51 protein-coding genes and 2 pseudogenes (1 of these 53 running past the window's edge) are annotated in these 57,083 nt (G+C 74.2%); 18 read left to right on the top strand and 35 right to left on the bottom strand.

From position 1 onward, the window contains the following. The 8 genes and pseudogenes from ABZ495_RS18700 to ABZ495_RS18665 form a co-directional block, all read right to left on the bottom strand. Positions 1-158 carry the beginning of a 4-coumarate--CoA ligase family protein gene (locus tag ABZ495_RS18700; RefSeq protein WP_329486145.1) on the bottom strand. 1,429 nt of this gene lie to the left of the window's left edge, so only the first 158 of its 1,587 coding nucleotides appear in the window; its start codon is at positions 156-158; its stop codon lies beyond the left edge, outside the window. A gap of 355 nt (positions 159-513) precedes the next feature. Further along, entirely contained in the window at positions 514-1,701 is a 1,188-nt protein-coding gene (locus ABZ495_RS18695) for an acyl-CoA dehydrogenase family protein (RefSeq protein ID WP_359836918.1), read from the bottom strand. Between the two features lie 110 nt (positions 1,702-1,811). Then, positions 1,812-3,749, bottom strand: coding sequence for a biotin carboxylase N-terminal domain-containing protein (locus tag ABZ495_RS18690; RefSeq protein WP_359836916.1), 1,938 nt, complete (start codon positions 3,747-3,749; stop codon positions 1,812-1,814). A gap of 22 nt (positions 3,750-3,771) precedes the next feature. Beyond that, entirely contained in the window at positions 3,772-5,370 is a 1,599-nt protein-coding gene (locus ABZ495_RS18685; protein ID WP_359836914.1) for a carboxyl transferase domain-containing protein, read from the bottom strand. Next, positions 5,367-7,088, bottom strand: a complete 1,722-nt coding sequence (locus ABZ495_RS18680; protein ID WP_359836912.1) for an acyclic terpene utilization AtuA family protein — start codon at positions 7,086-7,088, stop codon at positions 5,367-5,369. The genes ABZ495_RS18685 and ABZ495_RS18680 overlap by 4 nt, the downstream gene beginning before the upstream one ends. A gap of 234 nt (positions 7,089-7,322) precedes the next feature. Further along, a complete protein-coding gene (locus ABZ495_RS18675; RefSeq protein WP_359836910.1) occupies positions 7,323-8,615 on the bottom strand; it encodes an MFS transporter in 1,293 nt (430 codons plus the stop codon). A gap of 149 nt (positions 8,616-8,764) precedes the next feature. Continuing rightward, positions 8,765-9,721 (bottom strand): annotated as a pseudogene (locus tag ABZ495_RS18670) (chitinase); the annotation flags it as partial. Between the two features lie 246 nt (positions 9,722-9,967). After that, positions 9,968-10,396 (bottom strand): annotated as a pseudogene (locus ABZ495_RS18665) (carbohydrate binding domain-containing protein); the annotation flags it as partial. 430 nt (positions 10,397-10,826) lie between these two features. Here ABZ495_RS18665 and ABZ495_RS18660 point away from each other — a divergent pair. From ABZ495_RS18660 to ABZ495_RS18640, 5 genes are all read left to right on the top strand, one after another. Next, a complete protein-coding gene (locus ABZ495_RS18660; RefSeq protein ID WP_359836908.1) occupies positions 10,827-12,548 on the top strand; it encodes a histidine kinase in 1,722 nt (573 codons plus the stop codon). A 38-nt stretch (positions 12,549-12,586) separates the two neighbouring features. Then, complete coding sequence (locus ABZ495_RS18655) at positions 12,587-13,243, top strand: response regulator transcription factor (protein ID WP_359836980.1); 657 nt, start codon at positions 12,587-12,589, stop codon at positions 13,241-13,243. Between the two features lie 185 nt (positions 13,244-13,428). After that, complete coding sequence (locus ABZ495_RS18650; RefSeq protein WP_359807380.1) at positions 13,429-14,205, top strand: ABC transporter ATP-binding protein; 777 nt, start codon at positions 13,429-13,431, stop codon at positions 14,203-14,205. A gap of 55 nt (positions 14,206-14,260) precedes the next feature. Continuing rightward, a complete protein-coding gene (locus tag ABZ495_RS18645; RefSeq protein WP_359836906.1) occupies positions 14,261-16,834 on the top strand; it encodes an FtsX-like permease family protein in 2,574 nt (857 codons plus the stop codon). A 271-nt stretch (positions 16,835-17,105) separates the two neighbouring features. Continuing rightward, positions 17,106-18,029 (top strand): LLM class flavin-dependent oxidoreductase, encoded by a 924-nt coding sequence (locus ABZ495_RS18640; protein WP_359836905.1) that lies wholly within the window; start codon positions 17,106-17,108, stop codon positions 18,027-18,029. A 19-nt stretch (positions 18,030-18,048) separates the two neighbouring features. On the opposite strand, the gene ABZ495_RS18635 is transcribed toward ABZ495_RS18640, so the two are convergent. The 3 genes from ABZ495_RS18635 to ABZ495_RS18625 form a co-directional block, all read right to left on the bottom strand. Then, a complete protein-coding gene (locus tag ABZ495_RS18635) occupies positions 18,049-19,386 on the bottom strand; it encodes an aminopeptidase P family protein (protein WP_359836978.1) in 1,338 nt (445 codons plus the stop codon). Between the two features lie 237 nt (positions 19,387-19,623). After that, positions 19,624-21,237, bottom strand: coding sequence for an MFS transporter (locus ABZ495_RS18630; RefSeq protein WP_359836903.1), 1,614 nt, complete (start codon positions 21,235-21,237; stop codon positions 19,624-19,626). A gap of 99 nt (positions 21,238-21,336) precedes the next feature. Then, complete coding sequence (locus tag ABZ495_RS18625; protein WP_329492025.1) at positions 21,337-21,678, bottom strand: hypothetical protein; 342 nt, start codon at positions 21,676-21,678, stop codon at positions 21,337-21,339. Between the two features lie 476 nt (positions 21,679-22,154). Between ABZ495_RS18625 and ABZ495_RS18620 the strand changes: the two genes are divergently transcribed. The 5 genes from ABZ495_RS18620 (at position 22,155) to ABZ495_RS18600 (ending at position 26,093) form a co-directional block, all read left to right on the top strand. After that, entirely contained in the window at positions 22,155-23,531 is a 1,377-nt protein-coding gene (locus tag ABZ495_RS18620; protein ID WP_359836901.1) for a hypothetical protein, read from the top strand. A 193-nt stretch (positions 23,532-23,724) separates the two neighbouring features. Then, complete coding sequence (locus tag ABZ495_RS18615) at positions 23,725-24,183, top strand: DUF6325 family protein (protein ID WP_359836899.1); 459 nt, start codon at positions 23,725-23,727, stop codon at positions 24,181-24,183. Between the two features lie 52 nt (positions 24,184-24,235). After that, the gene (locus ABZ495_RS18610) at positions 24,236-24,535 is read left to right on the top strand and encodes an SHOCT domain-containing protein (protein WP_359836897.1); all 300 of its coding nucleotides are present in this window, start codon (positions 24,236-24,238) and stop codon (positions 24,533-24,535) included. 115 nt (positions 24,536-24,650) lie between these two features. Further along, a complete protein-coding gene (locus ABZ495_RS18605; protein ID WP_359807367.1) occupies positions 24,651-24,980 on the top strand; it encodes a hypothetical protein in 330 nt (109 codons plus the stop codon). 117 nt (positions 24,981-25,097) lie between these two features. Continuing rightward, positions 25,098-26,093 carry an aldo/keto reductase gene (locus tag ABZ495_RS18600; protein ID WP_359836895.1) on the top strand — a complete coding sequence of 332 codons (996 nt, stop codon included), beginning with the start codon at positions 25,098-25,100 and terminating at the stop codon, positions 26,091-26,093. 46 nt (positions 26,094-26,139) lie between these two features. Here the strand turns inward: ABZ495_RS18600 and ABZ495_RS18595 are convergent, their stop codons facing one another. Beyond that, on the bottom strand, positions 26,140-27,411 hold the full coding sequence (locus tag ABZ495_RS18595; protein ID WP_359836892.1) for a serine hydrolase domain-containing protein: 1,272 nt from the start codon (positions 27,409-27,411) through the stop codon (positions 26,140-26,142). Between the two features lie 614 nt (positions 27,412-28,025). On the opposite strand from ABZ495_RS18595, the gene ABZ495_RS18590 reads away from it, so the two are divergent. After that, positions 28,026-28,103 carry a tryptorubin family RiPP precursor gene (locus ABZ495_RS18590; protein ID WP_350540985.1) on the top strand — a complete coding sequence of 26 codons (78 nt, stop codon included), beginning with the start codon at positions 28,026-28,028 and terminating at the stop codon, positions 28,101-28,103. Between the two features lie 81 nt (positions 28,104-28,184). Then, positions 28,185-29,231 (top strand): cytochrome P450, encoded by a 1,047-nt coding sequence (locus ABZ495_RS18585; RefSeq protein ID WP_329486168.1) that lies wholly within the window; start codon positions 28,185-28,187, stop codon positions 29,229-29,231. A 55-nt stretch (positions 29,232-29,286) separates the two neighbouring features. On the opposite strand, the gene ABZ495_RS18580 is transcribed toward ABZ495_RS18585, so the two are convergent. Continuing rightward, positions 29,287-30,123 carry a hypothetical protein gene (locus tag ABZ495_RS18580; protein ID WP_359836889.1) on the bottom strand — a complete coding sequence of 279 codons (837 nt, stop codon included), beginning with the start codon at positions 30,121-30,123 and terminating at the stop codon, positions 29,287-29,289. Between the two features lie 185 nt (positions 30,124-30,308). Between ABZ495_RS18580 and ABZ495_RS18575 the strand changes: the two genes are divergently transcribed. Beyond that, positions 30,309-31,658, top strand: coding sequence for a M14 family metallopeptidase (locus tag ABZ495_RS18575; protein WP_359836888.1), 1,350 nt, complete (start codon positions 30,309-30,311; stop codon positions 31,656-31,658). A gap of 243 nt (positions 31,659-31,901) precedes the next feature. Next, positions 31,902-32,357, top strand: coding sequence for a hypothetical protein (locus ABZ495_RS18570; RefSeq protein ID WP_359807352.1), 456 nt, complete (start codon positions 31,902-31,904; stop codon positions 32,355-32,357). 164 nt (positions 32,358-32,521) lie between these two features. Here ABZ495_RS18570 and hypE read toward each other — a convergent pair whose 3' ends face one another. The 20 genes from hypE to ABZ495_RS18470 form a co-directional block, all read right to left on the bottom strand. Further along, positions 32,522-33,595, bottom strand: coding sequence for a hydrogenase expression/formation protein HypE (gene hypE / locus ABZ495_RS18565; protein ID WP_359807478.1), 1,074 nt, complete (start codon positions 33,593-33,595; stop codon positions 32,522-32,524). Positions 33,596-33,635: 40 nt separating this feature from the next. Then, on the bottom strand, positions 33,636-34,760 hold the full coding sequence (gene hypD / locus ABZ495_RS18560) for a hydrogenase formation protein HypD (RefSeq protein WP_359807350.1): 1,125 nt from the start codon (positions 34,758-34,760) through the stop codon (positions 33,636-33,638). Next, positions 34,757-35,044, bottom strand: a complete 288-nt coding sequence (locus tag ABZ495_RS18555) for a HypC/HybG/HupF family hydrogenase formation chaperone (RefSeq protein ID WP_352292380.1) — start codon at positions 35,042-35,044, stop codon at positions 34,757-34,759. The genes hypD and ABZ495_RS18555 overlap by 4 nt, the downstream gene beginning before the upstream one ends. A gap of 14 nt (positions 35,045-35,058) precedes the next feature. Beyond that, positions 35,059-37,380 (bottom strand): carbamoyltransferase HypF, encoded by a 2,322-nt coding sequence (gene hypF / locus ABZ495_RS18550; RefSeq protein WP_359836886.1) that lies wholly within the window; start codon positions 37,378-37,380, stop codon positions 35,059-35,061. Continuing rightward, complete coding sequence (gene hypB / locus ABZ495_RS18545; protein WP_359836884.1) at positions 37,377-38,180, bottom strand: hydrogenase nickel incorporation protein HypB; 804 nt, start codon at positions 38,178-38,180, stop codon at positions 37,377-37,379. The genes hypF and hypB overlap by 4 nt, the downstream gene beginning before the upstream one ends. Positions 38,181-38,185: 5 nt before the next feature. Continuing rightward, positions 38,186-38,566: a hydrogenase maturation nickel metallochaperone HypA gene (hypA, locus tag ABZ495_RS18540; protein WP_359836882.1), complete on the bottom strand. Its 381-nt coding sequence runs from the start codon at positions 38,564-38,566 to the stop codon at positions 38,186-38,188. Between the two features lie 217 nt (positions 38,567-38,783). After that, complete coding sequence (locus tag ABZ495_RS18535) at positions 38,784-39,290, bottom strand: hydrogenase maturation protease (protein ID WP_329486178.1); 507 nt, start codon at positions 39,288-39,290, stop codon at positions 38,784-38,786. Beyond that, complete coding sequence (locus ABZ495_RS18530; protein WP_329486179.1) at positions 39,287-40,657, bottom strand: hypothetical protein; 1,371 nt, start codon at positions 40,655-40,657, stop codon at positions 39,287-39,289. Before ABZ495_RS18530 ends, ABZ495_RS18535 begins: the two co-directional genes overlap by 4 nt. Continuing rightward, the gene (locus ABZ495_RS18525; protein ID WP_329486180.1) at positions 40,654-41,298 is read right to left on the bottom strand and encodes a DUF6084 family protein; all 645 of its coding nucleotides are present in this window, start codon (positions 41,296-41,298) and stop codon (positions 40,654-40,656) included. The genes ABZ495_RS18530 and ABZ495_RS18525 overlap by 4 nt, the downstream gene beginning before the upstream one ends. After that, a complete protein-coding gene (locus ABZ495_RS18520; RefSeq protein WP_329486181.1) occupies positions 41,295-41,945 on the bottom strand; it encodes a DUF5947 family protein in 651 nt (216 codons plus the stop codon). The genes ABZ495_RS18525 and ABZ495_RS18520 overlap by 4 nt, the downstream gene beginning before the upstream one ends. Beyond that, positions 41,942-42,409, bottom strand: a complete 468-nt coding sequence (locus ABZ495_RS18515; RefSeq protein ID WP_359836880.1) for a thioredoxin — start codon at positions 42,407-42,409, stop codon at positions 41,942-41,944. Before ABZ495_RS18515 ends, ABZ495_RS18520 begins: the two co-directional genes overlap by 4 nt. Continuing rightward, positions 42,406-44,190, bottom strand: coding sequence for a nickel-dependent hydrogenase large subunit (locus ABZ495_RS18510; RefSeq protein WP_359836878.1), 1,785 nt, complete (start codon positions 44,188-44,190; stop codon positions 42,406-42,408). The genes ABZ495_RS18515 and ABZ495_RS18510 overlap by 4 nt, the downstream gene beginning before the upstream one ends. 81 nt (positions 44,191-44,271) lie before the next feature. Next, positions 44,272-45,327, bottom strand: a complete 1,056-nt coding sequence (locus tag ABZ495_RS18505) for a hydrogenase expression protein HypE (RefSeq protein WP_352294821.1) — start codon at positions 45,325-45,327, stop codon at positions 44,272-44,274. Positions 45,328-45,947: 620 nt separating this feature from the next. After that, positions 45,948-46,859, bottom strand: coding sequence for a glutathione S-transferase C-terminal domain-containing protein (locus ABZ495_RS18500; RefSeq protein ID WP_359836876.1), 912 nt, complete (start codon positions 46,857-46,859; stop codon positions 45,948-45,950). Between the two features lie 85 nt (positions 46,860-46,944). After that, positions 46,945-47,688, bottom strand: coding sequence for a GNAT family N-acetyltransferase (locus ABZ495_RS18495; protein WP_359836874.1), 744 nt, complete (start codon positions 47,686-47,688; stop codon positions 46,945-46,947). Positions 47,689-47,877: 189 nt separating this feature from the next. Beyond that, positions 47,878-48,075 carry a hypothetical protein gene (locus tag ABZ495_RS18490; RefSeq protein ID WP_352294825.1) on the bottom strand — a complete coding sequence of 66 codons (198 nt, stop codon included), beginning with the start codon at positions 48,073-48,075 and terminating at the stop codon, positions 47,878-47,880. A 136-nt stretch (positions 48,076-48,211) separates the two neighbouring features. Then, on the bottom strand, positions 48,212-48,910 hold the full coding sequence (locus ABZ495_RS18485) for a hypothetical protein (RefSeq protein ID WP_359807334.1): 699 nt from the start codon (positions 48,908-48,910) through the stop codon (positions 48,212-48,214). A gap of 70 nt (positions 48,911-48,980) precedes the next feature. Next, entirely contained in the window at positions 48,981-49,928 is a 948-nt protein-coding gene (locus ABZ495_RS18480; protein WP_329486190.1) for a Gfo/Idh/MocA family oxidoreductase, read from the bottom strand. A 465-nt stretch (positions 49,929-50,393) separates the two neighbouring features. Further along, positions 50,394-51,101, bottom strand: a complete 708-nt coding sequence (locus ABZ495_RS18475; RefSeq protein ID WP_359807329.1) for an alpha/beta hydrolase — start codon at positions 51,099-51,101, stop codon at positions 50,394-50,396. A gap of 88 nt (positions 51,102-51,189) precedes the next feature. After that, entirely contained in the window at positions 51,190-51,591 is a 402-nt protein-coding gene (locus tag ABZ495_RS18470; protein WP_359836872.1) for a hypothetical protein, read from the bottom strand. Between the two features lie 98 nt (positions 51,592-51,689). On the opposite strand from ABZ495_RS18470, the gene ABZ495_RS18465 reads away from it, so the two are divergent. After that, positions 51,690-52,244 carry a GNAT family N-acetyltransferase gene (locus ABZ495_RS18465; protein ID WP_329486195.1) on the top strand — a complete coding sequence of 185 codons (555 nt, stop codon included), beginning with the start codon at positions 51,690-51,692 and terminating at the stop codon, positions 52,242-52,244. A 204-nt stretch (positions 52,245-52,448) separates the two neighbouring features. Here the strand turns inward: ABZ495_RS18465 and ABZ495_RS18460 are convergent, their stop codons facing one another. Next, positions 52,449-52,676, bottom strand: coding sequence for a hypothetical protein (locus tag ABZ495_RS18460; RefSeq protein ID WP_329486196.1), 228 nt, complete (start codon positions 52,674-52,676; stop codon positions 52,449-52,451). A gap of 514 nt (positions 52,677-53,190) precedes the next feature. Here ABZ495_RS18460 and ABZ495_RS18455 point away from each other — a divergent pair. The 3 genes from ABZ495_RS18455 to ABZ495_RS18445 all read left to right on the top strand — a co-directional run bounded on the left by ABZ495_RS18455 (position 53,191) and on the right by ABZ495_RS18445 (position 55,906). Then, entirely contained in the window at positions 53,191-53,394 is a 204-nt protein-coding gene (locus ABZ495_RS18455; RefSeq protein WP_030918248.1) for a cold-shock protein, read from the top strand. 360 nt (positions 53,395-53,754) lie between these two features. Next, complete coding sequence (locus ABZ495_RS18450; protein WP_359807322.1) at positions 53,755-55,365, top strand: DEAD/DEAH box helicase; 1,611 nt, start codon at positions 53,755-53,757, stop codon at positions 55,363-55,365. 145 nt (positions 55,366-55,510) lie between these two features. Next, a complete protein-coding gene (locus ABZ495_RS18445; RefSeq protein ID WP_359807320.1) occupies positions 55,511-55,906 on the top strand; it encodes a CBS domain-containing protein in 396 nt (131 codons plus the stop codon). 83 nt (positions 55,907-55,989) lie between these two features. Here the strand turns inward: ABZ495_RS18445 and ABZ495_RS18440 are convergent, their stop codons facing one another. Beyond that, positions 55,990-56,901 (bottom strand): LysR family transcriptional regulator, encoded by a 912-nt coding sequence (locus ABZ495_RS18440; RefSeq protein WP_329486199.1) that lies wholly within the window; start codon positions 56,899-56,901, stop codon positions 55,990-55,992. Positions 56,902-57,083 lie beyond the last annotated feature (182 nt).

The following is a 57,083-nucleotide window of genomic DNA, read 5'->3' as shown; positions in this document are numbered from 1 at the left end:
CGGACGGCCGTGGCGAGCCGCGCGTGGCTGACCGACTCCCCCGTGATCCCGTCGATCAGGGCCGGCCGGTCGCCGTAGCGGGCGGCGGAGCCGAGCACCGCCTCGTGGATCGGCAGATCGACGATGCCGACGTCCGGGAACTCGCTGTGGAACACCAAGGCGTGCCTCCAAAGGGGTAGTTGACGCCCGGTCGAGGGGATCGGCGAGTGGTCCGGCCCGCCGGTCGGCCGAGCGTGCGCACAGGAGCATACGGACAGTGGCGGAGCGTTGCTCCATTGTGACGAAGGGCGGTGGGATCCCGTGCCGGCCGGTCGCCGTGCCCGGCGCACCCGGTCCGCTCCGCTCGCCCGCTCCCGACCAGGGCACACGTCGCCCGGCGGCCCGCCGGGCCGGGGTGCCGGGCGGCGGGCGGCGGCGGGCCGCCGCCTCGCACGGACGGTGGCCCGCGCCGCCGGCGTCGCGCTGGAGTTCGGCGCCGGAGCGCTCCAGCCGGGCGCCCGTCCGGGCCCCGGGTCAGTACGACTTGGGCAGCCCGAGGGTGTGCTGGGCCACGAAGTTGAGCACCATCTCCCGGCTGACCGGGGCGACCCGGCCGACCCGGGTGGCGGCGAGCAGCGCGCCGAGCCCGTACTCCTGGGTCAGGCCGTTGCCGCCCAGCGTCTGGACGGCCTGGTCGACGGTGCGGGCGGCGGCCTCGCCGGCCGCGTACTTGGCCATGTTGGCGGCCTCGCCCGCCGCGAGGTCGTCGCCGCCGTCGTAGAGCAGCGCGGCCTTCTGCGTCATCAGCCGGGCGAGTTCGATCTCCACCGCGCACTGGGCGAGCGGGTGGGCCAGGCCCTGGTGGGCGCCGATCGGGGTCGACCAGACCGTCCGGGCCTTGGCGTACTCGACGGCCCGGCCGAGGGCCTGGCGGGCCAGGCCGAGCGAGAAGGCGGCGGTCATGATCCGCTCGGGGTTGAGGCCGGCGAAGAGTTGCAGCAGCCCGGCGCTCTCGTCGCCGACCAGGGCGTCGGCGGGCAGCCGGACGTCGTCCAGGAAGACCTGGAACTGCTTCTCGGGGGAGACGAGTTCCATCGGTATCGGGCGGTACTCGAACCCGGCAGTCTCGCGCGGGACGACGAAGAGCGCGGGCCGGAGCTTGCCGGTCCGGGCGTCCTCGGTGCGGGCGACGAACAGCACGGCGTCGCTGTGGTCGATGCCGGAGACGAACACCTTGCGGCCGGTGAGCAGCCAGTCCGCACCGTCGCGGCGGGCGACCGTGGAGATCCGGTGGGAGTTGGAGCCGGCGTCCGGCTCGGTGATGCCGAAGGCCATCCGCCGGGTGCCGTCGGCGAGGCCGGGCAGCCACTGCCGCTTCTGCTGCTCGGTGCCGTAGCGGGCGATCACCGTGCCGCAGATCGCCGGGGAGACGATCAGCATCAGCAACGGGCAGCCGGCGGTGCCGAGTTCCTCCAGGACGATGGAGAGGTCGGCGATGCCGCCGCCTCCGCCGCCGTACTCGGCGGGCAGGTTGACCCCGAGGTAGCCGGCCTTGCCGGCCTCGGCCCAGAGCTCGTCGGCGGGCAGGCCGGCCCGGGCCTTGCCCAGGTAGTACGCGGAGCCGTAGCGGCTGCCGAGGTCGGCCACGGCGCGGCGCAGGGCCTGGCGTTCGGGGCTCTCGATCAGCGGGCTGCCGGGGGTGGTGGTGCGCGGTGCGGACATGCGGTCGTCCTTCCGGGCGGATCGGGGCTGGCACGGGAATCGGGTGGGAGTCGGTGCTCTCCCAGGGGGTCGGGGGTGCCTTCTCGGGGAGTCGGGCTCGGGAGGCTCCCTCAGGGCGCCGGCTGCACGACGGCGAGCAGGGCGCCGAGTTCGACCTGCTGGCCGGGGACGGCCCGGAGTTCGGTGAGCACGCCGTCGGCGGGGGCGGTGACCCGGTGCTCCATCTTCATCGCCTCCAGCCAGAGCAGCGGCTGGCCCGCGGTGACGGTGTCGCCGACCGCGACGGCGGTGCGCGCCACGGTGCCGGGCATCGGGGCGAGCAGGGCCCCCGGATCGACGTGGGCCGCCGGGTCGGGGAAGCGCTCCAGCGCGGTCAGCACGGTGGCGCCGGCCGGGCTGTCCAGGTGGACCCGGTCGCCGTGGCGCGCGATGTCGTAGCCGCTGCGGACGCCGTCGGTCTCCAGGACCACCCGGGTGGGCGTCGCCGAGACGAGCGTGGTGCCCGGGTGGTCCTCGGCGACCAGCCCGGCCCGGCCGAACCGGTAGCGGACCTCGTGCACCGTGGCGTCGGCGGCGGCGTACCGCTTGCTCTGCGGCTGCGAGGGCAGGTTGCGCCAGCCGGAGGGCAGCGCCGAGCCGACGCGGCGTTCGGCGGCGTCGGCCAGCGCGGCGGCGAGGGCCGCCGCCGCGTCCCCGCCGGAGGCCGGGGCGAGACCGGCGGCGTGCTCGGCCAGGAAGGCGGTGTGCACCCGGCCGGCCAGGAAGGCGGGGTGGCGCAGCGCCGCGACGAGCAGGTCCCGGTTGGTGGCCGGCCCGTGGATCCGGGCCCGGGTGAGCGCGTCGGCGAGCCGGCGGGCGGCGGCGGCCCTGGTCGGCGCCCAGGCGACGACCTTGGCGAGCATCGGGTCGTAGTGCGCGCCGATCACACTGCCGGCCGCCACCCCGGAGTCCAGGCGCAGCCCGGTGTCACCGTCGGCAGTAGCGAACTCGACGGTGATGCCGGGGAGTTCGAGACGGTGCACGGTGCCGGTCTGCGGCTGCCAGTCGCGCGCCGGGTCCTCGGCGTAGAGGCGGGCCTCGATGGCGTGGCCGCGCGGGGCGGGCGGCGCCGGGGCGGGCAGCGGTTCGCCCTCGGCGACGCGCAGTTGGAGCGCGACCAGGTCGAGCCCGGTGACGCACTCGGTGACGGGGTGCTCGACCTGGAGGCGGGTGTTCATCTCCAGGAAGTGGAACCGGCCGTCGGGGGCGAGCAGGAACTCCGCCGTGCCGGCGCCGGTGTAGCCGATCGCCCGGGCGGCGGCGACGGCGGCGGCGTGCAGCGCGGTGCGCACCTCCTCGCCGAGGCCGGGGGCCGGGGCCTCCTCGATGACCTTCTGGTGGCGGCGCTGCAGCGAGCAGTCGCGTTCGCCGACCGCCCACACCGTGCCGTGCGTGTCGGCGAGCAGCTGGACCTCGACGTGCCGCCCGGTGGGCAGGTAGCGCTCGCAGAACACCTCGTCCGAGCCGAAGCTCCGGGCCGCCTCGGCGCGGGCCTCGGCCAGCCGGGGCGCGAGTTCGTCCAGCCGGTGGACCACCCGCATGCCGCGCCCGCCGCCGCCCGCGGCCGCCTTCACCAGCAGCGGCAGGTCGGCCTCGACGGGGTCGGTGAGGGCCTCCAGCACGGGCACGCCGGCGGCGGCCATCAGGCGCTTCGCAGCGGTCTTGGAGCCCATCGCGGCGATCGCGGCCGGGGGCGGGCCGATCCAGGTCAGGCCCGCGTCGAGCACCGCCTGCGCGAACTCCTCGTTCTCGGAGAGGAATCCGTAGCCGGGGTGGACGGCGTCGGCCCCGGCGGCCAGCGCGGCCTTGACGATCAGGTCGCCGCGCAGATACGTGTCAGCGGGTGCCGCGCCGGGGAGCCGGACGGCGGCGTCGGCCTCCCGGGTGTGCGGGGCGTCGGCGTCCGGGTCGGCGTAGACGGCGGTGGTGGCGATGCCGAGGCTCCGGCAGGTGCGGAACACCCGGCGGGCGATCTCGCCCCGGTTGGCGACCAGCAGGTTGGCGATCACGTCGGTCCCTCTCAGAGTCGGATCACATGCGGAAGACGCCGTAGCCGCGCGCGCCCTCGACGGGCGCGTTGTGGATCGCGGAGAGGCACAGGCCGAGGACGGTCCGGGTGTCGCGGGGATCGATCACGCCGTCGTCGTAGAGCCGGCCGGAGAGGAAGGCGGGTAGCGACTCCGCCTCGATCTGCTGCTCGACCATCGCCCGGATCGCGGCGTCCGCGTCCTCGTCGTAGGGCTGCCCCTTGGCCGCCGCGGACTGCCGGGCCACGATCGACAGCACCCCGGCGAGCTGCTGCGGTCCCATCACGGCCGACTTGGCGCTCGGCCAGGCGAACAGGAACCGGGGCTCGTAGGCCCGCCCGCACATGCCGTAGTGGCCGGCCCCGTAGGAGGCGCCCATCAGCACCGACACGTGCGGCACCGTGGAGTTGGCGACGGCGTTGATCATCATCGCGCCGTGCTTGATGATGCCGCCCTGCTCGTAGTCCTTGCCGACCATGTAGCCGGTGGTGTTGTGCAGGAACACCAGCGGGATGTCGCGCTGGTTGGCCAACTGGATGAACTGGGCGGCCTTCTGCGACTCCGGGCTGAACAGCACGCCCTGGGCGTTGGCGAGGATGCCGACCGGGTAACCGTGCAGCCTGGCCCAGCCGGTGGCGAGACTGGTGCCGTAGAGCGGCTTGAACTCGTCGAAGTCCGATCCGTCGACGATCCGGGCGATCACCTCGCGCGGGTCGAACGGGATCTTGAGGTCGCCCGGGACGATGCCGAGCAGTTCCTCCTCGGCGTACTTCGGCGGCTCGGCGAGCGGGTCGGCGCCGGGGCCGTGCCGGCGGTGGTTCAGCCGGGCGACGATCCGCCGCGCCAGCCGCAGCGCGTCCGGTTCGTCCACCGCGAAGTGGTCGGCCAGGCCGGAGGTGCGGGCGTGCATCTCGGCGCCGCCGAGCGACTCGTCGTCGGACTCCTCGCCGGTCGCCATCCTGACCAGCGGCGGGCCGCCCAGGAAGACCTTGGCCCGCTCCTTCACCATCACGGTGTGGTCGGACATGCCCGGCACGTAGGCGCCGCCGGCCGTGGAGTTGCCGAACACCACGGCCACGGTGGGGATGCCCGCCGCGGAGAGCCGGGTGAGGTCGCGGAAGAGCGCGCCCCCGGGGATGAAGATCTCCTTCTGGCTGGGCAGGTCGGCGCCGCCGGACTCGACCAGGTTGACCACCGGGAGCCGGTTCCGCAGCGCGATCTCGTTGGCGCGCAGGGCCTTGCGCAGCGTCCAGGGGTTGCTGGCCCCGCCGCGTACGGTGGGGTCGTTGGCCGTGATGAGGCACTCGACGCCCTCGATCACGCCGATCCCGGTGACGAGCGCCGCGCCGACCGGGTAGTCGCTGCCCCAGGCGGCGAGCGGGGAGAGCTCCAGGAACGGCGAGTCCTGGTCGATCAGCAGCTCGATCCGCTCGCGCGGCAGCAACTTGCCCCGGCCGCGGTGGCGTTCGACGTACCTGGGGCCGCCGCCGGCCAGTGCCTTGGCGTGTTCGGCGTCCAGTTCGGTGAGCTTGGCGAGCATCGCGGCCCGGTGCTCGGCGTAGTCGGCGCCGGCCGGGTCGAGGCGGGTGGGCAGGACGGTCACAGCAGCGCCTCCGGGATGTCGAGGTGGCGGGAGCGCAGCCACTCCCCCAGCGCCTTGGCCTGCGGATCGAAGCGGTGCTGGGCGGCGACGCCCTCGCCGAGCAGGCCGGTGATGGTGAAGTTGACCGCGCGAAGATGTGGGAGGAGCTGTCGGCTGATCGGCAACCCGGCCGTCTCCGGCAGGAGTTCGCGCAGCAGATCGACGGTGAGGGTGTGCGCGAGCCAGCGCCAGCCGTCCGCGCCGCGGGCCCAGACCCCGAGGTTGGCGTCACCGCCCTTGTCGCCGCTGCGGGCGCCGGCCACCCGGCCGAGCGGTGCCCGCACGGTCGGGCCGGGCGGCAGCGGCTCCGGCAGGGCCGGGCCCGGCTCCGACGGCCGGGTCGACGGCTCCGCCGGGGCGGTGACCGGCGCGGGCGGTACGGCGACCCGCCGCCCGTCCGGCAGGACCGCGGTGTGCTCCACCGCCTTGGCATCGACGTACGCGGCGATGAAGACCCCGTACGGCGATCCCGCCCCGGGCGGCGCGGTGAGATGGAAGCCGGGGTAACCGGCCAGCCCCAACTCCACGGCCGCCTTGCCGAGTTCGCGCCCGACCTTGGCCGGATCGCGGTCCCGGGCGGTGAGCCGCAGCAGCGCCGAGGCGCTCTCCTCGGTGGCGGCGTCGGGGTGGTCGGTGCGGGCGAGCGTCCACCGGAGTTCGGCGGGGCGGGCGTCCGGCGGCAGGGCCTCGGCCAACTGCCGTTGGACCAGGGCGGCCTTGGCCTCGATGTCCAGGCCGGTCAGGACGAACACCACCTCGTTGCGGTGGCCGCCGAGCCGGTTCAGCCCGACCTTGAGGGTCGGCGGCGGCGCCTCGCCCCGCACGCCGTGGATCCGGACCCGGTCCGGCCCCTCCTCGGCGAGCCGCACGGTGTCCAGCCGGGCCGTGACGTCCGGGCCCAGGTAGCGCGCGTCGCCCGTCTCGTACAGGAGTTGGGCGGTGACGGTACCGGTGGTGACGGCGCCGCCGGTGCCCGGATGCTTGGTGATGACGCTGGAGCCGTCCGCCGCCAGCTCGGCGATCGGGAAGCCGGGCCGGGTGACGTCGTGCTCGCGGAAGAACGCGTAGTTGCCGCCGGTCGCCTGCGCCCCGCACTCCAGCACGTGCCCGGCCACCACGGCGCCGGCCAGCTCGTCCAAGTCCCCGGGCCCCCAGCCGAACCGGGCGATCGCCGGGCCGACGACCAGCGCCGCGTCGGTGACCCGGCCGGTGACCACCAGGTCGGCCCCGGCGGTCAGGCACTCGGCGATCCCGAAGGCGCCGAGATAGGCGTTGGCGGCCAGCAGTCCTTCGGGAAGGCCGAGTTCGGCCCGCCGGGGCAGCAGGTCGTCCCCCTCGACATGGGCGACGGCGGGATCAAGCCCCTGACGCCGCGCCAGTTCACGGATCGCGTCCGCGAGTCGGGCCGGGTTGAGGCCACCGGCGTTGACCACGATCCGCACCCCGCGCTCCAGCGCCAGGCCGAGGCACTCCTCCAACTGCCGCAGGAACGTCCTCGCGTAGCCGAGCGAGGGGTCCTTCAGCCGGTCCCGGGCCAGGATGAGCATGGTGAGCTCGGCCAGGTAGTCCCCGGTCAGGACGTCCAGCGGCCCGCCCGTGAGCATCTCGCGCACCGCCGAGAAGCGGTCCCCGTAGAAGCCCGAGGCATTGCCGATCCGCAGTACCGCACGCGACCCCACAGGTGCGCCTCCCCTACCGGTGGCCCCGCACTCGCCACGCTTGCCGTCGGGCAGCAGCGTGGCACCGGCACGGAGAAAAAGCAATCATGCCTGCTTGTTTTTCGCCGACACCGCCGCACGATGGCGTGATGACTGGGGGCGGTCGCGGCCTCGTTCTCCCGGGTGCGTCCCGAGAGCCACGAGATGCCCGCCGGGGCACGCGCTCCCGGTCTGCGGCACGGTCTCGGCAGGGCGTCAGGCGGGGTCCGGGAGCGCGGCCTCCTCGGGCCGGTCCCGCGTCGCGTGGGCCGGTTCGGGAACCGGGCGGCGGGTGCGTTCGGCCCAGGCGGCCACCGGCGGGCCTGCCGCGCCCAGGGCCGCGAAGAACACGCCGAGCAGCAGCCAGCCCGCGTGCCCGAGGCCGAGGACCGCGGTCGTCAGGACCAGCGGAGCCAGCGCCTGCCCGCCGGCGAAGCCGATGCCGAGGAAGCCCTGGTACTGCCCCTGGGCGTGGTCGGGGGCCAGGCCGAAGCCGAGCGCGAAGCCGCCCGAGGACTCCCACACCTCGCCGAGGCTGTGCACCGCGACGGCGAGGAGGGCGAGCGCCGGCGCGACCCAGACCGGAACGTCCGCGGTCAGGGCCATCAAGGGGCAGCTGACCAGGAAGAGCAGCCCCGCCAGCCGGAACGCCCGGCCGCCCTGGCGCGGCGTCTCCACCCGGGAGCCGATCCTGCTCTGGAGCAGCACGCACACCCCGCTGTTGGCCGCGTAGACCGCCGCCACCGTCCAGCGCGGCGCGTCGGTGTGGGCGGAGAGCCAGATCGGCAGCAGCAGGGAGACGGTCTGGTACTGCAGGCCCATCGCACCGTAGAGCGCGACGAAGGACACGTACGGGCGGTCGGCCAGGACGGCCCAGCGGTGGTGCTCCTCGGGCCGGGGCAGCGGCCGGTAGTTCGGGACGCCGACCAGGGCGACGAGGCCGGCGCCGGCGAAGCTGGCGGCGTTGGCGAGGATGAGCGCGGTGTACGCCGCGCGGGTGTCGACCGAGACGGCGAAAGCCGCGCCCAGGGTGCCCAGGACCACGCCGAGGTTGACGAAGGTGCGGAGCCTCGCCCGGAAGGCGGCCGGGCGTTCGCCGCCGGTCCGGGCGATGAGCGCACCGCCCGCGGCGCCGCCCGCGGTTGCCGCCAGCCGGTCCAGGGTGGCGATGAGCGTGAAGGTGGCCCAGTCCTGGATGAACACGAAGGCGGCCATCGTCACGGCCTGCAGCGCGAGGGCCGTCAGCCAGACCGTGCGCGGGCCGTACCGGTCGGCCAGGTTCCCGGCCGGGATCCCGGCCAGCAGCCCGACCAGACCGGCGACCGTGAGGCCGGCGCCGACCTGGGCGGCGGGCAGGTGCACCACCAGCGTGAAGTAGAGCACCGCGGCGGTGTTGAACAGCCCGTTGCCCACCCGGCTGACGAAGCTCGCGAGGATGAGGGCGCGCTGCGGGCGGCTCGACTTCGGCGCGGTGGACGTCCGTGGGCCGACACTCTTCCCGGTGATCATGCGGACCAGGCTAACAGCGCCCTGACAAGCGCCTTTCGGGCCGCTCGGACCGGTCGGACCGGTCGGACCGGTCGGACCCGGGAGCAGGGGGCGCTCCCGGGTCCGTCCCGCGTGCGGTCAGCGGGCTGTCAGCAGCGGATCGGTGGAGATCAACGCCCTTGGAGGGACTTGACGTTGTCGCCGAAGCTCCAGCCCTTCGAGCCGTCCCAGTTGACCGACCACGTCATGAGCCCCTTCAGCGAGCCGCTGAAGGCGTTCCACGACTGGCTGACCAGGCCCGGCGCCATGTAGCCGCCGCCCGCACCGGGCTGGGCCGGCAGACCGGGCACCTGCTTGTCGTAGGGCACCTTGATGGTGGTCCCCTGGATGGTCAGGCCGTTGTTCAGGCAGGTGGTCTGCGCGGTGAAGCCCTGGACGGTGCCCGCCTGGTAGGAGTCGCCGGAGCAGCCGTACATGCTGCCGTTGTAGTACTGCATGTTCAGCCACCAGAGGCGGCCGTTGTCGACGTACTTCTTGATGATCGGCAGGTAGGAGCCCCAGATCGACCCGTAGGTGACGCTTCCGCCGGTCACGTAGGCGGTCTCGGGGGCCATCGTCAGGCCGAAGCCCGCGGGCATCTGCGCCAGCACACCGTCGATGATGCGGATCAGGTTGGACTGGGAGGCGGACAGCGTGGTGATGCTGCCGCTGCCGGACAGGCCGGTCTCGATGTCGATGTCGATGCCGTCGAAGTTGTACTTCTTGAGGATCGGCACGACGGTCGCCACGAACTTGTCGGCGACGGTGCTGGAGCTCAGGTCGATGCCCGCGGCGGCGCCGCCGATCGACATCAGGAGCGTCGCGCCGGCGGCCTTGGCCTGGCACATCTCGGCGGGGGTCGAGACCTTCACGCCGGCGTCCATGCCGTCCTGCCACAGGACGGTGCCGTCCGAGAGGATCACCGGGAACGCGGCGTTGATGACGTTGTAGCCGTGTGCGGCGATCCGGCTGTCCGTGATGGGCACCCAGCCCATGCCCGGGTGGACGCCGTTCGCGGCACCGTCCCAGTTCTCCCAGTAGCCCTGGAGGACCTTGCCCGAGGGCTTCGGCTTCGTCGGGCAGGTGTCACCCGGCGGCGTCGTGGTCGGCGGGGTGGTGGTCGGCGGCGTCGTGGTCGGCGGGGTGGTGGTCGGCGGCGTCGTGGTCGGCGGAGTGGTGGTCGGCGGCGTCGTGGTCGGCGGAGCGGTCGTCGGCGGAGCGGTCGTCGGGGTCGCGGTCGTCGGGGTCGCGGTCGGCGTGGGGCTGCTGCCGCCGGGGCCGGCGAGCGACACGTCGTCCGCGTAGAACGCCGGCTGCCCGTACCACCCGTGCAGGTAGACGGTCACCGAGGTGGTGGTCGCCCCGGTGGTGAAGCCGACGCTGAGCTGGCTGTACGTCGCGCTGTTCGGCGTCCAGGTCGACGGCGCCGTGGTGATGCCGGAGCCGGTGGCGCCCAGGTAGACGTAGCTGCCCTGGACGTAGGCGCTCAGCGTGTACTGGGAGTTGGGCTGCACGCTGACGGTCTGGGTGCACTGGGCGTTGTCCAGGCCGGTCGGCGTGGCCTTGAGCGCGGAGGCGCCGGAGTGGACCGGACTGCCGACGGCCGCGCCGGAGCCGCCGGTGCAGGTCCAGTCGGAGAGTCCGTTCTCGAACCCCGGGTTGGCCACCAGGTTGGTGGTGGCCGCCCCGGCCGTGACGGAGCCGGTCAGGGCAAGGCCGGCCCCGAGGACGGCGGCGACGCTCACCCCGGCGAGGGAACGCATCATGACGGTCTGTCCGTGCCCGGGCCGCCCGGCCCGCGACGCGCGTGCCGCGGTCGCCCGCTGGAGGCCGGGAGCCCCGAGCGGCTCGCTCCCGGTCCGGTCGCCTCCGAGGCGGCCGTGGTCCTGGCTGGGTCGGGGCTCGCCCGACGGACGTGGCGTACGCGACCTTCGACGGAACATGCTGTGCTCCCTTTCCCGCCGAGCGTCATGGACATGACCGACGCGTGGGGGCGTGACGCCCGGCTCTGGGTGAGGTGGGGACATGTGGGGCTGTGCCGAACCGGATCGTAGGAGGGGCGGCAAGGCCCGTCAATAGGTCTGGACCAATTGCCCGGTGACGGCGGAACACCGGCTCTCCGACTTTCGACAGAGCCGCAGCTCATCCCCCGGTCGCACAAGGACCCGCGGCACCGCCCCCGACAATGGGCCGATGGCTCCCCTCTCCCGAAATCCGTTCACGGCCCCCGGCGAACCGGGCCGGGGGCTGTGGCGCGCCCTCGCGGAGACGACCGGCGGCGCGGCGCTGATGCTCCTGACCCAGCTGATCCTGGGCGGCCGCGGCCCGGCCGGCGAGATCCAGCTCCTCCTCGGTACCGTCGTCCTCGTCCTGCTCGCCGTCCGCCGCCGCTTCCCCGTACTGAGCCTGCTGGGCACCTCCGTCGTCGTCGGGCTGCTGCCCCCCGCCGGGCTGCCGGCCGCCGTGACCGCGTACACCTCGGCCAAGCACCTGACCGCCCCCCGGCGCCGGAGCACCGTGCTGCTCGCCTCCGCCGTGCTGGCGGCGCTGGTCTGCGCCGTCCTCGCCCCGGCCATCGGGCTCGGCGGCCACGCGTTCGGGCTCGCGCTCGGCGCCGTACTCGCGGCGACCACCCTGGTGGTGCCGGGGCTCCTCGGCGGCTCGGGCGGGCAGGAGGACCGGCTGCTGCGGGCGCTCCGGGAGCGGGCCGCCGCCGCGGAGGCGGCCCGCCGGCTCGCGGAGAGCGAGTCCCGGATCCACGAGCGCTCCCGGATCGCCGCCGAGATGCACGACCTGGTCGGCCACCGGCTCAGCCTGATCTCGCTGCACGCGGGCGGCCTGGAGATGGCCCTGCGGAAGGAGGCGCCGGACCTGCGGGACGAGGCGGCCCTGGTCCGCCGGGCCACCGGGGACGCGATGCGGGAGCTGCGCGAAGTACTCGGCGTCCTGGGCCCGTTGGGCCGGGACACCGGGACGGACGCGCTGACCGACAGCACCGGGACCAGATCCGACGTCGAGGCGCTGGCCGCGGAGTCCCGCACCGGCGGCATACCCGTCGAGCTCACCTGGGACGGCCCCGACCTGCACGAGCGCGCCGCCCAGGTGCGGCGGGCGGTGCACCGCGTGGTGCGCGAGGCGCTGACCAATGTGCACCGCTACGCCGCCGGGGCCCGCGTCACCGTGGCGGTCACGCACACCGAGGACCGGGTGGAGGTGCTCGTGCGCAACGGCCTTCCGCCGGTGGCCCCCGAGGCGGCGACCGGCCTGGGCACCGGGCGCGGACTGGTCGGGCTGCGGGAACGGGTGGCGCTGCTCGGCGGCGCCCTGGAGGCGGGCCCGACGCCGGCCGGGGGCTTCGCGGTCGCCGCGCGGATCCCGGCCCGCCCCGACCCGGGAGCGAGTCTCACCGCCGCGGGCGCCCCGCCGCGCGAGGCGCCCTCCGAGCCGCACGCCGACCACCCGCCCGCCGGTCTCCGACGCCGCGTCGTGGACGCCCTCAGCGGATTCCTCGGCCTCGCGGGCGTCGGCGTGCTGATGATGTGCGGTCTCCTGCTGGTCTCCCAGGCGGCTCGGGATCCCGCCCCCCGCGATCCCGAGCCGCCCAGGATCGGGATGTCCCGCGCGATGGTGGAGCGGGCCGTCTACGGGGACGACCCGGCGGTGCGCGCGGCGGCGACGGGCCGGGAGCCGGCCCGCGCGGAGTCCGTGACGAGCTGCATCTACCCGACGTTCCGCTACGCAGACCCGACACCGCCGGCCCCGGCTACCGAGGGCACCCCCACGGACGAGGCCGCCCCGCAGGGCGGCGACCGGCTCACCATCACCCGGCTCTGCTTCCGTGGCGATACGTTGGCCACGATCGACCGCTTCACCGTGCCCATGGTGTCGCGCACACCACCGTGGGAGTCCCCGTGACCGAGTTCCCCCCTGCCGTCCACCACCCGATCCGGGTCATGCTCGCCGACGACGAGGAACTGATCCGGCACGCCGTCCGGCTGATCCTGCGCCACGCCGAGGGCATCGAGGTGGTCGGCGAGGCGGCGAACGGCGAGGAGGCCGTCCGGGTCGCCGCCGAGACCCGCCCGGACGTGGCCCTGATCGACATCCGGATGCCCGTGCTCGACGGGCTCGCCACCATCGAGCGGCTCCTCGCCCTGGACCCCGGGCCGCAGGTCGTCATGCTCACCACGTTCGGCGACGAGCAGAACGTGACGCGCGCGCTGCGCTCCGGCGCCACCGGCTTCCTCCTCAAGGACGAGGGCCCGCAGGAGCTGATCAGCGCGGTCCGGGCCGCCGCCGGCGGCGACGCCGTCCTCTCGCCCAAGGTCACCCGGACCGTCATCGACCGCATGCTCGACACCGGCGCCGGTACGCCGGCCGCCCCGGCCCCTGGCGCCGTCCCCGACCAGCGACTGGCGGCGCTCACCGGCCGCGAGCGCGACGTCCTCGCGCTGCTCGGCCTGGGTCTCGCCAACGCGGAGATCGGCCGCCGACTGGGCATCGGCGTGGGCACGGTGAAGACCCACGTCAGCGCCGTCCTGGTGAAGACCGGCACGGACAGCCGCGTCCAGGCGGCGGTCCTCGCCCACCGGGCGGGGCTGCTGTCCTGAGCACCGGCCGGTACGCCGCCTCTGCCGGACGACGGAGACGGCCGTCCGCCGCGGGGAGGAGGCACCACCCCGGGCCCGACCTTCGGCAGACGCCCCGGTCACACCCTGAGGCCGACGGTCCGGCGCCGCGGCGCGCCGAGGATGAGAGTCAGTCACCGACCCTCTCCCCGTAGCCCGGAGCCGACATGTCACCGCAGGAAGCCGTACCCGCCCCCGTCTCCCCCGGCCCCGCCGCCCGGGCCACCGGACTGAGCAAGGTCTACGGCCGGGGCGAGGCCCGGGTGGTCGCCCTGGACTCGGTCTCGGTCGAGTTCGGACGCGGCCGGTTCACCGCGATCATGGGGCCGTCCGGCTCCGGCAAGTCGACGCTGATGCACTGCATGGCCGGTCTCGACGCGGTCACCGCGGGCTCCGCGCGGATCGGTGACACCGAACTGTCCGGCCTGACCGACCGGCAGCTCACCCGGCTGCGCCGGGACAGCGTCGGTTTCGTCTTCCAGGCGTTCAACCTGCTCCCCACCCTGACGGCGCTGGAGAACATCACGCTGCCGATGGCCATCGCGGGCCGCCGGCCGGACCGGAAGTGGCTGGAGACCGTCGTGGCGACCGTCGGCCTCGCCGGGCGGCTGGGCCACCGCCCCGCCCAGCTGTCCGGCGGCCAGCAGCAGCGGGTCGCCGTGGCCCGCGCCCTCGCCGCCCGGCCGGAGATCGTCTTCGCCGACGAACCGACCGGCAACCTGGACTCCCGCGCCGGCTCCGAGATCCTCGGCTTCCTGCGGGAGTCCGTACGGGAGTTGGGCCAGACCGTGGTGATGGTCACCCACGACCCGGCGGCCGCCGCGCACGCCGACCGCGTGGTCTTCCTCGCCGACGGCCGGCTCACCGACGAGCTGCTCGCCCCGACCGCCGAGACCGTCCTGGACCGGATGCGGCGCTTCGACACCGGCGCCCGCACGAGCTGACCAGGCTCCCCGCGCCCCACCCGCCCCCTCGCACCTTCGAACTGGGACCACCGCCATGCTGCGAACAGCCCTGCGCAACGTCTTCGCGCACCGAGCCCGCCTGATCATGACCGCCCTCGCGATCACCCTCGGCGTCGCCTTCGTCTCCGGCACCCTCGTCTTCGGCGACACCGTCGCGGAGGCCCTGCGCGGCGCCTCCGCCAGGAGCCTCAAGGACGTCGCCGTCTCCGTCCAGGCCGAGGCCCGGCGCGGCTCCGACACCGGGGCGGACGACACCGTGTCCACCGCGCTCACCGGCGAACTCGCCGACAGGGTCCGCACCGTGCCCGGCGTCACCTCCGTGCGCCCCACCGTCAACGGCACCGCCACCCTGGCCGCCAAGGACGGCCGGCCGCTCGACGCCGACACCAGCTGGCAGAACCTGGCGACCAACTACGCACCGGACGCGGCCCACGGCGACCGGGACGCCCGGTTCCCGCTCAGCGCCGGCCGCGGCCCCGTCGACAGCGGTGAACTGGCCCTGGACCGCGGGACCGCCGAGCGGGCCGGCTACCGCGTCGGCGACACCGTCCGCTTCGCCACCCGGGGCCCCGCGCTGACCAAGAAGCTGGTCGGCACCGTCGACACCGACGACCCCCGGGTACGGGCCGGCGGCAGCCTCGCGCTCTTCGACACCAGGACCGCCCAGCAGCTCTTCCTCCAGGACGGCCGCTTCGACGAGCTGGCCGTCGGCTCCGCGCCCGGCACCGACCCCGAGGAACTCACCGGCAGGATCCGCGCGCTGCTGCCCCCCGAGGGCATCACGGTCACCAGCGGAGCCCGGCTCGCGCGCGAGCAGGCCGCGCAGATCGCCGAGAGCACCAAGGAGCTCACCCGGATGCTCCTGGCCTTCGCCGGGATCGCCCTGTTCGTCGGCGTCTTCATCATCGCCAACACCTTCACCATGCTGATCGCCCAGCGCAGCCGGGAGACCGCGCTGCTGCGCGCCGTCGGGGCCTCGCGCCGCCAGGTCGTCCGCGCCGTCCTCGCCGAGGCCGCGCTCCTCGGCCTCGGCGCCTCGGCGGCCGGCATCGCGCTCGGGACCGGTATCGCGACCGCCGTGCGACCGATCCTCGACGCGGCCGGCGCGGGCCTGCCGGACGGCCCCCTGGTGATCTCCGCGGACACCCTCCTGCGCTCCCTCCTGACCGGTGTCGGCGTCACCGTGCTCGCCGCCTGGCTGCCGTCCCGCAGGGCCGCGAAGACCGCCCCGGTGGAGGCGCTGAGCAGCGTCGACCAGGCACCGCCCCGGCGCGGCATGCTCATGCGCAACAGCCTCGGCGGGCTGCTCACCGGCCTCGGCCTGCTCACCCTGCTGTACGTCTCCACCCGGAGGGACGGCGCCGACGCCAACCTCCAGGCCGCCGCCCTGGGTTCGCTGCTCACCCTGACCGGCCTGATCGTGATCGCCCCGCTGCTGTCCCGCCCGCTGATCCGGCTCGCGGGCACGGTCACCACCCGGCTCTTCGGCGTCAGCGGCAGGCTCGCCGAGGAGAACGCGCTGCGCAATCCGCGCCGCACCGCCGCCACCGCCTCGGCCCTGATGATCGGGCTGGCCCTGATCACCGGCCTGAGCGTGACCGGCGGTTCCACCGACGCCGCCCTCCAGGACGCGGCCGTGCGCGGCCTGATCGCCGACTACAAGGTGTCCAACGCCGGGTACGGCGGCATCGACCCCGCGCTCGCCGGCAAGGTCGCCGACGTCCCCGGCGTCGCGCGGGCGGTGCCCGTCGCCTCCTCGACCCTGGGCGTGCGGGGCCGGGCCGCCACGTTCACCGGCGCGGACCCGCGGCAGCTCGCCGCGGTCTCCGACCTGGAGTTCAGCAGCGGCTCGCTCGCGGACCTCGGCCCCGGCAGGGTCGCGCTCTCGGACCAGCTGGCCGAGGAGACCGGCCTGTCGAAGGGCGACACCTTCCCGGGCACGCTGGGCTTCGGCCGCGAGACCAGGGAGCTGACCGTCGCCGGTGTCTACCGCCGGACCCGCACCGTGGGCGGCGCCGTGGGCACCCTGGGCGACGTCCTGCCGTACGCCGTCGGCGGCCGGCTCGACAGCGTCCTGGTCGAAGCCGCGGCCGACGGGCGCACCGGCGGCCTCGACCAGCGGATCCGCGAGGCCCTCGGCAACAGCCCGCTCCTCCAGGTGCGGGACCGGGCGCAGTTGACGAAGGCGCAGTCCGGCGAGATCGACACGATGCTCACCATGATGTACGGCCTGCTCGGGATGACGGTCGTGATCGCCGTCTTCGGCGTCGTCAACACCTTGGCGATGTCCGTCTTCGAGCGGACCAGGGAGATCGGGCTGCTGCGCGCGATCGGCCTGGACGACCGGGGCGTCAGGCGGATGGTGCGGCTGGAGTCGGTGGTGATCTCGCTGTTCGGCGCCGTTCTCGGCATCGGCACCGGGATCTTCCTGGCCTGGGCCTGCGGCAGCCTGGCCCGGGCCTCGCTCCCGCAGTACCGGATCGTGCTGCCGTGGGCGCGGCTCGGCCTGTTCCTGCTGCTCGGCCCGGCGATCGGGGTGCTGGCGGCGGTCTGGCCGGCCCGGCGGGCGGCCCGCCTGAACACCCTGCGGGCGATCGACGCCCAGTAGCGCCCGGCCGACGCGGGTACGCGCCGGCCGCCGTCCTGTCAGCCCCGCCGGTTCGGCCGCGCCCCGGTCGCCGCAACCGGCCGGGGCGCGAGAGCATCGAGGAGGCCCCGGGCGCGGGCACCGTCGAACCGGGGCGGTGCCGCGGATCGTTCCTCCTGCCGTACGCCCCCGCGGACCGCGACCGGTCGGGTGGCGACGGCGCCCGGCCGGGTGCCGCCCCGCCACGCGGCGGCAGAACCGAACCGAACCGAACCGACAGGCTGGAGTCCCCGTGCGCGTCAGCGTCTGCATCCTGCCCGACCGGCCGTTCCCCGAGGCGGCCCCGCTCTGGCGGCGCGCCGAGGAGCTGGGCTTCCACGCCGCCTACTCCTACGACCACCTCACCTGGGGCGGCCTGCCGGACGGCGCCTGGTACGGCGCCGTGCCCACCCTGGCGGCCGCCGCCGGGGCCACCTCCCGGATCCGCCTCGGCACGCTGGTCTCCTCGGCGAACTTCCGCCACCCCGTGCCGCTCGCGCAGGACGTCATGACGCTGGACACCATCAGCGGCGGCCGGTTCGTCCTCGGCTACGGCGCCGGCGCGCCCGACGCCGACGGCATCGTGCTCGGCCAGGGCGCGCCCGACACGGGCTGGTCGGTGAAGGAACGCGGCGGCCGGTTCCGCGAATCGGTGGAACTGCTGGACCGGCTGCTCACCGGGGCGCCCGAGGGCCGGCCGCGGACCACCTTCCGCGGCCGCTACTTCGACGCGATCGACGCCCGGCTGGAGCCCGGGTGCGTCCAGCGGCCCCGGGTGCCGTTCCTGCTGGCGGCGACCGGACCGCTCGGCATGCGCACCGTGGCGCGGTACGGCGCGTCCTGGGCCGTCACCGACGACGCGGAGCTGCCGAAGGACACCCTCACCGAGGCCTCGACCTGGGCCGGCCTCGCCCAGCGGCTGGAGAGTCTCGACGCGGCCTGTGAGCAGGAGGGCCGCGACCCGAAGTCACTCGGCCGCACCCTGCTGACCGGGTTCTCGCCGCTGCCCACCATGCGCTCGGCGGCGGCCTTCGAGGAGGTCGCGGGGCGCTGCGCGGAGCTCGGCTTCACGGAGCTGGTGGTCCACTACCCGCGCGAGTCCGGGCCGTTCGCCACGCCCGCGCACGTCCTGGCGGAGATCGCGCCCGCGCACCGCGGCGCCGCCCGGCTGCCCTGACCGCGGACCCGCTCCACGGCTACCGCAACGACGCCATCCAGGCCTCGACCTCGTCCGCCTGGCGCGGCAGGCCCGAGGACAGCCACTGCGCGCCGTCGGTGGTGATCAGGAAGTCGTCCTCGATCCGGACGCCGATCCCGCGCAGCTCCTCGGGGACGGTCAGATCGTCGGGCTGGAAGTACAGTCCGGGCTCGACGGTCAGCACCTGGCCGGCCTCCAGGACGCCGTCCAGGTAGGCCTGGCCGCGGGCACCGGCGCAGTCGTGGCAGTCCAGGCCCAGCATGTGCCCCGAGCCGCAGACGGTGAAGCGGCGGTACCGGCCGGACTCGGCGAGGGACGGCCCGCCGTCCGGTGCCAGGCCCCAGGCGTCGAGCCCGTCCGCGATCACGCGCATCGCCGCGTCGTGGAAGGCCCCGTAGCGGGCGCCGGGCCGCAGGGCCGCGATCCCCGCCGACTGGGCGGCGAAGACCAGGTCGTACACCCGGCGCTGGACATCGGTGTAGTGGCCGGAGACCGGCAGCGTCCGGGTGACGTCGCCGGTGTAGAAGGAGTCGGCCTCGACCCCGGCGTCCAGCAGGAGGAGGTCGCCGTCCCGCACCGGGCCGTCGTTGTGCATCCAGTGCAGGACGCAGGCGTGCGCGCCGGCCGCCGCGATGGTCTCGAAGCCCAGGCCGTAGCCGTCCAGCCGGGCGCGGCGGTTGAAGGTGCCCTCGATCCAGCGCTCGCCCCGCGCGAGGCCCGTGGCATGGCGCAGCTCGCCGATTACGTCGTGGAACCCGGCCACCGTGGACCGGACGGCCGCGCGCAGCTGCTCGACCTCCCAGGCGTCCTTGACCAGCCGTGACTCCGCGAGGAAGGTCAGCAGTTCGGCGTCCGCCCGGTGGGCCGGCCGGACCAGTGCGTCGACGAGCGCGTCCTCGCCGCGCACCACCCGGGTCGGGACGTGTCCGGCGAGCGCCCGCTCCAGGTCGTCCCGGGCGGCGGCCCGGACGCCGATCGCGTCGGCGGTCTCCGACAGCGTCCGGCGCCGGCCGACCCAGAACTCGCCGTGCCGGCGGCTGCTGTGGAACTCGGCGCCGTTCGGCCCGCCGTCGCGCGGCGACCGCGGCCGGGTGAACAGGGTGACCTCGTGCCCGGTCCCGGTGGGCTCGAAGAGGAGGACGCTGTCGGGGACGGCACTCGTGCCCTGCTCCGCGGTGAGGTGGACGAACGCGGAGTGCGGCCGGAAGGTGTGGTCGAAGTCGTTGCTGCGGACCTTGAGCCCGCCCGAGGGGACGACGATCCGCTCCCCGGGGAACCGCTCGGAGAGCGCCGCGCGCCGCGCGGCGGCGAAGGCCGCACCGGGCAGGAGCGGCAGCGTCGTCCCGGTGTCGGCCCAGCCGTGGTCGAACCACTCGGCCTGCGCGGCCGGCACCGCGCGGTCCTGCGCCCCGGCTCCGCGCGTCCCGCCCTGCTGCTCCACCCGTCGTCTCCGCTCGCCGTAGTCCGCCGCACGCCCGCTGCACGTCGGCCGCACGGGGAAACTACCATTTCACATGTCACACATCCACACCCCCGCACAGAAGCCCCCGGTACCCCGAGGAGGCACCCGGGACTACGCGGGCGTCTCGCGGCCGGACTGGACGGTCGGAATCCGCTGGGTGAAGAACAGCGCCACGACGGCGGTCAGGGCGAGGATCGCGAGGGCCGCCCGCAGACCGTCCAGCCGAGCGGCCGCGTTGGCGTCGAGCGCCGCCCGCGCGACCTCCGGGCTCGTGCCCGCCTCGTCCAGCGCCGCCGTGAGCTGGACGTCCGACAGGAAGGGCGCACCGCTCTCCAGTTGGACGGCCGCCCGGTCCGCGACCTCGGCCGGGACGGCCGGGTTCTGCTCGACGGCGGTCAGGAACGAGGCCGTCAGCACGGCGATCATGATCGACCCGGCGAGTGCGGTGCCGATCGAGGACCCGAGGTTGGTCACGGCGTTCTGGATGCCGCCGACCTCCGCGCTCTGCTCGTCCGGGACGGCCGACACGGTGACCGCGCCGAGCTGCGAGGCCATCGCGCCCATCCCGAGGCCGATCAGCAGCAGGGGCAGGGTGACGATCTCCGCACCCGCGTCCGCGTCGAGCGCGGCGAGCAGGGTGACGGCGCCCGCGAGGAGGGCCAGCGTCCCCAGCCGCACCACCCGGCGCGGTGAGACGTCCGGGAACAGGCGCGGGATCAGGACCGCGGCGGCCAGCAGCGTCAGCGAGAGCGGCAGCAGCCAGACGCCGGTCCGCAGGGCGGACAGGCCGAGGGCGACGGACAGGTAGAGCGGGACGACGAAGAACACGCCCATCTGGATGAAGTACTGGAAGAAGAACATCGTCAGACCGCCGGTGAGACGGCGGTTGCCGAGCAGGTCCGGGTCGATGAGCGGCTCCCCGCCGCGCTCCACGACGCGCGTCTCCCAGTGTAGGAAGAGCCGGATCAGCAGCACACCGGCCAGCAGCAGCCACACGGTGAGCGAGATACCGAGCCAGCCGGGCGCACCCGGCTTGGGCACGAACCACCCCCAGGAGCTGGAGCGCAGCACCCCGAACACGAAGACCCCGAGCCCGAGCGCGGACAGCAGGGCGCCGACCAGGTCGAGCCCGGCCCGGTCGGCGGGCGGGGCGTCGGCGAGCCGGCGCGCGAACACCAGGATGGCGAGGACGATGACGACCTCGCCGGCGAAGACCCAGCGCCAGGAGAAGTACGTCGTCGCGACACCGCCGATGAGCGGCCCCAGCGCGATCGCCACCGCCCCCGCCGCGGCGACGAACCCGTAGGCGGCCGGTCGGCGCCCGGCAGTGAAGTTGCCGGCCACCAGCGCCACGATCGCCGGGAGGATGAGGGCCGCCCCGACCCCCTCCAGGAAGGACCAGCCGAACAGCAGCACGGCCAGGTTGGGGGCGAGCGAGGTGGTCAGGGAACCGCAGCCGTAGATGACGCAGCCGATCATGAACGCCCGTCGCCGGCCGATGAGCTTCCCGACCTTGCCGCCCGGGATCATGAACATCGCCATCACGAGCGTGTACGCCGTGATGGCGCCCTGGATCCCGGCCACCGTCGTCCCGACGTCGTCGGCCACCGTCGCGATGGAGACGTTCATGACGGAGCTGTCGAGCGCCATCAGGAACTGGCCGGCCGCGAGGGTCGGCAGGACGAACCCGCCGACCGCGGAGGAAGTGCCTGCGCTGGGTGTCATGGGCCGCATCGTCGCAGCGGCGGCGGGACACGGCCACCCGGGAGTCGGCCGGTCGGAGCGGGTCTGCGGTGCGGCGCGCCGGGCGCGCCGCACCCGGGGTCAGACCACGTCCCGCCCGCGCAGCGTCCCCGCGCACAGGGCCCAGATGATGAAGATGTTCACGGCGATCAGCACGATGGCCCAGAAGGGGTAGTACGGCAGCCAGAGGAAGTTGGCGATCAGGCTGAACCCCGCCAGGACGACGCCGACGGCTCTCGCCCAGACGGCCCCGGTGAACACCATGACCCCGGCCAGCACGACGAGGAGGCCGAGGATGAGGTGGATCCAGCCCCAGCCGGTCAGGTTGAAGCGGAACACGTAGTCGTTCGTCCGGACGAACAGATCGTCCTTGGCGATGGCCGCGATCCCCTCGAAGATCGCCATCGTCCCGCCGAAGACCATCAGGATCCCCGCGAGCACGATCCACCCGGATCGCAGCAGGTGCCCCGAGGAGCGCGCGGGCGGTGCCGGATCGGCGCCGACGGGCGGTGGCTGGGGCGGGTTGAGATTGCCGGCCATGAGGGCCTCCGAACTCTCGGGGAGCCGGCAGGCCCATGGGTCCGGACCCGGCGGCGGCTCCACGTTCCAGCGTTCCACACCCCCGCCGCGGGCGCGCCCCGTGCCGGAGCCCCGGCCGCCACCCGTACGGCCGTTCCCGCTGGTGGGCCGGGGCGTGCGCGGCTCTGCTGGGGAGGAGCTGTCACCACGTGCGCTCCCCGGCGGGGCAAGCGTCCGACCCCAGGGAGAGTGCGATGGCCCCGACGGATTCCGGAGCGGATCCCGCAGGAGCGAACGGCGCCGAACCGCCCGGCGACCGGCCCCCGCACCCTGCTCCGCCGCCGGCTGCCTCCGCCCCGGAGCCACCGACACGACCTGCGGTGGAACCATCACCGAGGCCCGCGCCGCAACCGCCGGACGAGGTCGAGCACCTGAAGGCCCGGATCGCCGCGCTGGAGCGCACCGCCCCGCCCCGCCACCGGGAACACCACCGGCTGCGGACCTCCGGATCCGTGGTGGTCATCGTCATCGCGTCGCTGCTCTCGCTGATCTCCGTCCTCGCGGTCTGGACGAGCGACATCGTCGGCAACACCGACCGCTACGTCTCCACGGTCGCGCCACTGGCCACCGATCCGGCGGTGCAGGACGCCGTCACCACCCGGGTCACCCAGGTCGTCCTGGACCAGATCGACGTGAACGGGCTGGTCAAGCAGCTCTCCGACGCGGCCGCCGAGCAGGGCGTGCCGGCCCCGCTCGCGACCCTGATCGGCGGTCTGAGCGGGCCCATCACCAGCGGCCTCAACGACCTGGTGCACACCACCGTCGACCGGGTGGTCACCAGCAGTGCCTTCGAGTCGATCTGGGTCGACGCCAACCGGCTGATCCACACCGCCCTCGACAAGGCCCTCACCGGCAAGGGCGGCGGTGCGGTGACGCTGACCAACAATCAGGTCGGCATCGACATCGCGCCGATCGTGGCGAAGGTGAAGACCGAGCTGGTGGACGCCGGCCTCGGGATCGCTTCCAAGATCCCGGAGGTCCACACCGACTTCGTGGTCTTCCAGTCCGAGGACATCGGCAAGGTCAAGACGTACTTCCGGCTGCTGGAGATCATGGGCTCGTGGCTCCCGCTGGTGACCGTCCTGGTGGCCGCCGGCGGCGTCTTCCTCGCCTCCAACCGGCGCCGCGGCCTGGTCGGCGCGGCCGTCGGCGTGGCACTCGCCATGCTGCTGCTCGGCATCGTCCTGACCGTCTTCCGCGCGTACTACCTCGACCGCCTGCCACCGGGCGCGAACCAGGCGGCCGCGGGCGCCGTCTACGACACCCTGATCCGGTTCATGCGCGCGAGCATCCGGGTGGTCTTCGCGGTGGCCGTCGTCACCGCCCTGGGCGCGCTCCTGATCGGGCCGTCCCGCGCCGCCGTCGCGATCCGCACCGCCTGCCGCCGGATGGTGGACGCCCTGCGCGAGGTGCTGTTCGGCATCGGGATGCGGCTGGGCCCGGTCGGCCCGTTCGTCCACCGCTTCAAGCGGTGGATCGGCGCCCTGATCCTCGCCGTGGCGGCGGTCGTCCTGGCCACCTGGAACTACCCGACCACGGCGGTGGTCCTGTGGATCACCCTGGTGGTCCTGCTCGCCTTCCTGATCCGGGAGTTCCTCGACACCGGCCCGGGCCCGGGCACCGTCACCGGCCCGGACGGAGCCCCGGGCCCCGGGCCCGGCACCGTCTCCGGTACCGGGCCGCCGACCCACGCCTGAGCGCCCGCCGCCCGCCGCCCGGCTCCCGGGCCGCCCCGCCGGGCCGGGATGCGCGGTGCGGCGGGCACTGCTGCAATGGCAGGAGCGGGAGCCGCCCGCGGCGGACGCCGTCCGCCCCGTGCCGCCCTCCCGGGCGCGTACCGCCACGGCACCGGCCGACAGCCTCCGCCCGGCCGACCGGAGAGGACCCGACATGAGCGACGAGCTGAACGAGCTGCACGAGACCGGACCGATCGACTACATCGTCGTCGAGTTCCCCGGCAGCCGAATGACCGGGGACGGACTGCCGCTGCTGGTCGACCTGGTCGACCGGGGCATCATCCGGATCCTCGACCTGACCTTCGTCCGCAAGGAGACGGACGGCTCGGTCACCGGCCTCGAACTCGCCGACCTCACCGGTGACGGCCTGCTCGACCTCGCCGTCTTCGACGGCGTCTCCTCCGGCCTGCTCGACGAGGAGGACCTTGCCGACGCCGCCGCCGTCCTGGAGCCGGGCAGCTCCGCCGCCGTCCTCGTCTACGAGAACGTCTGGGCCGGCCCGCTGGCCGCCGCCCTCCGGCGCAGCGGGGCGCGGCTGGTCGCGGACGGCCGCATCCCCGTCCAGGCGATCCTCGCCTCGCTCGAAGCGGCCGAGGGCAAGGACGGACGCTGAACCCGCCCTGCCCGTCCGCTCGCCCCACCCCGAAGGTCAAGGAGGTTTCGCCATGCCAGGACTCCTTCGCGGCGTCGCCCGAACCGCCGTCGTCGCCGGAACGGCGACCGCCGTCTCCAACCGCGTCTCCCGGCGGCAGGCCGGCCGCTGGGCCCAGCAGGAGGCACCGCAGGCCCAGGCCCAGCCCGCCGCACCGCAGGCGGCGCCCGCCGCGCCCGCCGCGCCCGCCGCCGAGCCCGACGACATGGCCACCCGGCTCGACCAGCTCAAGCAGCTGGCCGAGCTCAAGAACCAGGGCGTGCTCACCGACGCCGAGTTCGCGGCACAGAAGTCCCGTCTGCTCGGCTCCTGACCGGCGGCGCCGGCCCGCACCCCGGGCCGGCGGCCACGGCGAGGGCGCCTTCGCCCCGGCCGGTGCCCCGGCGCAGCCGGTGAGACCCGTTCTGCCGCGACAGGGAGGCGGTCCCATGAGCCGCGAGTACCACTTCCACTGCGAGTACGCCGGCTGCTCGGTCACCGTCGGGATTCACCTGGGCGGCAGCCGGGCGGTGGAGCTGCTGGTCGACGGCAAGGAGGTCGCCGCCGAGCGGATCCACGGCCACCACGCCCAGGTGTGCCCGCTCAGCACCACGCTGCCCACCACCCCGCCGCGCCCGGTCACCGTCGAGGCCGAACTGCCCGGCGCGGTCCGCGGCGCCCCGTCCGCCACCCTGGTCGACGGCGACACCCGGCTGCCGATGCCCGAACGCGAGGTGCCGCGCCGGGCCGGACCGACCGAGGTCTCCTGGTACGGCTGACGGCGTCGACGGCCGGCATCGGGCCAGGTCGGAGGCGCTCCCCCGGCGGAAGTTAGGGTTCAGATGCGGGTGGCGGACCACCGCCGCCGCGCCCGGACCGCCGAAGGGACCCCGCCCATGCCGACCGCACCCGCCACCGGACCAGCCGCCGCACCGTCACTCGCGCGGTTCGGCCTGGGCACCGCCGCCGTCGGGCGGCCCGGCTACATCACGCTCGGGCGCGAGCTCGACCTGCCGGCCGGGCGCACCGTCGAGGCGATGCGGGAGCGGACGCACGACCTGCTCGACGCCGCCTACGCGGCGGGGGTGCGCTACTTCGACACCGCCCGCTCCTACGGCCGCGCCGAGGAGTTCGTCGGCGGGTGGCTCGCCGCCCGGCCGCGGCTCGCGCCCGAGGTCGTGATCGGCAGCAAGTGGGGTTACACCTACACCGCCGACTGGCGGGCCTCCGGGGTGCCCGTGCACGAGGTCAAGGAGCACTCGACGGCGGTGTTCGACCGTCAGATCGAGGAGACCAGGCAGCTGTTGGGTGGCCTGCCGCAGGTGTACCTGGTGCACTCGGTCACCCCCGACAGCCCGGCGCTCGGCGACCGGGCGCTGCACGAGCGGCTGGCGGCGCTGGCCGCCGAGGGCGTCCGGATCGGCCTGTCCACCAGCGGACCGGCGCAGGCCGCCACCGTCCGGGCGGCCCTGGAGGTGACCGTGGCGGGGCGGCCGCTGTTCGCCGCCGTCCAGTCCACCTGGAACCTGCTGGAGCCGTCCGCCGGGCCCGCCCTGGCCGAGGCGCACGCGGCGGGCTGGCTGGTGGTGGTCAAGGAGGGCATGGCCAACGGCCGGCTCGCCGACCGCAACGCGACCGGGCCCGGGACCGCCGCGCTGCGCGAGCTGGCCGCCCGCACCGGCGCCTCCTGCGACGCGCTCGCCCTCGCCGCGGCCGCCGCCCGGCCCTGGGCCGACATCGTGCTCTCCGGCGCGGCCACCCCGGAGCAGCTGGCCTCCAACCTCACCGCGGCCGGGCTCGACCTCGCCGCCGCGGACCTCGCCGCGCTCACCGTGCTCGCCGAGCCCGCGGAGGCGTACTGGCGCAGCCGCGCCGCGCTGCCCTGGGAGTGAGCCCGGGCCGGGCGGGCCGCCGCAGCCGGCCCGGGCCCGCGGCCGGTCAGACGCGGGTGTCCTCCACCACCGGGACGACGCGGTCCGACGCGCCGCCGCCGGCCGCGGCCGGCGCGGTCCGGGCCGCCGGGGCGGCGGGCCGCTCTCCGCAGAAGGCCGGCTCCAGCACGCTCATCAGCCCCGTCGTGACGGCCCCGTTGTTGGAGGCGTTGGCGAACACCACCACGCTGCGCCGGCCGTCGGGGGTGACGAAGCTCTGGGTCTGGAAGCCCTGGACGATGCCTCCGTGGCCGAGGACGGTCCCGCAGGAGAGCGCGATCTGGCGGATCCCGAGTCCGTAGCCGACCTTCGCCGTGGGCGTGGGGAGGACGGCGGTCAGCTGCCGCAGCGAGTCGTCCGAGACGAGCCCGCCGGCGCGGCCCGCGACCAGCGCGGTGAGGAAGCGGTCCATGTCGGCGGCGGAGGAGATGACGCCGCCGGCGCTCCACAGCCAGGACGCGGTCTGCTCGGTGGAGTCCAGCAGCGGCTTGGCGCGGTCGTCGTTGGTCAGGTAGCCGGTGATGTGCGGGCCCGCGATGCGCTTCTCGGGCACCACGAAGGAGGTCTGCCGCAGCTTCAGCGGCTCGATGATCTGCTCGCGCAGCACGTCGGCGTAGGCCCGGCCGGTGAGGTGCTCGACCGCCATTCCCATCAGTACGTAGTCCGTGTTGGAGTACGCGTACGCCGTCCCCGGGGCGCTCCGCACACCGTGCTTGACGGAGAGCGCCACCAAGTCCCGCGGTGTGTAGACGGTGTTGCGGATGCGCGCCTCGAAGGCGCTCGTGGTCTCCTCGCCGTTCTGTTCGAGCAGGTCGTCGGTGTGGTCGTAGATGCCCGCGCGGTGCTGCATCACCTGGCGGCCGGTCATCGTCCAGCCCTCGGGCAGGGTGCCCTGCGGCAGGTAGTCGCGCAGCGGCCTGTCCAGGTCGACGAGCCCCTGTTCGGCCAGGCGCATCACGAGCACGGCGGCGAACATCTTGCTGTTGCTGCCCACCCGGAACTGCCGGTCCGCCCTCATCGAGGCGCCGCCGAGGTCGGCCTTACCCATCGTCAGCGACCATTCGCGCTCGCCCGGGCCGTGGTCCCTGATCACCGCGAAGGCGCCGGGGGCGCCCGCGTCCAGGGTGTTCCGCAGTGCGGTCCGCACGGCGGTGGTGTCCGGGAGGGGCGGTGCGGCGGCCCGCGGCGCCGCGGCGGCCGCCCCCGTCCCGAAGGCGGTCGCCATAAGCGCGGCGGCGGCCGCCAGTGCTCCGGCGCGCGTGAGCCCGATCGTCACCATCGACAAGTCCCCTGTCTCGTTGGCATCCCGCGCGGCGGGTCCGCGCAGACCAAGATCATATCGCCTCTGCGTGACAGATGTTGACTGTCCGTCACCGCTCGGTCGCGCGCCGGACCATGGGGACCGACCCTCGGCCGACGGTCGGTGACGATGCCATGACAGCGCGCCGCCCACCCTGCGGGCACCCTCCGGAGCGCGGGGGCACCCGCCTTGCCCGAACGGGCAAACCTAACGTTCGGTCGGCCCTCCGTACGCGGCGGACCACCCTCGCCCCGCCGGGCGCCGGACGCCCCCCGTTCACCCGGCCGCCACCCGGAACAGCGCCGCGACCTGCGCGGAAGCCCGGCCGCCCCCGCCGCGCAACTTCTCCGATGGGCACGATCCGCCCAAGTCGGACCATTCCGCCCCTTCCCTCGGCAATCGGCAGCAGTCGACCGTGAAACCCACTGGCCCGCCGGAGCGGCGAGTGAGCTGCGTCACTTGACGCTCTATTGGCCCCGGGCTTGACTTCGGAGCGACGAGAAAGCGGATCGCGGAATTCAGCGAGTAATCACCGCACACCCGTCGAGCCTTTGCATCATTCGTCCTGTTCACCGTCAGACGGAGGTACTGCCATGAAGCTCGTCCACTTCGTGAAGAAGGTCATGCCGGAGAAGAGCCTGAAGGCCTACGCGTGGTACGGCTGGATCTAGTCGGGTAGTTCGTCTACCGGGCACGGGCCCGGTGAGCAGTCGTCTCACCGGGCCCGTGCCTTTCACCCTTGGAGTTCACCGATGCCCATGTCCAGTACCGGCAGGAGCGCCCGGGCCACCGTCTTCGCACCGCGGATCGAGGAACTTCTCCGCAGGTACCGCGGGGCGGACCTCTTCCGTCTGGAGCACGACACCATCGGGGTCGCCGGCGCCGACCTGATGGACAGCCTGCTCCGCAGCCGGCCCGCGAACGACTCCGAGCGCCCGACCTTCAAGCCCGTCCAGGGCCGGTCCGTCACCCGGACGGACGCGTCCGCGCTCATGCAGGCCGTCTCCGCCGACGTCCGCGCGGCGCTGAAGAAGCCCCTCGGTGACGAGGTCGACCTCACCGGGAAATGGCCGCACGTCGCGCACGTCTATCTCCGGGATCTCGTCTTCGGCCGGGAGAGTTTCCGTTTCCGCGTCCTGGTGGACCGCCGCCTGGAACTCACGCCGAAATTGACCTGGGCGGCCGTCGCGGCCGGCACCGCCATGCTCGGAAAGCCCGGCACGGAAATCCCGCTGTCCAATCTGGCGGCCCGCGTGCTGGACGCCGAGAGCTATGACGACCGCCGGTATGCGATGTACCTCTACCGGCGGGTCGCCGCCCCGATCTGTTTCACCGTGTCCGCCCTCGTGACGAATGCGCTCTGGCTCGGTTCGCCTTTCGAGGACGGCGTGTCGAACCGGGACGTCCTGCTGGAGTCCCTCCGGCTGCTGCCGCCGTCCTGGAACATCCTGCGGATGGCCTCCCCCGAGTTCACCGCGGTGGACGACCGGATCGGGGCCAAGGACGACCTGCTGATCCTCCCGCTGGTGAGCCACCGCGACCCGCGGCTCTGGGAGGACCCGGACAGCTACCGCCCTGAGCGCTGGGCCGACCTCGACCCCGACGACCACCCCGGGTACCTGCCGTTCGGCCATGTGAACGAGCGCTGCTGGGGCCGGCACATGGTGATGCCGCTGGCCGAACGGCTCCTCGACATCGTGCGCCGGGACGGTCTCGTGGTGAACCCGGAGCAGACCGTCGGCAAGGTCGAACTCGACGGCCTGCTCGAAGTCTCCGACGTCCGGCTGGTCCGGCGCTGAGCCGTGCCGTCCGGGCCCGGCCCCTCCTGGTCCCGGACGGCACGGGCCGCCCGCCTCAGCCCCGGGGCGCGCCGGCCAGGAACCGGTGCAGCGAGGCCGTCAGGGCGGTGGCGAAGGCCTCCCGGACCGGTTCGGCCACGCGGTCCAGCGACAGGTAGGGGTTGAGGTCCTCCAGCTCGACCAGCAGCAGTTCCCCCTCCGGGGCGCGGCAGGCGTCCACCCGCTGGATCCCGTGGTCGAGCGTGTTCCAGTCGATGAACCCCCGGGCGAAGGCGAGGTCCGCGTCGGTGGGGTGGTACGGCTCCAGGATCCAGCGCCGCTCGGGATCCGGCGCGTACAGCGCGTACTGGAAGGCGTCGTCGACGAAGTAGAACGACACCTCGTAGCGGAAGTCGACGCGCGGCTGGACGAGGATGTCGCCGTACGCGAGGCCGGACAGCCCGTCCGGGTCGACGAAGGCCAGGCCGATGGAGTCCGCACCGGCCTTCGGCTTGACGGCGTACTGGGCGCAGCCGGGCAGGCGGTCCAGGTCCTCGGGCCGGTCGACGGTGGGGATCACCGGGTGCCCGGCCTCGGTGAGGTCCAGCAGGTACTGCTTGCCGGCCATGTCACCGCGCCCGGTGAGCGGGTTGTAGACCCGGGTGCCGCGTGCTTGCGCCGCGGCCCGGAAGGCCTCGTACCGCTCCTGGTAGTGCAGGACGGGGCCGCTGTTGCGGACCAGCACGGCGTCGAAGCCGTCCATCAGCGCGGCCGCGTCCAAGGGGTGGCAGAGCGCGATGTCGAAGTCGGCCCGGAGCCGGGCGGAGAGCCGGATGTCCTCGTCGCAGTACCGCCGGCCCCGGGCCTGGTAGGCGAGGTCGGTCACGAACAGAACGCTGGGGCGGGCGGGCACGTGGCGGCTCCTCGGTCGGTGGCGGCCCAACATACCCACCGGCCGGTCCGGGCCCGGCCGGGGCCCCGGGCACCGGTGGCCGCCCGACTCCTTGACGAATCCATGACAGCGGCGCACCATCGTGCTGGCGCGCGCCGCACCTCCTCCCCGTTCCGTCCCTACGGACCCCCCACAGGAGGACAGTCATGCGACTGCCCCGCCGAGGGAAGCCCGCCGCGGTCGCCGCCGCCGTGCTGGCTCTCGCGCTCGCCTCCCCGCTCACCACCCAGGTCGCCGCCCGGCCGGTCACCGCCGGCCCGGCCGCGGCCCCCGACTCCGCCCGGCAGTACGTCCTCGACGGCCCCCGCACCGTCGCCGAACGCACCGCCGTCGCCGCCACCGGCGCGTCCGTCGACGCCGTGCGCTCCGATTCCGTGGTGGTCACCGCGACCGCCGCCGAGGCCGACCGGCTGCGGGCGCTCGGCTGGTCCCCCAGCCCGCTGCCGGAGCCGGTGTACGGCGACGGGGCCGGCACACCGGGCGTCGGCGCCGCGGTGTACGACTTCCCGTCCGCCGACTCCGGTTACCACAACTACGCGGAGGCCACCGCCGACATCGACGCCGTCGTGGCGGCGCACCCCGACATCATGAGCAAGCGGGTCATCGGCACCTCGTACGAGGGCCGGCCGATCGTCGCCGTCAAGATCAGCGACAACGTCGGCACCGACGAGAACGAACCCGAAGTGCTGTTCACCGCCCACCAGCACGCCCGCGAGCACCTCACCGTCGAGATGTCGCTGTACCTGCTCCACGAGTTCGGCGACAAGTACGCCACCGACAGCCGGATCGCCAACGCCGTCAACAGCCGGGAGATCTGGGTGATCCCCGACCTCAACCCGGACGGCGGCGAGTACGACATCGCCACCGGCCGCTACCGCAGCTGGCGCAAGGACCGCCAGCCCAACGCGGGCAGCAGCAGCGTGGGCACCGACCTGAACCGCAACTGGGACTACAAGTGGGGCTGCTGCGGCGGCTCCTCCGGCTCCACCTCCAACGAGACCTACCGGGGCGCCGCCCCGGAGTCCGCCAAGGAGACCAAGGTGGTCGCCGACTTCGTCCGCACCCGCGTGGTCGGCGGCAAGCAGCAGATCACCGCCGCCATCGACTTCCACACCTACAGTCAGCTGGTGCTCTGGCCGTTCGGCTGGACCACGGCCGACACCGCCCCCGGGATGACGGCCGACGAGTACAACACCTTCGCGACCTTCGGCCGGGCCATGGCCGGCACCAACGGCTACACCCCCGAGCAGTCGAGCGACCTGTACATCACCGACGGCTCGATCGACGACTGGCTGTGGGGCACCCAGCGGGTCTTCGCCTACACCTTCGAGATGTACCCCGGTCCGAACGGCAGCAGCGGCTTCTACCCGCCCGACGAGGTGATCGGGCGCGAGACCAGCCGCAACCGCGAGGCGGTGCTGCGCCTGGTGGAGACCGCCGACTGCATGTACCGCGCGATCGGCAAGCAGCAGCAGTACTGCGGCATCGCCTCCTGAACCGCAGACGCCGCACCGGCCGGGGCCTCACGGACCCGGCCGGTGCGGCGTCCCGGCCTCGGCGGGAGCGGTTCCGGGACCCCCGCGCTGACGGTGCGCGTTCCGGACGAACGTCCTCCATGCCAACTCGTCCTCTCCCGTTCAATTTGACGATGCCTCAGCTCAAGGAGCATAGTGCAATATCACATTGCAACGAGCTCCTGGACCGCCCAGGAGCCCCCTTCACACAGGAGAAGGCTTCCCATGACTCGCAAGATCCTGACGACGGCCGCCGCAGCGGTCGCCCTGGGTACGGTTCCGGTCGTCGCGGCTCCGGCCGGTGCGGCAGCCGTCGCCGACGCCCCCACGGTGATCTGCGACAACTACGGTCTGCAGGCCGGTCTGGCGACCAAGGTGTGCGCCACCGTGAGCGGCGACACCATCGAGTTCTCCGGCCACATCGGCCTGGCCGGCCCGCCGAGCCCCGGCAGCCCGCTCCCCCGGCCGACGGAGGTCGAGGTGGTCCTGACCGGCAGCGTCGCCGGCGGGATCACCCTCGGGACGACGCGGCAGACGCTGACCTTCCAGAGCCGGTCGGTGCTGGTCGAGGGCGTGCGCGGCACGGTGCCGTGCGGCTCGACCGTGCGCGCCTCGTTCGCGGTCTCGTCCGCCGGCTGGCCCGCCAGGCCCGTCACCACCGAGGTCCCGGTCACCTGCTGACGGTGCGGCAGCCGGCCGGATCGGCGGGGGCCCACCGGCGGGTGGGCCCCCACCGGTCCGGCCCTTCGCCGGTTCGCCCGGCGGACATGACCGGGCCCGGCCGGGCGCACACCCGGCCGGGCCCGCCGAGCCTGGCCGGAGCGAGCCAGGCCAGCCCTCAGGACCTAACAGATGCGCGGCAGTTGCTCGCCCATCGGCAGGTCGACCACCCGGGTGCCGCCGAGCGCCGTGCGGGCGACGACCATGCCGGGGTGCTCCGCCACGCACTCGCCGATCACGGTCGCTCCCGCGCCCAACGGGTGCGCCCGCATCGCGGCGAGCACCGCGTCCGCCTGCGCGCGCGGCACGAAGGCCACCAGCTTGCCCTCGTTGGCGACGTACATCGGGTCGAGGCCCAGCACCGCACAGGCGTTGGCGACCTGTGGTGGCACCGGCACGGCACGTTCACCGATCCTGACGCCCACCCCGGCCGCCGCCGCGATCTCGTTGAGCGCCGCGGCCAGGCCACCCCGGGTGGGGTCGCGCAGCACGTGCAGGTCCGGGGTGACAGCCAGCATCGCGTCCACCAGGCCGCCGAGCGCGGCGCAGTCGCTCTCGATCTCCACGCCGAACTCCAGGCCCTCGCGCACGCTCATGATCGCGACCCCGTGCAGCCCGATCTCCCCGCTGACGATCACCACGTCCCCGGGGACGGCCCGCTGCGGCCTGATGTCCACCCCGGCCGGGACGAGGCCGATGCCGGCGGTGTTGAGGTAGACGCCGTCGCCGTGACCGGCCTCGACGACCTTGGTGTCACCGGTGGCGACCTCCACCCCGGCCAGTCGCGCGGCAGCCCCGAGCGCCCGGGCGACCCGGTCCACCACGGCCATCTCCACGCCCTCCTCCAGGATGAACCCGCAGGACAGGTAGGCCGCCCGGGCCCCGCTCATCGCGAGGTCGTTGACCGTCCCGTTGACGGCGAGGTCCCCGATGCTGCCGCCGGGGAAGAACAGCGGCCGCACGACGTAGGAGTCGGTGGAGAAGGCGAGCCTCGCTCCGCCGAGTTCCAGCACGGCGGAGTCCCCGAGGGCGGCGAGCGCGGCGCCGCCGAAGGCCGGGGCGAAGATGTTCTCCACCAGCTCGGCCGACATCGCGCCGCCGCCGCCGTGCCCCATCACCACCCGGGGGTGGTCGCGCAGGGGCAGCGGGCAGCTCCACCCGGAGAAGTCCGGCGCCTCGGACGGCGTCTCGGAGGGCACGGCCGCCGGCACGGCGCCCGACCCGGTCAGGACCTCGGCCTCAGCCAACGGGGCTCGCCTCCCGGGGAACGGCCGGCGTGCTCAGCCGGCGGTAGAGGTAGTACGCGGCGCAGGCCCCCTCGCTGGACACCATGGTGGCGCCGAGCGGGGTGCGCGGAGTGCAGGTGGTGCCGAAGGCCTCGCACTGGTCGGGCTTCAGCAGCCCCTGGAGGACCTCCCCGCTGCGGCACTGCGCCGGCTCGCGGGTGGTGATGCCGGTGACGTCGAAGCGGTACTCGGCGTCGTGGTCGCGGTAGCGCGGGGAGAGCCGCCAGCCGCTCCGCGGGATCACCCCGATCCCGCGCCAGGCCCGGTCGGCCACCTCGAAGACGTCCTCCAGCATGGCCCGGGCCGCCGGGTTGCCCTCCGGGCGGACAGCCCGCGCGTAGGCGTTCTCCACGGTGTGCTCGCCGCGCTCCAACTGCCGCACGGTGCGCCGGATTCCCTCCAGGATGTCGAGCGGCTCGAAGCCGGTGACCACGATCGGCACCCGGTGGCGCTCGGCCAGTTCGGGGTACTCACCGGTGCCCATCACGCTGCAGACGTGCCCGGCGGCCAGGAAGCCCTGCACCCGGCAGTCCGGCGAGGTCATGATGGCCTCGATGGCCGGGGGCACCCGGACGTGCGAGACGAGCATGCTGAAGTTGCGCAGCCCCTGCTTCCGGGCCTGGTGGACGGCCATCGCGTTGGGCGGAGCGGTGGTCTCGAAGCCGATGCCGAAGAAGACGACCTCGCGGTGCGGGTTCTCCCGGGCGACCTTCAGCGCGTCGAGCGGCGAGTAGACCACCCGGACGTCACCACCCTCGCTCCGGACCCGGAAGAGGTCGCGGTCGCTGCCCGGCACCCGGAGCATGTCGCCGAACGAGCAGAAGATCACCTCGGGCCGGGCCGCGATCGCCAGCGCCCGGTCGATCACCTCCAGCGGGGTGACACAGACCGGGCAGCCCGGCCCGTGGATCAACTCGACCTCGTCCGGCAGGAGTTGGTCGATCCCCTGCCGGATGATGGTGTGCGTCTGCCCGCCGCACACCTCCATCAGCGCCCACGGCCTGGTGACCGTCGCCCTGATGTCCGCGAGCAGGCCGGCCGCCAGCTCCGGGTTCTGGAAGTCCTCCAGGTACTTCACTGCTGCTCCTCCCGTACGGCCGCGGCCGCCGCTTCCCACGGATCGCCGAACTCCTCCTGCAGCAGGCCGATCTCGGCGAAGAGCTCCAGCGTCCGGCGGGCCGACTCCTCGTCCAGGCGCTGCAGCGCGAACCCGACGTGCACGATGGCGTACTCACCCACCCGCAGGTCCGGCAGGTACTCCAGGCACACGTCCTTGACGACTCCGCCGAAGTCGACGACCGCCATCCTGGCTCCGTCGCGTTCCGCGATCTCCACCACTCTTCCGGGCACCGCCAGACACATCCGGGTCTCTCCTCTCAGATGGCGGCCGGGCCGGCGGCCCGGGCGGCCACCATCAGCTGCCCGAGCGCCAGCCCTCCGTCGTTGGGCGGCACCCGGCGGTGCCGCAACACGGTGAATCCGTCCGCCCGCAGGCCCTCCGCGCAGGCCGAGGACAGCAGCGCGTTGGCGAAGACCCCGCCGGTCAGCGCGACCGTCCCGGTCCCGTGCTCCTCCCGGGCCACCGCGCAGACCCGGCGGACCAGCCCCGCGACCGCGTCGTGGAAGCGCGCCGCGATCAGGCCGGCCGGGGCGCCGGCGGCCAGGTCGGCCACCACCGCGGCCAGCACCGGCGCCGGGTCGGCGACCAGCGTCCCGTCCACCGGCCGCAGCCCGAAGGCGTAGGCCCCCTCGGCCGGGCCGTGCGCCAGCGCCGCGCCCTCCAGCTCGATCGCCGCCTGCGCCTCGTACTCGACCCGCTGGCAGATCCCGGCGAGGGCGGACACCGCGTCGAACAGCCGCCCCATGCTGGAGCTCGGCGCACAGTTCAACGAGCGCTCCAACTGCCGCTTCAGTACCAGCCGTTCGTTCTCCGGGCAGGCCAGGACGGCTGGCAGCTCGGGCGCCCACGGGAGCCCGGCCGCGAACAGCTGGGCGAGCGCCGTCCGGTAGGGCCGCGCCACCGCCGCGTCCCCGCCCGGCAGCGGGACGTAGGCGAGGTGGGCGAGGCGGCGGTAGCCGTCGTAGTCGGCCAGCAGGACCTCGCCGCCCCACACCGCACCGTCGTCACCGAAGCCGGTGCCGTCGAAGGCGACCCCCAGAACGGGCCGGCCGCCGTCGAGGCCGTGTTCGGCCATCACCGAGGCGACGTGCGCGTGGTGGTGCTGCACCGTCCGCACCTCCCGCCCGCCGGCGGTGCTCCGGGCGTGCCGCACGGACCGGTAGCCGGGGTGGCGGTCCACCGCCAGCAGCTCGGGCCGGACGCCGGTGACCGCGCCGAGATGGGCCACCGCCCGGTCGAAGGCCTCCAGGGTGGCGAGGTCGTCCATGTCCCCGATGTGGCCGGACAGCCAGGCGTAGCCGTCCTGGGCCAGCGCGAAGGTGTTCTTGAGGTCGCCGCCGACGGCCAGCACGGGCCGGACGGGGGCCGGGAGCGGCAGCGGCAGCGGTGCGTGGCCGCGCGAGCGCCGGATCGGCAGCTGCTCGCCGTCCACCACCCGCACCACCGAGTCCTCGCACGGGACGTGGATCGGCCGGTCGTGCGTCAGCCAGGCGTCGACCAGCGGTGCTAGCCGGGCGAACGCGTCCCGGTCCTCCGTCACGACCGGTTCGCCGGAGAGGTTGGCGCTGGTCATCACGAGCAGCCCGGGGCCGGGCGGGGCGATCAGCAGCTGGTGCAGGGGGGTGTAGGGGAGCATCACCCCGAGGTCGGGGCTGCGCGGCGCCACCGCCTCCAGCGCCGCCGGCAGCGGCCCCCGGCGGCGTAGCAGGACGATCGGCCGGACGGCGCCGGTGAGCAGTTCCTCCTCGACCGGGTCGGGGCGGAGCAGCGGCGCGATCTCGGCGAGGTCGCGCGCCATCAGGGCGAAGGGCTTGGCGCCGCGCCGCTTGCGCCGGCGCAGCCGGGCCACGCTCCGCTCGTTCAGCGCGTCGCAGGCCAGGTGGTAGCCGCCGATGCCCTTGACGGCCAGGATCGCGCCGTCGGCGAGCAGCCGCCGGGCCTCGGTGAGCGCCGCCTCGCCGTCGAGCGACGGCAGCCCGGGCACGACCAGGGCGAGCCTCGGTCCGCACGCGTGGCAGCAGAGCGGCTGGGCGTGGAAGCGCCGGTCGGCCGGGTCGGTGTACTCCCGCTCGCAGTCCGGGCAGAGCGGGAAGCCGGCCATCGTGGTGTTGGCCCGGTCGTACGGCAAGCCGGTCACGATGGTGTGCCGGGGGCCGCAGTTGGTGCAGCTGATGAACGGGTGCCGGTAGCGGCGGTCGCCGGGGTCGGCGAGTTCGGCGAGGCAGTCCGCGCAGGTCGCGGTGTCGGGCGGGATCAGTGTGCGGCGGGTGCCGTCGGTCCTGGAGGGGGTGATGGCGAACCCGGCCGCGCCGGTGAGGGCCAGCGCCTCGTGCTCGACCGAGGCGACCCGCGCCAGCGGCGGCGCGTCGGTGGCGACCCGGCGGCAGAACGCGTCCACCGACTCCGGCGGCCCCTCGACCTCGGCCAGCACGCCGTCCCCGGTGTTGGTGACGGTGCCGGCCAGGCCGAGCTCGGCGGCGAGCGTGAAGACGAACGGCCGGAACCCGACGCCCTGGACGAGGCCGCGGACGGCGACCCGGCGCCGCTGCGGCCCGGCCGCCGGCCGACCGGCCGTCACGACCGTTCCGCCACCGGGGCGTGCGGATGCGCGTGCGCGCCGTCGTCCCCGTGGTGGTGCCCCTCATCCGGCCCGTGCGCGTGCGGATGTCCGGGGGAGTGCCCGTGCCCCGGGGCGCCGGCCATCACCGGCCGGTGGGCCTCGGCGCCGTCCAGCACCGCGAGCGCCCGGTCCAGCAGCACCCCTGCCCCCTGCCCGGTCCGGACGGAGGTGAACAGCACCTCCACCCCCGGGTTGACCCGCGCGACGCTCGCCAGGAACGCGGCCTCGTCGAACTCCGCCGCCACCGCGAGGTCGGCCTTGGTCACCAGCACCAGGTTCGCCAGCCCGAAGGCCGTCGGGTACTTGAGCGGCTTGTCCTCCCCCTCCGTGACGGAGGCGAGCACCACCCGCAGGGATTCGCCGAGGTCGTAGGAGGCCGGGCAGACCAGGTTGCCGACGTTCTCGACGAAGAGCAGCCGGGTGTCCGGCGGCAGCCAGCCCGCCAGGTGCTCGCGGAGCATCGCCGTCTCCAGGTGGCACAGCCCGTCGGTGAGCACCTGCTTCACCGGGACGCCCGAACGGGCCAGCCGCCGGGCGTCGTTCTCGGTGGCGAGGTCCGCGGTGAGCGCGGCCACCGGCACGCCGCGGGCCCGGGCCAGCCCGAGTTCGGCCTCCAGCAGCGCCGTCTTCCCGCTGCCGGGGCTGGACAGCAGGTTCACCACGACGGTGCCGCGCGCGGCGAGTTCGGCGCGCAGCTCGCGGGCGCCGTCGTCGTTGCGGGCGAGGACCGCCTGCCGGAGTTCCACCGTGCGACACATCGGTTTCAGCCTTCCTGGTCGGCCGACGCGCCCACCGGGCGCTCGGCCCACTGGACGCCGAGGATCTGCAACTCCCGGCCCGCGAGCAGCTCGACCCGGGCGCCGCCACAGCGCGGACACCCGAGGTCGGGCGGCATGCCCACGGCCCACTCGACGCCGCACGGGGTGCACCTGGCACGCGCCGCGACGGCCTCGGTCTCCAGCTTCGCGCCCTCCACCAGCGTTCCGGCGCAGGCCAGTTCGAAGCAGAAGTCCAGCGCGGAGGGCACCACCCCGGCGAGTTCGCCGACCTGGAGGCGCACCTTCTCCACCGCGACCGCCCCCTGGTCCCGGGCTGCCGCGTCCACCTGCTCGACGACGGCCGTCGCGATCGACATCTCGTGCATCGGGCCCACTCCCTCCCCTCGCCGGAGGCGACAGGCTTCATTACAAGGGCGCGGTGGCGGCCTCGGCCGCAGCCGCGCCGCCACCGCGCCCGGAGTACACCGTTCGCCGCAATCCGGCCTCACATCCGCAGGATCCGCAGGTAGCGCTTCAGGTCGGGCAGGCTCTGCCAGACCAGGGTCACGACCGCGGCCGCGACGGCCGCGCACAGCAGGTTCTTCAGCATGGTGACGCCTCTCTCTGCGCCTGCGCGTCCGATCCGACGATCCGCAGGACCACTTCGACCGCCTCCTCGACGGCTGCGGCCACCGGGGCACTGAGCCCGATGCCCTCCTCCAGCGACTCCGGCTCGCACCCCACCACGAGCACCCGTTCGGGCGCGGATCCGCCCGTCCCGGCGGCCAGCGTGGCGAGCAGCGCGAGCACGGCGTCCGGCCCCATCCGGTGCCCGTCCATGACGGGCGCCTCCACCGGGCCGGCGTCCGCCTCGATCAGGTACACCGTGCCCGGCTCGCCTCCGCGCGCGGTGGCGTCGACCAGCACGAGCGTCCGGTAGCCGTCCAGCAGCTGGTAGGCCAGGTGCACTCCGCGCACCCCGATGTCCACCAGCTCGACGTCGGCCGGCAGCGGGTGCCCGGCCAGCCGCCGGACCGTCTCCACCCCGAACCCGTCGTCACCGAGGAAGATGTTGCCCACCCCGGCCACCAGTACCCGGCCCGTGCTCACGAGTCCTCCAGCGGCGTGACCTCGTCCGGCTGGAAGTACCGGAACCGGCCCTGGGCGCGCCACAGGTCCGCGCCCGGGTCGTCCTCGACCGTGACGGCGAGGTGCACCGAGCCGTCGACGTCGTGCAGCACGGCCTCGACCACGGCGGTCCGCCCGTGCAGGAAGAGGTCCTGGGCGTCGGTGCGCCGCCGGCCGGGCCGGAGCAGGACGCGGCTGCCGGCCCCGACCTCGCGGCCGTCGACCACCACCCGGTCCCGGTCCGGGTCCACCTCCGGGTCGTTGCCAGGGTCCCACCAGGGCTGCTCGGCGGTGGACCCGGTGATCTCGCGCAGGCCCCGGACGGCGCCGTGCAGCCGCTCCAGGACCTCCGGGGGCATCGACTCGGCGAGGTCGATCACGGCGCCCGCCCGCTCGTCCGTGCCCCGGGCCTCGCGCTTCTCGCGCTCGGTCAGCGCCGCCGTCCGCAGGGCGAGGATCTCGTCGATCTCGGTCGCGTCGTAGAGCGCGCCGAGGCTCTCCGGGGCGACCAGCGGATGGTCCTCCAGGATGATCGGCGAGGAGAGCAGCACCTGGTCGCGCCCGGGCGGGCCGGCCAGCACGGGCCAGGTGTGCTCGTTGCGGCACTCGGCCACGGCCGCCTTCGCCCATTCGGGCGGGTCGGTCACCGACAGGAAGGTGCCCCGGTCGAGGCCGAGCAGCAGGTGTGCCGAGACCAGCGCGCGGGGCAGCGCCGCCTCCCGCCGGTCGCCCGGCCCCGGCTGCCACGGCGCGGTGTTCTCCACCACGACCGCGAGCCTGCGCACCTCGTACGGTCCGGGGACGTCCCGGGCGGTCAGCCGCAGGAGGCCGTCGGCCTGTTCGCGCCGGCGCAGCAGCCGGCCGACCGTCACGCCGTCCTCGCGGAGCAGTTCCATCTCCTCGCAGGCCGGCAGCCGGAACGGCCGGACGATCCCGTCGCCGGCCAGCTCGTCGACGGGGAGGACGAGTTCCACGCGCTCCTCGACGCCCTCGTCCCACGGGACGAGCACCCGGTCGGCCAGCTCCAGCTCGTCGACCGGCTCGAAGCCGCCGCCCGGGGTGGCGCGCTGGACGGTCCGCCGCTGAGCGCGGAGGAACCGCAGCTCCACCGCCAGCCGGTCGCCGGGGCGCGGCTCGATCAGGCACTCGGTGCGCTGGTGGGAGTGCTCGCCGCTGTCCTCGCCGTAGCCGGGCGGGACGAGGACGCCGAACTGCCAGCGCAGCCGGTTCTTGGCCGCCGAGGCCCGGTAGGGGTAGAGCACGTAGCCCTCGAAGAGGACGGCGTCGGCGATCTGCCGGGCCTGCGCGAACCGGCTCTCGGTCTCGGCCGTGAAGGCGTTCGCGTTCACCGGGCGACCTCCTCGGTCCGGACCGCGTCGAGCAGCTCGCGCACGGTCGCGTCCCAGGACGGCAGGGCCCGCCGGGAGCGGTAGGCGAGCAGTTCCGCCATCAGTTCGGCCGGCAGCCGCAGCCACCCGCAGCCCGGGAAGTGCTGCTCGATCATCTCCCGCCACACCCGCACGGGCATCCGCACCGTCGCCTCCCGGTCCCAGGGCACCGGGGCCACCTGGAAGCCGCCGGGGCCGGTGAACGCGGTGCCGGAGAAGAGCAGCAGCAGCGGGACGTCGCCGCCGTCCAGCGCCGCGAGGTAGCGGGCGGAGGCCACGTCCATGTCGTAGGTGCACGGGACGGGCAGGTCCACCTCGGTCTCCCCGGTGAAGCCGGGCACCATCAGCGGCACCTGGGCGAACTGCACCGGGTGCAGCGTGCCGCCCCAGCGGGAGCGCTCGCCGAACAGGTCGGCCAGCCGCTCGCCCTCGGCCTCGCCGTAGGAGCGCCGCGCGGGTTCGATCCGCAGCTGGCAGCGGAGCGCCAGGGCGTGCACCCTGGTCCCTTCGGGGGCGGTGATCCGCAGCCGCAGGACCAGCGTCGGTCCGGCCGCGTGGGGGTCGGGCCGCACGCCGGTGCAGGCGAAGGACAGCGCGGTCACGAGGCCCCCTCCGGTTGGAGCGCGCGGGCCCGGGCGGCCACCCGGGCGAAGAAGGCGTCGAGTTCGGCCCGGGCCTCGGCCCCGCCGTCGAAGCCCTTCCAGCACCGCCGCAGCCGGCCGACCAGCTCGTAGCAGACGTCGATCGGCACCAGGAAGCACTGGACCGGGCTCGCCGCCGGGTGCCGCAGCAGCAACGCCTCGACGTCGGGCTCCAGTTCGGCGGCGAGCCGGCTCGCGCCGAGCGCGGCCCGCCAGTCGGCCTCGTCCGGTTCGCTCTCGGTCGCACCGCCCGGGCCGGGGTAGAGCAGCACCAGCCGGTCCTGCCGGGCGTTGCGGAACAGGAACGCCGTCTCGACCGGGATGCCGAGCGCCGCCCACTGCTCCTCGCCGAACCGGTGGTCCGGCTCGGCGAGGTAGCGGTCGGGCACGCCGCGGTAGCGGCCGCCGGCCGCGCCGGGCTGCTGGAACAGCAGCCCGCAGGCCGTGCAGACACAGGTGAGGGACTGCTCCTCGGTGTCCACCAGGTGCCGGTGCTCCCGCGGGAGCTGCTGGCCGCAGAAGGTGCAGCGCTCCGGCTGCGGGGGTGCGGGCTCGCGCAGCCGGCGCAGCAGGGCGGCGCCGGGGCGGGAGAGCTGACGGGCGCTCACCGCACCTCCGCCGAGGCCGGCGGCCGGGTGCCGATCTGCAGCAGCTGCGGCGCGCGTTCCAGCTCCACGGCCGTCACCTCGGGGGCGTGACAGGCCAGCACGGCCTCGACGTCCTGCTCCCCGCAGCCGCAGCCGCTCCTGGTCCGGCGCAGCCGCAGCGTGCCGGTCGCGGGGTCGAAGCCGAGCAGTTCGACCGGCTCGGGCAGCGCGGCGAGCGCGCGGGCGATCCGGGCGGTGACGTCCTCGGGGTGCAGGTCGTGCAGGACGAGCAGCCCGGCCACCTCCTGGTCGTCCAGCAGCTGCCGCAGCGTCCGCGGCGGCAGGGCCCGGACGAGCCGGGTGAGGCCGTCCCCGTAGAAGGCCATCAGCTCGCGGACCAGCTGCTCGCCGGCCCCCTGCCCGTCGCCGCCGGCCAGCTGGTCCAGCGCCTCCTGGATCCGCAGCCCGGTCTCCTCCGCCGTCATGCGGTGAGCCCGCTCAGTCCCGTGGGGACGTGCATCTTCTGCACGGTCCGGCCGCCGCCGACGTACATGTGGACGCCGCAGGGCAGACAGGGGTCGAAGCTGCGCACGGCCCGCATGATGTCGATGCCCTTGAAGTTCTCCGGCGAGTTCTCCTCGAAGATCGGCGTGTTCTGCACCGCGTCCTCGTACGGGCCGGGCGTGCCGTAGCTGTCGCGGACGCTGGCGTTCCACGGCGTCGGCGGGTACGGGTGGTAGTTGGCGATCTTGCCGTCGCGGATCACCATGTGGTGCGACAGCACGCCGCGCACGGCCTCGGTGAAGCCGCAGCCGATCGACTCGTCCGGCACCTCGAAGCGCTCCCAGGTCTGGCTGCGCCCGGCCCGGACCTCGGCGAGGGCCTTCTCCGCGAAGTGCAGGGCCGCCGCGGCCGCGTAGGCCTGAAAGTACGTCCGGGCGCGGTTGCGCTCGATGGCGTTGCTCCAGCGCGGGATCTTCCACTCGAAGGTGGTCTCCGGCTTGGTCATCGAGCGCGGCAGGTTGATCTGCACGCTGTGGCCGGTGGCCTTGATGTAGCCGATGTCGACCAGCCCGGAGAGCGCGGTGGACCAGAGGCGGGCGATCGGGCCGCCGCCGGTGTCGAGCGCGAGGTGGTCCTTGCCGTCGAACCAGCGGGGGGACATCACCCAGCTGTACTTGTCGTCGAAGTCGCGCTTCTGCGGCGCGGGGACGGTGTACTGGTTCCAGGGGTGCCTGGGGTCGACCGGGTTGCCCAGCGGGTCGTGGGTGACGAAGAGCTCCTTGCCCTCCCAGTCCTCGTAGTAGGAGCTGCCGAGCAGGATGCGGATGCCGAGGTTGATCTCGGTCAGGTCGTTGGTGACCAGCTTGCCGTCGACGACCACGCCCGGGGTGACGAACATCTTCCGGCCCCAGTCGGTCATGTTCCGGTACGTGAAGTCGCAGTGGTCCGGGTCGTTGAGGCTCCCCCAGCAGCCGAGCAGGATGCGGCGCCGGCCGACCTCCTCGTAGCCGGGCAGCGCCTCGTAGAAGAAGTCGAAGAGGTCGTCATGGAGCGGCACGACCTTCTTCATGAACTCCACGTACCGCATCAGCCGGGTCAGGTAGTCGGTGAAGAGCTGGACCGTCGCCACCGTGCCGACGCCGCCCGGGTAGAGCGTGGAGGGGTGCACGTGGCGGCCCTCCATCAGGCAGAACATCTCCCGGGTGTAGCGGCTGACCTGCAGCGCCTCGCGGTAGAACTCGCCCTCGATCGGGTTGAGCGAGCGCATGATGTCGGCGATCGTCCGGTACCCGTGGTCGCCGGCGTGCGGGGCCGCGGTGCGCTCGGCCAGCTCCAGGACGCCGGGGTTGGTCTCGCGGACCATCTTCTCGCAGTAGTCCACCCCGACCAGGTTCTCCTGGAAGATGTTGTGGTCGAACATGTACTCGGCGGCCTCGCCGAGGTTGATGATCCACTCACCGAGGTGCGGCGGCTTCACCCCGTACGCCATGTTCTGCGCGTAGACGGAGCAGGTGGCGTGGTTGTCGCCGCAGATGCCGCAGATGCGGCTGGTGATGAAGTGCGCGTCGCGCGGATCCTTGCCCCGCATGAAGACGCTGTAGCCGCGGAAGACCGACGAGGTGCTGTAGCACTCCGCCACCTTCTTCTGCTTGAAGTCGATCTTCGTGTGGATGCCGAGGCTGCCCACGATCCGGGTGATCGGGTCCCAGGACATCTCCACCAGGCCGCTGCCGTCGCCGGCTGCCTTCGTCGTCGGTGCCATCGTGTCTGTCGTGCCCTTCTGGAAGCGGGGAGGGTCAGCGGCGGAGCGGGCCGCCGCACGGGAGTGCGGCGGCCCGCCTGGTCACCGCGGTGTGCGGTAACCGGTCGTCAGCGTGCGCCCCGGGTGGCGCCACTTCGGTTCCTTGTCGAGGGTCTTCATGGTGATCGAGCGCAGTCGCCGGATCACCGCGCCGTACGCGGAGCTGGCGTTGGCCGAGATGTGCGAGCCCGGCGGCGGGTCCATGAAGGGCATGAACTTGTCCGGGAAGCCGGGCATCGTGCAGGCGATGCAGATGCCGCCCACGTTGGGACAGCCGCCGATGCCGTTGATCCAGCCGCGCTTGGTGACGTTGCACTTGACGACCGGGCCCCAACAGCCCAGCCGCACCAGGCACTCCGGGGTGCCGTACTCGGTGGCGAACTGGCCCTGCTCGTAGTAGCCGCCGCGGTCGCAGCCCTCGTGCACGGTGGCGCCGAACAGCCAGGTCGGGCGCAGCTTGTCGTCCAGCGGGATCATCGGCGCGGAGCCGGCCAGCTGGTAGAGCAGGTAGGTCAGGGTCTCGGAGAAGTTGTCGGGCTGGATGGGGCAGCCCGGCACGCAGACGATGGGCAGGCCGGCCTTGGACTTCCAGTCCCAGCCCAGGTAGTCGGGGACGCCCATGGCACCGGTCGGGTTGCCGGCCATGGCGTGGATGCCGCCGTAGGTGGCGCAGGTGCCGATCGCGACGACCGCCGTGGCCTTGGGCGCGAGCCGGTCCAGCCACTCACTGGTGGTGATCGGCTGACCGGTCCGCGGATCGTCGCCGAAACCGCACCAGTAGCCCTCCTCCTTGATGCTCTCGTTCGGGATGGATCCCTCGACGACCAGGACGAACGGGTCGAGTTCCCCGCGGTCCGCCTTGAAGAACCACTCCACGAAGTTGTCCGCGCCCTGGACCGGCCCGCACTCGAAGTCGATCAGCGGCCAGTGGACGGCGATCTTCGGCAGGCCCGGCAGCGCGCCGGTGACGATCTCCTCGATGCTCGGCTGCATGGCCGCGGTCAGGGAGACCGAGTCACCGTCGCAGCTCAGGCCCGCGTTGATCCAGAGAATGTGCACCACGTCAGCGTCGGTGGCGCTCGTTGCTGCAGCACCCATGAGGATGCCTCCTCGGAACTGGGAGCCGGACAAAAAGGCTCAAACCAGTCATAGCAGCGGTTGCGGCGGGCCGCCGGTCCGCAGGGCCGGGCGAGCACCCGGACGGAGCGCAAGCCGGGAGGGCCGTTCGGAGCAGCCGGGCGGTCACCCCTGCGGGCGGCATGGAGGGCGGCGCGGGAGGCGGTGCGGAGCGGGCCGGAGGCCGTCCGGGCGGCCGCGCCCCGGCATCGGGGCGGCACCGGCGAATTTGACATGACTGAACCAGGCCCCGAGCGGGCATACCGTCAGTAGCCCGCCGAAGGGCCCCGGTTGAAGCTCCCCCACGAGCGCAACCGAGGCCCCGGCCGGCGACCGGGCCTGGACGTGACTCCCCCCACGGAGCGGCGGCCAGGCCCGCATGCTGTACAACCAGCGATACGCAGCGTACATGTCATATCCACGTACCGCTACCGGGCGGACGTCCGGAGGTCGACCGACGGCCCGTCAGGGCGCCGCCGCCGCGCCTCCGCGACCGGTCGGCGCCCTGGTCAGCGGCGCCCACCACAGACGGAACGGCCGGTGCACCGGGGATGGTTCCCGGTGCACCGGCCGTTCGGGTCCGCGGCCCCGGGCCGCCGGACTCAGGCGGGAAGCGGACGCTCCACCGGGGCGTGCCAGTCCGGGACGCTCGCGCCCGGCTCGGTGAAGGCGGCGAAGTCCGTGGTGCCGGTGAACGGCTTCCGCTGGTAGAGATCGCGGGCGTAGGCCCACAGGTGCGGGTACGCGGTCAGACCGGGGTTCACCGCGCGCGCGTGGTTGGGCCCGACGTCGTAGCGCACCAGCGTCACCCAGAGCCGCACATCGGCCTCGGTCAGCCGGTCGCCCAGCAGGTAGCGGCTGGTGGCCAGCCGGTCGTCCAGCTCCGCGAAGGTCTCCAGCAGCAGGGCGCGGGCCGCGAGCGCGGCGTCCCCGGTGCCGGCCGCCGCGCCCGCGCCGTGGTTCACGGCCGGGCCCAGCCGGGCGTCCAGCGCGTCGATCTCGGCCCGGAGGTCCTCCGGGTAGGTGTCGGCGCCGTTGCTCCACCGGCCGAACTGGGTCGCCAGGTCGATGCCTATGGTCCGGAAGTCGTTGCTGACCACCCGACCGCTCCGGCGGTCCCAGAGCGTCGGCACCGAGATGTGCCCGTCGAAACCGGGCTCGGTCCGCTCGTACGCGTCGCGCAGCAGGGTGAACCCGTTCACCGGGTCCGGCCCGTAGGTCTCCCGGAAGGCCCAGCCCCGGCCGTCACGGCGGCCGTCGACGTAGGAGACCGAGACGACGTCCTCCAGCCCGTTGAGAGCGCGCTGGATGGTGGTGCGCTGCGCCCAGGGGCAGAACCAGCCGGCGTAGATGTGGTAGCGGCCGGGCTCGGCGGCGAAGCCGCTGCTCCCGTCGGCGGTGATCCGCCCGGTGAAGCGGTACAGCGGGCGCTCGTCGCCGGGAGCCCTGGTGATCCGGTACTCGCCGTGGACGGCGGTGTCGGCGGGACTGGCGTAGGGCACGTTCTGACTCACATCGAACTCCTCGGACTCCTCGGAAAGGTGGAACGGTGCGGCTCGGCGGGTGGTCTCGGTGCGGAGGCGGGGCGCCGGGGCTTCGTCACGCGCCCGGGACCCCGCCGGGCGTCCGCAGGCCCAGGAAGGTGACGTGCCGGCGCAGCCGGAACCCCAGCGACTCGTAGAGCCGGATCGCGGTGGTGTTCTCGGCGGAGGTGTGCAGGAACGGCGTGTCGCCCCGCTCACGGATCCCGGCCGCGACCGCCCGGACCAGCCGGGAGCCGAGCCCCCGGCCCCGGTGGGACTCGGCCGTGCAGACGGCGCTGATCTCGGTCCAGCCCGGCGGGCGCAGGCGCTCCCCCGCCATCGCGACCAGCGCGCCGCCGCGGCGGATGCCCAGGTAGCCGCCGAGTTCGATGGTCCGGGGCAGGAACGGGCCGGGCCGGGCGTGCTCCACCAGCGCCAGCATCTCCGGTACGTCGGCGGGGCCCAGCCGGACGGCCTCCTCGTCGGGCCGGGCCCGGACGCCGTCGTCCACCAGCTGGACACCCCGGCCCCGCAGCAGGATCTCCCAGTCGGCCGGTACGGCGTCCGGGGAGCCGGTGGCGGCGACGACGGCGCCCGGGCCGTACAGCGCCGCGACATCCCGCCAGGTCTCCCGGTCGGGCCGGTCGGGGAGGGCGACGAACGGCGACACGTCGGCCGGGTAGCGCAGCACCTCACCGCTTCGCTCGGCCAGGTGGGCGTGCGGGCCGAGCAGGGCGGCGCGGGCGGGGTTGTCCAGGGGGTGGCGCCGCTCGGCGGTGTCCGGGGCGTCGTCGGGGATGAGCACGGGGTACTGGGGCATGCGGGAGCCGTTCCTCGATCTCGGTCTTCTCGGTCGCTTCGGCCCGGGGCGTCGCCGGCCGGGGGCAGGACCTCGGGCGGCTGCCGGGAGGCCGGGCAGCCGGGACGGGCCACGGCGGAGCGGGGCTGCCGGGCACACCGGGGCGCCGGGCACGCGTGACGACGGGCGATTACGGGCGGTTACGGGCGGTTACGGGCGACAGAGGCCGGTCGGGGAGCCGACCCCGTCGATCCAGCGGCGCCGCACCAGCCGGGCACCACCGGGCCGGATGCCGACGGTCCGGGTGCCGGCGGCCGCGTGGGCTCCGGCCTGCGGGCGGAACGCCGCGCGCGGCCGCAGCGGGTGTCCGAAGACCACCCGCCCGCCCCGCAGTTGGCGTGCGTGCATCGCCCGTCCGTTTCGCGTCCGGCAACCGTGAAGGTCCACAGTACCGCTCGACCGGCCCGGGACCAGGGGCAATCCCGAATCGCCGGCCGCCGACGCCGGGCCGAAACAGTGCCGTCGCACCGTGCTCACAGCGCGTTCACTGCAGGATGTTGATCGCCCGGGCGACGACCAGGGCGCCCAGCGCGAGGGAGGTCGCCGCCTGCGCCATCATCAGCAGCTTGGCCCACCGTCTGACCGCCGAGACGTCGGTGGGGCTGAAGGCCGTGGCGGTCCAGAAGGAGAGCGTCAGGTAGTCGGCGAACCGCGGCACCCAGGCGGCCGGCGCGTGGTCCGGGTACTGCATCTCGGGGAACACGAACGCCGGGTTCGCGAAGGGCCGGTGGGCGCGGGCGGCGGCGCCGCCGCGGTCCAGGCTCCAGTACCAGAGCGCGAAGGCCACCACGTTCGTCACCCAGACCACGCCGCCGGTCGCCAGCAGCCCGACGGCGTTGTTCGCGAACAGCTTGTTGTCGGTCAGGATGTCCACCACCAGACGGACGCCCGCGAACACGTTGGCCACCGTGATGGCGCCGATCAGCAGCTGGGTGACGACCCGGAGCCAGGCCTTCTGCCGGTCGATCCGGCCCGGGTCGCCGATGATCAGCACCGCCAGCAACGAGCCCACGGCGACTGGCAGCACCCAGGCGGGGTCGACCCGGTAGCGGGCCGGCAGCGTCACGTGGAGCATCGCGACGACCGCGACCGCCAGCACCACCGGCCACCAGTGCTCGCCGCTCACCGCGGCCCGGTCCGGCGTCACCCGCCGCGGATCCGTCGGGTGGGGGCTGGAGGGCATGCCCCATTGTCACCTCGCGGCCCGGATCGCGGCCGCAGGCTCACCAGCCGGGGCCGCGGCGGGGCGGCTCCTACCGGGTGGCGGCCGTCGCCGTTCCCTCCAGGCGCCCGACGATCAGCTCGCAGAGCTCATGGGTGCGCAGGGCGTCGTGGGCGTCGATCGTCTTTCCGGTCCGGACGGCGTCGAGGAAGGCGAGGACGACCTGCTCGATGCCGCGCTGGCGGGCCACCGGGACCCAGTCGCCGCGACGGCGGATCGTGGGCTGGCCGCGGTGGTCGATCACGTCGGCGAGGTTGTGGACCTCGCGCTTGGAGTCCCCGCCGGAGACCTGGAGGATCTCCTCGGTGGAGCCGGAGACGCGGTTCATGATGCCCAGGGCGGTGAAGCCCTCACCGGAGAGGGTGAGGACGACGTGCTCGACGAGGCCGTCGCGCACCCGGGAGCGGACGTCGACCTGCTCGATCTCCCCGGGCGCCAGGAAGCGCAGCAGGTCCACCACGTGGATGAAGTCGTCGAAGACCATCGAGCGGGGCGCCTCGGGCAGGCCCTCGCGGTTCTTCTGCAGGACGATCAGGTCGCGCGGCCGCTCCTTCGCCTGCACGTAGCCGGGCGCGTAGCGGCGGTTGAAACCGACCATCAGCGAGCGGCCCGTGCGGTCGGCGAGGTCGACCAGCCGGCGGGACCCGTCCAGGGTCTGGTCGAGCGGCTTGTCCACGTAGACGTCGACCCCGGCCGTCAGCAGCTGCTCGACGATCGGGACGTGCTGGTCGGTGGCGGCGTGCACGAAGGCGGCCCGGATGCCGCTGCCGATCAGCGCGCCCAGGTCGGTGAACCGGTGCTCGGGCGCGATCCGGTGGGCCTCGCCGATCCGGTCCAGCTTGGCCCGGTCCCGGGTCATCAGGCGCAGGTCGAGGCCGGGCAGCGTGCCGAGGACCGGGAGGTAGGCCTTCTGGGCGATGTCGCCGAGCCCGATCACCCCGACGGGGAGGAGAGCGTCGGGGGCGGAGGTCAGGCTCATCGGTGCTCCAGTGGTCCGGACGATCATCGGCCCGGCCCACCCTACTCGCCGCTCCCCCGGCGGCCGGCGGGGTGGCCCGGCGCACCCGGCGGACGCGTGCGGCGGCGCCGGCGCGGTGGGGCCCCGACCGGTGGCCGGGGCCCCACCGTCCCCCGCTCAGCCGACGTCGAGCGCCCGCGTCAGCGGGCGCTCCGCCATGGGGCGGCCGGCCGGGACGGTGGACCCGCCGGGGCGGGCCGCCCGGGCGCGCGCGGCGGTGTCCCGGGTCCGCACCGCCGCAGCGGGGTGCTCACCCGGGCGGTCAGCCGGCCGAGGCCGACCGCCTCGCCGGCGAGCAGCGACCACAGGACGGCCCCGCTCAGCAGGGCGGCCTCGGCGGTGAGGTCCAGTCGCGCGAGGGCGGCCCCGACGGCGGCCGCGCGCCGGCGCCGGCGGTCACGGCGAACTCCTCGTCCTCGTCATGGTTCAGATCCAGCCGTCGAGCCCGGCCAGGAAACCGTCGTGATCGTCCCGGTGGACGGTGTGGCCGGCGCCGGGCACGGTGCGCACCTCGAAGCCCCGGGCGCGCAGCAGTCCGGCGTCCTCGGCGCTCACCAGGAAGCTCCGGTCGGCCAGGAGCACCAGCGAGGGCACGGCCGGTGCGGCCGGCAGGCCGCACTCCTGGCCGGACAGGGCGAGCGCGGACTCCTCGTCCCAGGCCGCGAGGGTGGCGAGTTCGACGTCCACGTCGGCGGCCTCCCAGCGGGGGTTGAACCCGGCGATCTGCTCCCGGGTGGCGTGCCGGAACTCCACGAACATCCGCGGGTCGGCGCCCTCGATCCGGGCGAACTGCCAGGCCGGGTCGACGTACACGGCGCGGGCCGGCTTCAGCCGCTCCACCGCGCCCAGCAGGCTGATGCCGCCGAGCGAGTGGCCGACGGCCAGCTCCGCGCCGGCCGGCAGGGTCTCGACGAGGTCCTCGGCGTAGGCCTCCAGGGCGTACCGCTCCTGCGGGCTCCCGCCGGTACCGCGCGGGCTCCGGCCGTGGCCGCGCTGGTCGACGGCGATGACGCGGTATCCGCGCGCGGCCAGGGCCGGGCCGACCCGCCGCCAGGTGCGGTGGTCGGACATGATGCCGTGCACCAGCAGGGCGACGCGGTCGCCGGAACCCCACTCCTGGGTGTGCAACTTCACGAGATGGAGACCTTTCTGGGAACGCTCGGGTGGGCGGACGTACTCGGTCGGGTGGACGTCGTGGGTGTGCCGGGAGGTGCCGGCGTACTCAGCGAACACCACGGACCGGCTTCAGCGCGAGGGTGCCGAGCCCGGCGAGGGCCGCGCCGAGCAGGAACAGCGGAGTGCGGCCGCCGAGGCCGGGCACGACGGAGGCGACGAAGGGCACCAGGATCCGCGGACAGGCGTTGGCGATGTCGAGCCCGCCGATGTCCCGGGCGGCGTCCTCCGCCTCGGGCAGCACCATGGTGACCGGCGCGGTGTCGACGGCCGTGAAGCGGCCGAAGGCCAGTCCGTTGACCACGGAGAAGACGATCATGCCGGGCCGCCCGAGGCCGACCACCGGCCATCCGGCCCTGCCGGGCGGGGAGGAACTCGCCGCCCTGGTCGCCCGGTCGGTGAACGAGCCCGACCAGGTGCCCGCCACCCGGAACGTGCTGGGCTTGCGCACGGTCGTCCGCGAGTCGGCCTCGCTCCGCCCCCGCTCCGGGCCTCCCCGACAGGAGAATCCGGTTGTGACCGGGACGGCTGGTGGGCGAGGCTCTCGGCATGACCACTCCGCCCGAGTCGATCACGCTGGACGACCTCACGCTGCGCCGCTTCGACGGCGAGGCGGACCTTCCCGAGCTCTTCCGGGTCATCGAGGAGTCCCTGGAGCACCTCCGCCCGTGGATGCCCTGGGTCGCCACGCACAGCCCCGACGCCACCCGTGCCTTCCTGGCCGGCCGCGCCGAGCAGTGGGAGAGCGGCGCCGCGTTCACCTACGCGATGGTGACGGAGCGGGGCATCGTCGGCGCCTGCCAGCTGTTCCGCCGCGAGGGCCTGCCGGGCGACGGCCTGGAGATCGGCTACTGGCTGCACCCCGCCGCCACCGGCCGCGGTCTGGCCACCAGAGCTGTCCGGGCCCTGGTCGACGAGGCGTTCCTGCTGCCCGGCGTCGACCACGTCGAGATCGTCCACGACCCGGCGAACCGGGCGAGCGGCGCCGTACCGGCGCGCCTCGGCTTCGCCGAGCACCTCTGCCGACCCGCCGAGCGCCTGGCGCCCGCGCAGACCGGGGTGGACAAGGTCTGGCGGCTGACCCGGGCGCGGACAGGGCTGTGACCGGCCGCACCGGACGGGCGACCGGGGCGGCAGAGACAGCGCGGCCGGAGCATGGAGGGAGTGCCCGGCGCCGCTAGGGCAGACGGACGGGCCGGCCGCCGGAACTCCGCGGCGGCACGGGTGCCGGGCCGGTGCGGCGGGACAGCACCGCGCCCCCGGGGCCGCACGGCCCCGGGGCGCCCCGGGTGGAGGTCGAACCGCGGATCAGAGCTTGAACATGGCGGTGTACGGCTGGGTGATCCGTTCCTGCCGTGAACCGAAGTCCACCAGTACCGCGATGTCACCGCCACCCTCGACGGCGATGGCCCGGCCGAGGCCGTACGTGTCGTGGGTGACCCTGTCGCCGACGGCGAACCGTTTGAGAGGAGCTTCGACCCGGGCCTTGAAGGGGCTGGTGGGCAGAGTACGCCGGACTGCTGCTGATTTCGTCATCTCCCCCAGTATGCGCCGGAACTCGCCCCAGCGGGCCCTCCGGAAGGTCTCGAATTCGCACATAACCGGAATCCGTATGGTGCGGTTCACCACCGCACCGACGGAATTTCACGGCCGCGGACGGTCTGCCACCGGCGCGAACCGCGTCGGCGGGGGCGGGCAGCACACCTGTGCCCGCCGCTCTTTCGAGCGATTCGCAGGCCCGGCCGGCCCCGCGCAGCGGGACGCCAACTCCGCCGGGCGGTCGACCGGTTGGCGCTGCTTCCGCCGCCGCGACAGCCGGCCCCGGACGGGGCCCCGGAGCCGCCGGGGGTGAATCCCTCCACCACGGAGACCCCCGGCCTGCTAGAGTCGAATGAGTTGCAGTAGTGGTTCCCATGAACTTTGTGTGGGCCTGCTGAGGTCTCGCAGGCGCATTTTTGTTTCCCGGCTCTTCCCCGGGTGGGTCATCATCGCGGCATCTCGGAGCACGCACCGTGCGAGCTCCGGACAGCCCCTTGAAGGAGATTTCTTTATGGCTAATGGCACTGTGAAGTGGTTCAACGCGGAAAAGGGCTTCGGCTTCATCGAGCAGGAGGGTGGCGGCCCCGACGTCTTCGCCCACTACTCGAACATCAACGCCAACGGCTTCCGTGAGCTGCTCGAGGGCCAGAAGGTCGAGTTCGACGTCACGCAGGGCCAGAAGGGCCCGCAGGCCGAGAACATTCGTCCGCTGTAGTTTCTGCCACGGCACCCGCCCGGCAGCGAGGGGCCCGCACCGCGTTCATGCCTGGTGCGGGCCCCTCGGCTTTTTCGCAGGACCCACCGCTGCCCGGGCTTCATTCCCGGCTCCGCCACCGGCGGCCTTCCCCACGCGAGCTGCTCCGCGCCGCGTCCGGGTCGGCGCCCCGCCGTGATGACTCACGGTTCGAGGTTCTTCGCTCCCGCCCGCGCGGTGAGCGCCGACCGTAGGTGACGTGCCGCACGGTTTCACCGTCCACGCTCCGCCAGTTCCGGCCCGTTCCTTGCAGCCTCCGCCCGGATTACCCGTGGGCGCGGAGCCTTCCTCGTGACGTGCCACCTTGAGGAAGGTCTCCAGATGAATCGCTCCAGTCGCTCCTCGTACCAGAATTCCGAGTCCCGCTCCGGCGGCGGCTCGTACGGCTCCCGTTCCGGCGGGGGCGGTTCCTCGTACGGCTCCCGCTCGGGTGGTGGCGGCGGCTCCTACGGCTCCCGTTCCGGCGGGGGCGGCTCCTCGTACGGCTCCCGCTCGGGCGGCGGTCCGAGGCGGCGCCAGAGCTCCTCCGTGCAGGGCGAGTTCGCGATGCCGGTCAGCACCACCCCGGCCCTGCCGGCCGTCGAGACCTTCGACCAGCTCGACATGCCGAAGGCCCTGCTCTCGACGCTCACCCGCCAGGGCGTCACCTCGCCGTTCCCGATCCAGGCCGCGACGCTGCCGAACTCGCTGGCGGGCCGGGACGTCCTCGGCCGCGGCCGGACCGGCTCCGGCAAGACCATCGCCTTCGGCCTCGCGCTGCTGGCCCGCATCGCCGGCCGGCAGGCCGAGCCGGGCCAGCCGCTGGCTCTCGTCCTGGTGCCCACCCGTGAGCTCGCGCAGCAGGTCACCGAGGCGCTCACCCCCTACGCCCACTCGGTGCGGCTGCGGCTCGCCACCGTGGTCGGCGGGGTCTCGATCGGCCGCCAGGCCCAGATCCTGGGCCGGGGGGCGGAGGTCGTCGTGGCCACTCCCGGCCGCCTCAAGGACCTGATCCAGCGTGGCGCCTGCCGGCTCGACAGCGTCGGGATCACCGTCCTCGACGAGGCCGACCAGATGGCCGACATGGGCTTCCTGCCGCAGGTCATCGAGCTGCTCGACCAGGTCGAGGCCGACAGCCAGACGATGCTGTTCTCCGCCACCCTGGACCGCAACGTCGACCGCCTGGTGCGCCGCTTCCTCAAGGACCCGGTCACCCACTCGGTGGACCCGTCCGCCGCCGCGGTCAGCACCATGGAGCACCACGTCCTGCACGTGCAGAACGGCGACAAGAACGCCACGATCGCCCACATCGCCTCGCGCGAGGGCGGCGTGATCATGTTCACCGACACCAAGCACGGCGCCGACCGGCTGGTGGACGAGCTGCTCGCCAGCGGGGTGAAGGCTGCCGCGCTGCACGGCGGGAAGTCCCAGCCCCAGCGCACCCGCACCCTCCAGCAGTTCCGCAACGGCCAGGTCACCGCGCTGATCGCGACCAACGTCGCGGCCCGCGGCATCCACGTCGACGGCCTCGACCTGGTCGTCAACCTGGACCCGCCGACCGACCACAAGGACTACCTGCACCGCGGCGGCCGCACCGCCCGGGCGGGCGAGTCCGGCACCGTCGTGACGCTCGTCCTGCCCAACCAGCGCCGCGAGACGGCCCGGATGATGGCCACCGCCGGCATCACCCCCGAGTCCACCCGGGTCCACTCCACCGATGACGAGCTGGCCCGCATCACCGGCGCCCGCGTGCCCACCGGCGTGCCCGTGGTGATCGCCGACCCCGTGGTCGAGCGGCCCCGGCGCAGCGCCTCGGGCGGTCGCAACCGCCGCAGCCGCCCCACCTCGGCCGGCCGCGGCCAGCAGGGCGGCGGCACCGGCGGCCGCGGCCAGGGCGGCGGCACCGGCGGCGCCCGCCGTGGCGGGCCGCGGCGCGTCGACCTGGCCGCGTAGGCCCCGCGTCCGGTCGGTCCCGCCGCGCGACGGCGGGACCGGCCGGATCCGGCCGGGCATCCGCGGGCCGGGCCCAGCCGCGGCAGCACCGTCGAGCACCTCCCTGATCGCCGCCGTCACCGGTGGACCGACCCGAAGGAGCCCCATGACCATGGCCCTCGAACACCCCGTCGACTTCGCCGCCGACGCCCTGACCACGGTCGGGGACGTGATGACCCGACCCGAGCTGCAGATCAGTGACGACGTCATGGTCGACACCGCGCTGGACATCCTGCTCAGCTCCGGCGCCCCGCACGCCCTGGTCCGCGACGAGGAGGGCCGCTGCGCCGGGCTGCTGACCCGTCTGCACCTCGCGCCGTTCCGGGCCCGCTCCTGGTACACCGAGCGCACCCCGGTGCGGGCGGTGAAGCACGACCGCGCGCCGTTCGCCACCGCCGGGATGCCGGCCGCCACCGCGGCGGCCACCATGCGCGCCCGCGGTCTGGACACCTGGCCGGTCGTGGACGACGACGGGCACGTCATCGGTCTGCTCAGCATCTGAGTCCCACCCGGGACCCCGCCTCCCCCGGCCCACCGGGGGAGGCGGGGTCCCGGTGGTTTCCGGAGCCGCCGCCCCGGACGCGGTCAGCCGGTGGCGGCGGCCACCTCGGTGAGGGCCTCCAGCACCGGGCGGATCAACGGGTGGCCGTCGGCGCCGGCCCGGACGGCGGCGAAGACCCGGCGGGTGGCGAGCGCGCTGTCCACCGGCCGCACCGCGACCCGTCCGAGATCCACCCCGAGCAGGGCGGACCGGGGCACCAGCGCCACCCCCGCACCGGCCGAGGCCAGCGCCACGACGGCGCGGAAGTCGTCCGAGGAGTGCACCAGACGCGGCTGGAACCCGGCGTGCTCGCAGGCCAGCAGCACCACGTCGTGGCAGGGATTGCCCGGGTAGGGCCCGATCCACGGCTCGGCGGCCAGGTCCGCGACGGCGATCGGCCCCTCCCCGGCGGCCAGCGGATGGCCGAGCGGCAGCACCGCCTCGAACGGTTCGGCGTACAGCGGCACCCGGGTGAGCCGGGCGTCGTCGGCCCGCGGCGCCCCCCGGTACTCGACGGCCACGGCCAGGTCGGCCCGCCCCTCCAGGACCATCGGCAGGCTGGCGTCGCCCTCCGCGTCCAGCACCTTGAGGCGGACGCCGGGCGCCCGGGCGGCGAGGGTCCCGATGGCGGGCGCCAGCACCAGGGAGATCCCGGTGGCGAAGGAGGCCACGGTGACCTCACCGGCCACACCGGCGCTGTAGGCGGCGAGATCGGCCTCGGCCCGTTCCAGCTGGGCGAGGACGGCGTCGGCGTGGCCGAGCAGGATCTCCCCGGCGGCGGTGAGCCGCACCCCCCGGCCCTCGCGGGCGAGCAGGTGGTGGCCGGTCTCCTGCTCCAGCGCGGCCAGCTGCTGGGACACCGCCGAGGGGGTGAGGTAGAGGGCGGCCGCCGCGGCGGTCACCGTGCGGTGGTCCGCCACGGCCCGCAGGGTCCGCAGCCGTCGTGCGTCGATCACACGCCAATTCTGCCAGCGTGCCGCGGGGTGCCGGAGCCACCGGGGGGACGTCCGGCGGCGCAGCGGGCGGAACAGCGGGCGGCGCCGTGGGCGGGCGGGTCCGCCGAAACCGCGAACGGGAGTGCCCGGCGATGTTCGCCAAGATCGTGGCCGAGTACTACGGCGCCGTGACGCCGATCAAC

The sequence above is a fragment of the Kitasatospora sp. NPDC005748 genome, assembly GCF_040630735.1.
In the GTDB taxonomy this organism is placed as follows: Bacteria; Actinomycetota; Actinomycetes; order Streptomycetales; family Streptomycetaceae; genus Kitasatospora.
Note: the sequence above shows the minus strand (reverse complement) of the source record. Positions and strands in the feature narration are given on the sequence as shown.

Bases quoted from the DNA above. Each gene is read 5' to 3' on its own strand.
- ABZ495_RS18695 (WP_359836918.1), bottom strand. From the start codon at position 1,701: ATGTCCGCACCGCGCACCACCACCCCCGGCAGCCCGCTGATCGAGAGC.
- ABZ495_RS18675 (WP_359836910.1), bottom strand. From the start codon at position 8,615: ATGATCACCGGGAAGAGTGTCGGCCCACGGACGTCCACCGCGCCGAAG.
- ABZ495_RS18660 (WP_359836908.1), top strand. From the start codon at position 10,827: ATGGCTCCCCTCTCCCGAAATCCGTTCACGGCCCCCGGCGAACCGGGC.
- ABZ495_RS18655 (WP_359836980.1), top strand. From the start codon at position 12,587: ATGCTCGCCGACGACGAGGAACTGATCCGGCACGCCGTCCGGCTGATC.
- ABZ495_RS18650 (WP_359807380.1), top strand. From the start codon at position 13,429: ATGTCACCGCAGGAAGCCGTACCCGCCCCCGTCTCCCCCGGCCCCGCC.
- ABZ495_RS18645 (WP_359836906.1), top strand. From the start codon at position 14,261: ATGCTGCGAACAGCCCTGCGCAACGTCTTCGCGCACCGAGCCCGCCTG.
- ABZ495_RS18630 (WP_359836903.1), bottom strand. From the start codon at position 21,237: ATGACACCCAGCGCAGGCACTTCCTCCGCGGTCGGCGGGTTCGTCCTG.
- ABZ495_RS18625 (WP_329492025.1), bottom strand. From the start codon at position 21,678: ATGGTCTTCGGCGGGACGATGGCGATCTTCGAGGGGATCGCGGCCATC.
- ABZ495_RS18615 (WP_359836899.1), top strand. From the start codon at position 23,725: ATGAGCGACGAGCTGAACGAGCTGCACGAGACCGGACCGATCGACTAC.
- ABZ495_RS18610 (WP_359836897.1), top strand. From the start codon at position 24,236: ATGCCAGGACTCCTTCGCGGCGTCGCCCGAACCGCCGTCGTCGCCGGA.
- ABZ495_RS18605 (WP_359807367.1), top strand. From the start codon at position 24,651: ATGAGCCGCGAGTACCACTTCCACTGCGAGTACGCCGGCTGCTCGGTC.
- ABZ495_RS18600 (WP_359836895.1), top strand. From the start codon at position 25,098: ATGCCGACCGCACCCGCCACCGGACCAGCCGCCGCACCGTCACTCGCG.
- ABZ495_RS18595 (WP_359836892.1), bottom strand. From the start codon at position 27,411: ATGGTGACGATCGGGCTCACGCGCGCCGGAGCACTGGCGGCCGCCGCC.
- ABZ495_RS18590 (WP_350540985.1), top strand. From the start codon at position 28,026: ATGAAGCTCGTCCACTTCGTGAAGAAGGTCATGCCGGAGAAGAGCCTG.
- ABZ495_RS18585 (WP_329486168.1), top strand. From the start codon at position 28,185: ATGCCCATGTCCAGTACCGGCAGGAGCGCCCGGGCCACCGTCTTCGCA.
- ABZ495_RS18575 (WP_359836888.1), top strand. From the start codon at position 30,309: ATGCGACTGCCCCGCCGAGGGAAGCCCGCCGCGGTCGCCGCCGCCGTG.
- ABZ495_RS18570 (WP_359807352.1), top strand. From the start codon at position 31,902: ATGACTCGCAAGATCCTGACGACGGCCGCCGCAGCGGTCGCCCTGGGT.
- ABZ495_RS18555 (WP_352292380.1), bottom strand. From the start codon at position 35,044: ATGTGTCTGGCGGTGCCCGGAAGAGTGGTGGAGATCGCGGAACGCGAC.
- hypB (WP_359836884.1), bottom strand. From the start codon at position 38,180: ATGTGTCGCACGGTGGAACTCCGGCAGGCGGTCCTCGCCCGCAACGAC.
- hypA (WP_359836882.1), bottom strand. From the start codon at position 38,566: ATGCACGAGATGTCGATCGCGACGGCCGTCGTCGAGCAGGTGGACGCG.
- ABZ495_RS18515 (WP_359836880.1), bottom strand. From the start codon at position 42,409: ATGACGGCGGAGGAGACCGGGCTGCGGATCCAGGAGGCGCTGGACCAG.
- ABZ495_RS18510 (WP_359836878.1), bottom strand. From the start codon at position 44,190: ATGGCACCGACGACGAAGGCAGCCGGCGACGGCAGCGGCCTGGTGGAG.
- ABZ495_RS18505 (WP_352294821.1), bottom strand. From the start codon at position 45,327: ATGGGTGCTGCAGCAACGAGCGCCACCGACGCTGACGTGGTGCACATT.
- ABZ495_RS18495 (WP_359836874.1), bottom strand. From the start codon at position 47,688: ATGCCCCAGTACCCCGTGCTCATCCCCGACGACGCCCCGGACACCGCC.
- ABZ495_RS18490 (WP_352294825.1), bottom strand. From the start codon at position 48,075: ATGCACGCACGCCAACTGCGGGGCGGGCGGGTGGTCTTCGGACACCCG.
- ABZ495_RS18485 (WP_359807334.1), bottom strand. From the start codon at position 48,910: ATGCCCTCCAGCCCCCACCCGACGGATCCGCGGCGGGTGACGCCGGAC.
- ABZ495_RS18480 (WP_329486190.1), bottom strand. From the start codon at position 49,928: ATGAGCCTGACCTCCGCCCCCGACGCTCTCCTCCCCGTCGGGGTGATC.
- ABZ495_RS18465 (WP_329486195.1), top strand. From the start codon at position 51,690: ATGACCACTCCGCCCGAGTCGATCACGCTGGACGACCTCACGCTGCGC.
- ABZ495_RS18460 (WP_329486196.1), bottom strand. From the start codon at position 52,676: ATGACGAAATCAGCAGCAGTCCGGCGTACTCTGCCCACCAGCCCCTTC.
- ABZ495_RS18455 (WP_030918248.1), top strand. From the start codon at position 53,191: ATGGCTAATGGCACTGTGAAGTGGTTCAACGCGGAAAAGGGCTTCGGC.
- ABZ495_RS18450 (WP_359807322.1), top strand. From the start codon at position 53,755: ATGAATCGCTCCAGTCGCTCCTCGTACCAGAATTCCGAGTCCCGCTCC.
- ABZ495_RS18445 (WP_359807320.1), top strand. From the start codon at position 55,511: ATGACCATGGCCCTCGAACACCCCGTCGACTTCGCCGCCGACGCCCTG.